Origin of the sequence: Bradyrhizobium genosp. SA-4 str. CB756 (assembly GCF_000473125.1) — a bacterium.
Taxonomy (GTDB): Bacteria; Pseudomonadota; Alphaproteobacteria; order Rhizobiales; family Xanthobacteraceae; genus Bradyrhizobium; species Bradyrhizobium arachidis.
This window is the reverse complement of the sequence record NZ_KI421499.1, coordinates 5882020-5939690: the sequence shown is the minus strand read 5'-3', so window position 1 is coordinate 5939690 and position 57671 is coordinate 5882020. Positions and strand designations below refer to the sequence as shown.

41 protein-coding genes, 5 pseudogenes and 1 riboswitch (1 of these 47 running past the window's edge) are annotated in these 57671 nt (G+C 58.3%); of the genes and pseudogenes, 24 read left to right on the top strand and 22 right to left on the bottom strand.

Annotated elements, in window-relative coordinates; genetic code table 11:
• Together BRAGE_RS52160 and BRAGE_RS52155 are read left to right on the top strand one after the other, a co-directional pair.
• Window positions 1-375, top strand: partial view of a hypothetical protein gene (locus BRAGE_RS52160; protein ID WP_063617216.1) — the 3' portion only. It extends 117 nt beyond the left edge of the window; 375 of the gene's 492 nt are visible here — the last part of the coding sequence; its start codon lies off the left edge, out of view; the stop codon is at window positions 373-375.
• Window positions 333-698 (top strand): transposase, encoded by a 366-nt coding sequence (locus tag BRAGE_RS52155; RefSeq protein WP_141263257.1) that lies wholly within the window; start codon window positions 333-335, stop codon window positions 696-698. Before BRAGE_RS52160 ends, BRAGE_RS52155 begins: the two co-directional genes overlap by 43 nt.
• A gap of 372 nt (window positions 699-1070) precedes the next feature.
• On the opposite strand, the gene BRAGE_RS0128820 is transcribed toward BRAGE_RS52155, so the two are convergent.
• Complete coding sequence (locus BRAGE_RS0128820) at window positions 1071-2618, bottom strand: acyl-CoA dehydrogenase family protein (RefSeq protein ID WP_027562733.1); 1548 nt, start codon at window positions 2616-2618, stop codon at window positions 1071-1073.
• 321 nt (window positions 2619-2939) lie between these two features.
• Entirely contained in the window at window positions 2940-3164 is a 225-nt protein-coding gene (locus BRAGE_RS56980) for an alpha-L-arabinofuranosidase C-terminal domain-containing protein (RefSeq protein ID WP_027562732.1), read from the bottom strand.
• 324 nt (window positions 3165-3488) lie between these two features.
• On the opposite strand from BRAGE_RS56980, the gene BRAGE_RS54935 reads away from it, so the two are divergent.
• The gene (locus BRAGE_RS54935) at window positions 3489-4070 is read left to right on the top strand and encodes a hypothetical protein (protein WP_167336468.1); all 582 of its coding nucleotides are present in this window, start codon (window positions 3489-3491) and stop codon (window positions 4068-4070) included.
• A gap of 255 nt (window positions 4071-4325) precedes the next feature.
• Here BRAGE_RS54935 and groL read toward each other — a convergent pair whose 3' ends face one another.
• The 4 genes and pseudogenes from groL to BRAGE_RS56970 all read right to left on the bottom strand — a co-directional run.
• Window positions 4326-5966, bottom strand: a complete 1641-nt coding sequence (gene groL, locus BRAGE_RS0128810) for a chaperonin GroEL (RefSeq protein ID WP_027562731.1) — start codon at window positions 5964-5966, stop codon at window positions 4326-4328.
• Between the two features lie 85 nt (window positions 5967-6051).
• Window positions 6052-6366, bottom strand: a complete 315-nt coding sequence (locus BRAGE_RS0128805; RefSeq protein ID WP_027562730.1) for a co-chaperone GroES — start codon at window positions 6364-6366, stop codon at window positions 6052-6054.
• A 37-nt stretch (window positions 6367-6403) separates the two neighbouring features.
• Entirely contained in the window at window positions 6404-6574 is a 171-nt protein-coding gene (locus BRAGE_RS57960; RefSeq protein WP_084334765.1) for a hypothetical protein, read from the bottom strand.
• A gap of 277 nt (window positions 6575-6851) precedes the next feature.
• Window positions 6852-7049 (bottom strand): annotated as a pseudogene (locus BRAGE_RS56970) (hypothetical protein); the annotation flags it as partial.
• 17 nt (window positions 7050-7066) lie between these two features.
• On the opposite strand from BRAGE_RS56970, the pseudogene BRAGE_RS0128795 reads away from it, so the two are divergent.
• Both BRAGE_RS0128795 and BRAGE_RS0128790 read left to right on the top strand, forming a co-directional pair.
• A pseudogene (locus BRAGE_RS0128795) lies at window positions 7067-7363 on the top strand (ATP-binding cassette domain-containing protein); the annotation flags it as partial.
• A 1159-nt stretch (window positions 7364-8522) separates the two neighbouring features.
• Window positions 8523-9170: an FkbM family methyltransferase gene (locus BRAGE_RS0128790; RefSeq protein ID WP_027562728.1), complete on the top strand. Its 648-nt coding sequence runs from the start codon at window positions 8523-8525 to the stop codon at window positions 9168-9170.
• A 699-nt stretch (window positions 9171-9869) separates the two neighbouring features.
• Here BRAGE_RS0128790 and BRAGE_RS0128780 read toward each other — a convergent pair.
• From BRAGE_RS0128780 to BRAGE_RS0128750, 5 genes are all read right to left on the bottom strand, one after another.
• The gene (locus tag BRAGE_RS0128780) at window positions 9870-10232 is read right to left on the bottom strand and encodes a hypothetical protein (protein ID WP_035731614.1); all 363 of its coding nucleotides are present in this window, start codon (window positions 10230-10232) and stop codon (window positions 9870-9872) included.
• Between the two features lie 1751 nt (window positions 10233-11983).
• Window positions 11984-13150 carry an acyl-CoA dehydrogenase family protein gene (locus BRAGE_RS0128770; protein WP_027562726.1) on the bottom strand — a complete coding sequence of 389 codons (1167 nt, stop codon included), beginning with the start codon at window positions 13148-13150 and terminating at the stop codon, window positions 11984-11986.
• Window positions 13151-14483: 1333 nt separating this feature from the next.
• Window positions 14484-15221 (bottom strand): carbonic anhydrase, encoded by a 738-nt coding sequence (locus tag BRAGE_RS0128760; protein ID WP_051378099.1) that lies wholly within the window; start codon window positions 15219-15221, stop codon window positions 14484-14486.
• A 10-nt stretch (window positions 15222-15231) separates the two neighbouring features.
• Window positions 15232-15972 (bottom strand): thermonuclease family protein, encoded by a 741-nt coding sequence (locus tag BRAGE_RS0128755; RefSeq protein ID WP_051378097.1) that lies wholly within the window; start codon window positions 15970-15972, stop codon window positions 15232-15234.
• 1764 nt (window positions 15973-17736) lie between these two features.
• On the bottom strand, window positions 17737-18519 hold the full coding sequence (locus BRAGE_RS0128750) for a nodulate formation efficiency C protein (RefSeq protein ID WP_231164270.1): 783 nt from the start codon (window positions 18517-18519) through the stop codon (window positions 17737-17739).
• Window positions 18520-19458: 939 nt separating this feature from the next.
• A riboswitch (cobalamin riboswitch) is annotated at window positions 19459-19660 on the top strand.
• 101 nt (window positions 19661-19761) lie between these two features.
• On the opposite strand from BRAGE_RS0128750, the gene metE reads away from it, so the two are divergent.
• On the top strand, window positions 19762-22107 hold the full coding sequence (gene metE / locus BRAGE_RS0128745; RefSeq protein WP_027562722.1) for a 5-methyltetrahydropteroyltriglutamate--homocysteine S-methyltransferase: 2346 nt from the start codon (window positions 19762-19764) through the stop codon (window positions 22105-22107).
• Window positions 22108-23281: 1174 nt separating this feature from the next.
• Here the strand turns inward: metE and BRAGE_RS0128740 are convergent.
• From BRAGE_RS0128740 to BRAGE_RS57630, 6 genes are all read right to left on the bottom strand, one after another.
• A complete protein-coding gene (locus BRAGE_RS0128740) occupies window positions 23282-23881 on the bottom strand; it encodes a hemerythrin domain-containing protein (protein WP_027562721.1) in 600 nt (199 codons plus the stop codon).
• Window positions 23882-24805: 924 nt separating this feature from the next.
• Window positions 24806-25411, bottom strand: coding sequence for a response regulator FixJ (gene fixJ, locus BRAGE_RS0128735; RefSeq protein ID WP_027562720.1), 606 nt, complete (start codon window positions 25409-25411; stop codon window positions 24806-24808).
• Window positions 25408-25716 carry an ATP-binding protein gene (locus BRAGE_RS0128730; protein WP_027562719.1) on the bottom strand — a complete coding sequence of 103 codons (309 nt, stop codon included), beginning with the start codon at window positions 25714-25716 and terminating at the stop codon, window positions 25408-25410. Before BRAGE_RS0128730 ends, fixJ begins: the two co-directional genes overlap by 4 nt.
• A gap of 442 nt (window positions 25717-26158) precedes the next feature.
• Entirely contained in the window at window positions 26159-26479 is a 321-nt protein-coding gene (locus tag BRAGE_RS0128725; RefSeq protein WP_141263261.1) for a hypothetical protein, read from the bottom strand.
• Between the two features lie 154 nt (window positions 26480-26633).
• A complete protein-coding gene (locus tag BRAGE_RS49545; RefSeq protein ID WP_027562717.1) occupies window positions 26634-26972 on the bottom strand; it encodes a hypothetical protein in 339 nt (112 codons plus the stop codon).
• 126 nt (window positions 26973-27098) lie between these two features.
• Window positions 27099-27221 (bottom strand): hypothetical protein, encoded by a 123-nt coding sequence (locus tag BRAGE_RS57630; RefSeq protein WP_283808067.1) that lies wholly within the window; start codon window positions 27219-27221, stop codon window positions 27099-27101.
• A gap of 576 nt (window positions 27222-27797) precedes the next feature.
• Here BRAGE_RS57630 and BRAGE_RS53175 point away from each other — a divergent pair.
• From BRAGE_RS53175 to BRAGE_RS53170, 4 genes and pseudogenes are all read left to right on the top strand, one after another.
• Window positions 27798-28025, top strand: a complete 228-nt coding sequence (locus BRAGE_RS53175) for a hypothetical protein (protein WP_028146387.1) — start codon at window positions 27798-27800, stop codon at window positions 28023-28025.
• A 1871-nt stretch (window positions 28026-29896) separates the two neighbouring features.
• Window positions 29897-30208 carry a hypothetical protein gene (locus BRAGE_RS49535; RefSeq protein ID WP_231164271.1) on the top strand — a complete coding sequence of 104 codons (312 nt, stop codon included), beginning with the start codon at window positions 29897-29899 and terminating at the stop codon, window positions 30206-30208.
• Window positions 30209-30376: 168 nt separating this feature from the next.
• Window positions 30377-30491: pseudogene (locus BRAGE_RS56075) on the top strand (cold-shock protein); the annotation flags it as partial.
• Between the two features lie 437 nt (window positions 30492-30928).
• Window positions 30929-31150, top strand: coding sequence for a hypothetical protein (locus BRAGE_RS53170; protein ID WP_084334759.1), 222 nt, complete (start codon window positions 30929-30931; stop codon window positions 31148-31150).
• Window positions 31151-31881: 731 nt separating this feature from the next.
• Here the strand turns inward: BRAGE_RS53170 and BRAGE_RS53165 are convergent.
• A complete protein-coding gene (locus tag BRAGE_RS53165) occupies window positions 31882-32178 on the bottom strand; it encodes a chorismate mutase (protein ID WP_084334757.1) in 297 nt (98 codons plus the stop codon).
• Window positions 32179-32538: 360 nt separating this feature from the next.
• Between BRAGE_RS53165 and BRAGE_RS49530 the strand changes: the two genes are divergently transcribed.
• Window positions 32539-32979 carry a hypothetical protein gene (locus BRAGE_RS49530; protein ID WP_231164272.1) on the top strand — a complete coding sequence of 147 codons (441 nt, stop codon included), beginning with the start codon at window positions 32539-32541 and terminating at the stop codon, window positions 32977-32979.
• Window positions 32980-33181: 202 nt separating this feature from the next.
• Here the strand turns inward: BRAGE_RS49530 and BRAGE_RS49525 are convergent, their stop codons facing one another.
• Window positions 33182-35629 carry an NEL-type E3 ubiquitin ligase domain-containing protein gene (locus BRAGE_RS49525; RefSeq protein WP_027562713.1) on the bottom strand — a complete coding sequence of 816 codons (2448 nt, stop codon included), beginning with the start codon at window positions 35627-35629 and terminating at the stop codon, window positions 33182-33184.
• Window positions 35630-37447: 1818 nt separating this feature from the next.
• On the opposite strand from BRAGE_RS49525, the gene BRAGE_RS53160 reads away from it, so the two are divergent.
• The 11 genes and pseudogenes from BRAGE_RS53160 (at window position 37448) to BRAGE_RS0128590 (ending at window position 51612) form a co-directional block, all read left to right on the top strand.
• Window positions 37448-38548 carry a sulfotransferase family protein gene (locus BRAGE_RS53160; protein WP_084334755.1) on the top strand — a complete coding sequence of 367 codons (1101 nt, stop codon included), beginning with the start codon at window positions 37448-37450 and terminating at the stop codon, window positions 38546-38548.
• A 4-nt stretch (window positions 38549-38552) separates the two neighbouring features.
• Window positions 38553-38732, top strand: coding sequence for a hypothetical protein (locus tag BRAGE_RS56070; protein ID WP_035730147.1), 180 nt, complete (start codon window positions 38553-38555; stop codon window positions 38730-38732).
• A 91-nt stretch (window positions 38733-38823) separates the two neighbouring features.
• Window positions 38824-39729 (top strand): annotated as a pseudogene (cysD, locus tag BRAGE_RS0128645) (sulfate adenylyltransferase subunit CysD); the annotation flags it as partial.
• Window positions 39729-41612, top strand: a complete 1884-nt coding sequence (cysN, locus tag BRAGE_RS0128640) for a sulfate adenylyltransferase subunit CysN (protein ID WP_027562710.1) — start codon at window positions 39729-39731, stop codon at window positions 41610-41612. The pseudogene cysD and the gene cysN, both read left to right, overlap by 1 nt.
• 631 nt (window positions 41613-42243) lie before the next feature.
• Window positions 42244-42531 (top strand): hypothetical protein, encoded by a 288-nt coding sequence (locus BRAGE_RS54930; RefSeq protein ID WP_141263263.1) that lies wholly within the window; start codon window positions 42244-42246, stop codon window positions 42529-42531.
• Window positions 42532-43577: 1046 nt separating this feature from the next.
• The gene (locus tag BRAGE_RS57760; RefSeq protein ID WP_167336528.1) at window positions 43578-46055 is read left to right on the top strand and encodes a 2-aminoethylphosphonate--pyruvate transaminase; all 2478 of its coding nucleotides are present in this window, start codon (window positions 43578-43580) and stop codon (window positions 46053-46055) included.
• A gap of 31 nt (window positions 46056-46086) precedes the next feature.
• Window positions 46087-47145, top strand: coding sequence for a dhydrorhizobitoxine desaturase (gene rtxC / locus BRAGE_RS0128610; RefSeq protein ID WP_027562706.1), 1059 nt, complete (start codon window positions 46087-46089; stop codon window positions 47143-47145).
• Between the two features lie 29 nt (window positions 47146-47174).
• Entirely contained in the window at window positions 47175-47960 is a 786-nt protein-coding gene (locus BRAGE_RS0128605) for a gamma-glutamyl-gamma-aminobutyrate hydrolase family protein (protein ID WP_231164275.1), read from the top strand.
• Between the two features lie 129 nt (window positions 47961-48089).
• A complete protein-coding gene (locus BRAGE_RS0128600) occupies window positions 48090-48992 on the top strand; it encodes a DMT family transporter (RefSeq protein ID WP_027562704.1) in 903 nt (300 codons plus the stop codon).
• Entirely contained in the window at window positions 48989-50275 is a 1287-nt protein-coding gene (locus BRAGE_RS0128595) for a hypothetical protein (protein WP_027562703.1), read from the top strand. The genes BRAGE_RS0128600 and BRAGE_RS0128595 overlap by 4 nt, the downstream gene beginning before the upstream one ends.
• Window positions 50275-51612 (top strand): glutamine synthetase, encoded by a 1338-nt coding sequence (locus tag BRAGE_RS0128590; RefSeq protein WP_027562702.1) that lies wholly within the window; start codon window positions 50275-50277, stop codon window positions 51610-51612. Before BRAGE_RS0128595 ends, BRAGE_RS0128590 begins: the two co-directional genes overlap by 1 nt.
• 256 nt (window positions 51613-51868) lie before the next feature.
• Here BRAGE_RS0128590 and BRAGE_RS57755 read toward each other — a convergent pair whose 3' ends face one another.
• Together BRAGE_RS57755 and BRAGE_RS56950 are read right to left on the bottom strand one after the other, a co-directional pair.
• Window positions 51869-52363: a hypothetical protein gene (locus tag BRAGE_RS57755; protein ID WP_246669162.1), complete on the bottom strand. Its 495-nt coding sequence runs from the start codon at window positions 52361-52363 to the stop codon at window positions 51869-51871.
• Complete coding sequence (locus BRAGE_RS56950) at window positions 52360-52605, bottom strand: plasmid pRiA4b ORF-3 family protein (protein ID WP_231164276.1); 246 nt, start codon at window positions 52603-52605, stop codon at window positions 52360-52362. The genes BRAGE_RS57755 and BRAGE_RS56950 overlap by 4 nt, the downstream gene beginning before the upstream one ends.
• Window positions 52606-53581: 976 nt before the next feature.
• On the opposite strand from BRAGE_RS56950, the gene BRAGE_RS0128585 reads away from it, so the two are divergent.
• On the top strand, window positions 53582-55831 hold the full coding sequence (locus tag BRAGE_RS0128585) for a hypothetical protein (RefSeq protein WP_027562701.1): 2250 nt from the start codon (window positions 53582-53584) through the stop codon (window positions 55829-55831).
• Between the two features lie 138 nt (window positions 55832-55969).
• Here the strand turns inward: BRAGE_RS0128585 and BRAGE_RS49500 are convergent.
• Window positions 55970-57038 (bottom strand): annotated as a pseudogene (locus BRAGE_RS49500) (IS5 family transposase); the annotation flags it as partial.
• Window positions 57039-57144: 106 nt separating this feature from the next.
• Here BRAGE_RS49500 and BRAGE_RS53145 point away from each other — a divergent pair.
• Entirely contained in the window at window positions 57145-57438 is a 294-nt protein-coding gene (locus BRAGE_RS53145) for a transposase (RefSeq protein WP_084334753.1), read from the top strand.
• The last annotated feature ends 233 nt before the right edge of the window (window positions 57439-57671 follow it).

Sequence of the window (57671 nt, the reverse complement as noted above, 5' to 3'; positions counted from 1 at the left end):
AAAACGGACAAGGTCGATGCTGGGACCCTGGCAAAGTTGCATGCTGCCGGCTTCTTGCCGGAGGTCTGGGTTGCTGACGAGGACACCTACAGCCGCCGGCGCCAGATGGCCGAGCGCGCCGGCGTTTTGGCGCAGATCATCCGGATTAAAGGACGCATGAAGGCTATCCTGCATGCCAACCTCATCCCGCCCTACAAAGGCTATCTCTTCGGCAAGCGCGGACAGCATTGGCTGGACAGTCTGCCTCTCCCATCGGAGGAGCGTGCAATGCTCTGGCGTCTGATCGTGGAACTCGAACGCGTGACGAAGCAACTGTCGGAGATCGACAAGTCGTGGCCCAGCAGGCTCTGGACGATCCACGGGCTCTCAAGCTGATGACGATCCCCCGCGTGAGTTCGGTTGTCGCATCGAGTGTACTGGCCTCCATCGGCGACTTCGCACGCTTCCCGTCGCCGGATAAGCTCAGCAGCTATTTCGGGTTGCCTCCGCGGGTTCGGCAGTCAGGCGAGCACCCGGCGTGGCATGGCCGGATCTCGAAGCAGCGCAACGGTGACGCCCGCAAGAAGCTGGTTGAGGCGGCGTGGTCAGCCAAGACGGCGCCGGGTCCGTTGCGAGCATTCTTCAACCGAACGCAGAAAAAGCACGGGGCCGGGGTCGCAGCCGTCGCGACGGCGCGCAAGCTCGCAGTCATGATCTAGCACGTCCTGACGACCGGGAAGGACTACGCTTACGCGCGGCCAGCGTTCACGGCGATGAAACTCCGGAAGGTGGCTCTGAAGGCTGGGGCTGCGAGAGGGTTTCGTGCCGCGCAACAACAAGGCGTGCATGTACTCAAGAAGCGGCTTGCTCTTTTCGTTGTGCACAGCGGGACGCTCGTCGGCGTCCCGGCCGTTGATAGTGCGCTCGATCTCGACATCGAGGTGTCTGACCGGAGCGAGATTAGGTTAGGCCTTCATAGCAGCCTGTCGGAATTCGACGTGGCAGTGCATCAGGGATGCTTCGCCTTTCCGCGGTTGCATCGTCCGCGCGCGGAACCAGCAGGTGGAAAGACGTCCGGCATCGGCCAGCTGTCAGACATACCGCACCAATCTAAGGTAATCGTCCGTGAGGACAGGTGAGCGAATCGAACAAGCCGCGTCTTCAAGGAAGGTGGTCAGAGTCCGACTAGCGAGATGGCGCACTTCGACAGATTGCCGGGCCGGCGCGCGAGTACGGAGAGTTGCAAGTTCGGAACTGACCAGGTGAGCCGCCGCTGCGGCGCAATCTGAGGCAGAGAAGCAGCCAACAGACATGACAGCTTTTGCCAGCCCCAATGTGGTGAGCCAACCCGCATAGATCAGCACGGACCCATCTGTCTCATTGAGCCCAGAGAGCTCCTCAATTGCAGCAGCATGGACTGATGCCGCTCCAACTGACCGAAAGAGATCGGCTATTTCGTCACGCGTGGCTTTAGAGAGGAGGCAGCGGCCGAGATGTGATAGGAGCGCCTCAGTCGGACCTTCGAAGATGCGAAGGATGCGAGCGTCTCGATAGATTTTGGCTAAAGGCGCTGCTTCGTCGTAACCACGGCCACCTAACAGCTGGACGCATTGATCAGCGACAAGGCCGCACCATTCCGAGGACAAAACCTTCGTTGCCGACGCAAGGTGGACGTTTGGCGTGCCTTGCGCTGAAACAAGTTGGCATGATGCGGCCAGCATCGCCTTCACGACTTCCCGCCGCAGCACCATCTGTCCAAATAACTGCTCGATGTAGCTGTTCTCGATCATGCGCAGTTTACCGAGCCGGCGATGGCTCGCATAAGAGGCTGCGACCTGGATAGCGCGCTCAAGGGCTCCAAGACCCATAGCAGCCACACCGATACGGCCGCGGTTCATGCTAGATGAAGCCGCGCCCCAGCCGTCTTGATCGCGAGAGAGCACGTAAGAACGCGGCACCTCAACATCGTGGAACTCCAGGGTATTCTGAATGATGCCACGTAGACCCAGTGTGCGATGCTCGTGCGTGACCTTGAGGCCTGGAGCCTGCCTGTCAACGAGTACACCAACGAGCCGACCTTTCGCATCGGGTCCAGACGCGCGCGCAAAGCAAACGATCCAGCGAGCCCAGTCAGCGAGGCCGATCCAGATCTTGCGGCCAGAAATACGAACTTTATCTTCGCGCATGAGGGCCGAAGTCTCTATGTGCCTCGGGGCCGAGCCAGCTCCGGGCTCCGTCAAAGCGAAAGCGCAGAGATCGCCGCGTGTTGCACCCCAAATGATATGCTTTTGTTCCGGGATGTGCGGTGCCGCTTGGATGCAGGGCAAGGCCAGGAAGTTATGGATGACGAGGGTAGAGGCAGCGGAGACATCGAAGGATGCAGTGGCAGAGATGAGGTTGATGGCCTCCTCTAAGGGAAGAGCTAATCCGCCGTGCTCTCCTGGTGTGGTGAGCCCGAACAGTCCATGCCTTGCCAATATGCTGTGTAGGGTTGGAGGGAATGCTCGGCGGTCATCCGCGTCGGCGAAATTTAGCTGACTGAGGTCAGCGATCAAATCGGAGTATAGTCCAGCTGCACGGCGTTCGGCCGTGCGTTCCTGCGCCGGGAATTGGGCATAAACCTGAGTATACATGGCCATAAGGTTCACAATGAGCCCGGTCGCGCTTCATGCCAATTCATCCCCACGGCTATCTCGGTTACACATTGGTATAGTGTGGATGTAAGTGCAGTATAAGCACGTTCCGCGGGACTTCGACCTATTGCAACCGCTGCGTGGGCTCTCATCAAGATAAGTCTTGTCGGACCTATCGGAGGCACACGCTCGTTTCAGTAACCTCCCATTCTTCTCAAGACTCGCTCTGTATTGTCGATTGGTGTCTTGTCCCAAAGCGAGCCGACCGAGGAGAGGTCTGTCATGCAACATTGGGCAGCATAGCGAGGCGAACGTGAAATACGGCATTCAAAACATGTCCTCTGTGGCTCTTGCGCGTGCAAAAGTCTTTCGCGACCAAAGCGGCTCATATGCGCAAGAGGAAAGAAGATGGTCTTGCGCCACGCACCTCCCTGTCTTGGTCATGATCGGCGCGATGCCGTTCACGAGTTGCGCCAGGCAGGCAACTCCTACCCGATCGGCGTGATTCAGAAGGGAAATGCAGGCGCCGCCGAAGGCGAGCGCGTCCTCCATTGTATAGATTTCCTCAAGGATGGGGGGCCACTAGCCAGCGGTCTACCGCCGGGGTAGCCTCGTTGCGCGTTCGATACCAGACGTTCCATCCGTCGAAGCTGAGCATAAGACGCTTTTTTTGGAGCGCCGCGTGGCCGCAGCCGCATCAGCTAGGACGACGACCTCATCAGTAAAGCAGTCCTCACGTCGGTGCTCGCGAGAAACGAGGCGATGTCCTGACTGTAATTCCCGAACTAAGTATGGATTGAAATTTAGTCGACGTAATCAAGCTGTGTTCGAGGACGGTTTCTTCCCATTGGCCAAAACTAGTTATGTTGCGCAACGATGAACCGCACCGTCTGCGCTCCGATGGCCGGGCTCGTAGATGCCACCATAGCTGCATCGGCCCCGATGTTCGACGAAAGCACCAAACAGACGAGAGTTCGTGTAACCAATGGTGAAGTCGCGATCGATCAGAACTGTGGCTTTCCTGATGTTCTTCTCGGCTGGCCTGCGGCTGATGACAGTTACGACGTGGCCTGCTGCTCTGCGAAAGGAACGAATGAAAATGCGTGCCGACACGGGAGGGAACTCCATGAAGCCGATCTGCATCTATTGTGGCATTTGCGCAGTACGAGCCTTCGGCAGCGGCGTCGTGGAGATACCGGAAAGGGCCTACAAAGAAGTGGGATATCGACGATCCGCATCGAGCAGGGCAGCGAGTTGTCTCGCGCAATCTTGACTGAGGGCGACAGCGCGGCGTTATGCTTGGTTTGCCTGCCCGGCAAGCCAAACGATGATGCGTTCATCCAGGCTTTCAACGGCCGCTTCCGGGCGGAATCTCAGCGACGATCGGTGCCTCCGCCTTGCAGGCGCACAGAAAAGGAGGGAGATTTGGCGCAAACACCACAACAAAAAAGCCCCTAGAGAGCAATCGGCAACAAATCGCCAATTTTACGGCAAAACCACGTGGCCCAGCCAGCCCGCTAGCACGTTCAGAGTCGTTAGTATCCTCAAGAAAGTCATTCCCCGTGATCTGCCGGACCGTATGCGCAACAGCATCGATTACGCAACCTTCTGACACACAGCGGCTTGCTAGGGCTATGTTGCAAGCCCGCCGACGCAAAACCCTGGCATTCCCGCCAGGGTTTTGTATGGTCATTGATAATTTGGCAGAGTAGATCAGAAGTCCATACCGCCCATACCGGCGCCTGGAGGCATTGCTGGACCAGCCGCGGCCTTCTTCGGCAGCTCGGCAACCATCGCTTCCGTCGTGATCAGGAGAGCGGCAACCGAGGCGGCGTTCTGGACCGCGATGCGCACGACCTTGGTCGGGTCAATGATGCCCTTGGAGACAAGGTTGCTATACTCGCCTGTCTGCGCATCGAAGCCATAAGAGTACTGCTCGTTGTCCAGGACTTTGCCGACCACGATCGAACCGTCTTCACCGGCGTTGATTGCAATCTGGCGGGCCGGCCAGGACAGTGCCTTGCGCACGATCTCGACGCCGGTCTTCTGATCGTCGTTCTTGGTGCGCAGGCCCTTGAGCTGCTCGGAAGCGCGGAGCAGGGCGACGCCGCCGCCCGGCAGGATGCCTTCCTCGACAGCCGCACGGGTCGCATGCATTGCGTCATCAACGCGATCCTTGCGCTCCTTCACCTCGACCTCGGTCGCGCCTCCGACGCGGATCACCGCGACGCCGCCCGCGAGCTTGGCGAGACGCTCCTGGAGCTTCTCACGGTCGTAGTCCGAGGTTGTCTCCGCGATCTGCGCCTTGATCTGGGCCACGCGCGCCTCGATGTCGGCCTTCTTGCCGGCGCCATTGACGATCGTGGTGTTCTCCTTGTCGATCATCACCTTCTTGGCGTGACCGAGCATGTTGAGCGTGACGTTCTCGAGCTTGATGCCGAGGTCTTCCGAGATCGCCTGGCCGCCGGTCAGGATCGCGATGTCCTGCAGCATGGCCTTGCGGCGATCGCCGAAGCCCGGAGCCTTGACGGCCGCGACCTTCAGGCCACCACGCAGGCGATTCACGACGAGGGTCGCGAGCGCTTCGCCCTCGACGTCCTCGGCGACGATGACCAGCGGCTTACCACTCTGCACCACGGCCTCGAGCAGCGGCAGCAGTTCGTTCAGCGAGGAGAGCTTCTTCTCGTTGATGAGGATGTAGGCGTCATCCATCTCGACGCGCATCTTGTCGGCGTTGGTCACGAAGTAGGGCGAGATGTAGCCGCGGTCGAACTGCATGCCCTCGACGACGTCGAGTTCGGTCTCGAGCGACTTGGCCTCTTCGACCGTGATCACGCCTTCGTTGCCGACCTTCTTCACGGCGTCGGCGAGGAACTTGCCGATCTCCTGGTCGCCGTTGGCCGAAATGGTGCCGACCTGGGCGATCTCCTCGTTCGAGGTGACCCTCTTGGAGTTCTTCTGGAGGTCCGCAACGACGGCTTCGACCGCGAGGTCGATACCGCGTTTCAGGTCCATCGGGTTCATACCGGCGGCAACTGACTTGGCGCCTTCGCGGACTATCGCGGCGGCCAGGACGGTCGCAGTGGTGGTGCCGTCGCCGGCAGCATCCGCCGCTTTCGAAGCGACCTCACGCACCATCTGGGCGCCCATGTTCTCGAACTTGTCGTCGAGTTCGATGTCCTTGGCGACGGCAACGCCGTCCTTGGTGATGCGAGGCGCGCCGAACGACTTGTCGAGCACGACGTTGCGGCCCTTCGGACCAAGCGTGACCTGCACGGCATTGGCGAGGATGTCGACGCCGCGCAGCATGCGGTCCCGCGCGTCTACTCCGAATTTGACTTCTTTGGCTGACATTAAGAATTCCCTCAGTTCTTATTTTCTCACCCTTCGGCGCGCCTAAGTGGGCGCTCTTCAGGGAGTGAGCTGTGCGAGCGCTGGGTTAGGCGGCTTTCTTGTTGGAAAACACATCTGTGAGAACGCCCATGATGTCGCTCTCCTTCATGATCAACAGCTCCTCGCTGTTTATCTTGACTTCGGTACCCGACCATTTGCCGAACAGCACGCGGTCTCCGACCTCGATGTCGATCGGAATCAGCTTGCCGGTCTCATCGCGGCCGCCCGGGCCAATTGCAATGACTTCGCCCTGCGAGGGCTTCTCCTTGGCTGTGTCGGGAATGATAATGCCACCAGCGGTCTTCTCATCAGCGTCGATGCGCTTGACTACGACGCGGTCGTGAAGCGGACGGAATTTCATACAAGACTCCTGAGCGTTTCGAACAAGTTGCAGATAGTCACATTGTGACAAGTCCAATTATAGCAAGGGTCAGGCCAATAATGAGCTGAACGACCCATGCCTGCAGCTTTTCCTTGGCTGTGTCGGGAATGATAACGGCGCAAGCGGTATTCTTATCGGCGTCGGTGCGCTTGACCACGACGCGGTCGCGAAGCGGACGAAAATTCATACAGGTCTCCTGAGCTCAAGTCGGTGATAGTCACATTGTGACAAACCAAATTACAGCAAGAGTCAGGCCAAAAATGAGCTGAACGATCCGTGCCTGCAGGTCTGCTGATCCGTTGGCGGGCCTGCGCGTGTCTTTGTCCGGAAGCAGACGCGCCGAGATGCACGGCCGACAAGCTGTTGCGGAAATGACATTACTTTCGCCGAAACACCGGTTGAGCCCAGGGTTTCTCACGGCCCTTACACCGATCGAAGCGTCGCGTATTTCGACAGCGCCGGCCGGCCTGCAGCACAATTTTGTTAGTTTGGAGCAGGTCGGCGACCGGTCGGTTGATATAGCCGAGCAGTGCATAGCAGGAGAGCAACTCACCTCGAGTGACGGTCCGGTCCAGAACAAGCGTCGTGCCACACCACATTAGCAGGATTGTGAACAGAGTTGAGAGGACGCTACAGGCATTTTCTCCGGCGATTGAGACGAGACTGACTGTAGGCCAACTTGTCTGATGGCGAGAAGCAGCGCCTTTCGTTAGCACGAGTTCTATACCGGGATCCGGAAATCCTAATCTTGGACGAGCCGACCTCCTCCCTCGACTCGCTTGCCGAAGCCAGTGTGCACCGGCTCCTTGAGAATTTGCGTCGGGACGGCAAGACTGTCGTGGTCATCGCTCACCGAGTCAGCACCATCTGTGGTGCCGACAAGATCGTCGTCTTAGACAGGGGCCGGATCGTCGCCGAGGGCAGACATCTTGATCTGCTGGCTGAAAGCGCTTATGCGCGCTTGTGGCAGACGTAAACCGGCGAGCCCTAAAGTTGCATATGATGGCCTATCGCAAAATTCGGCGCAATCATGCAGAGCTAGTCCTCTTAAACTGACCCTGCTGATCGACGTTCGAAATTGCATACCACGGTCGGTGATGCAGCGAGATCGGCAGCTCAACAGCGATCCACGCCTGAGGACCGACGTGGCAAGCATCAGGAGAGCGTGCGCGAACTCAACCATAAGGCATGTGAAATCTCGATTTGAACTACGCCAGCGGCAAGCTGAGGTCGTCAGAGGGCGTGGTCCTATGGCATAAGCGCTTCGATTTCGTTTCAAGGTAAGCCGTTGGCAATACGTCATCTCAAATTACGCGAAGGGATCGACATTGTCATTTACGTCGTTTGCGGCAGGTTGCGAATGGCTGCCAAGGTTTGTCCCGCCGCCGCTGAACGCGAAAAGCTTTTCGAATTGTTGGAGCTTATGGCGCGTTCGACGGTGGTGGAGTCGAGCTCAATGCGGCCGCCGGTGGGAAGCGTTCGAAGAGGGCGCTCCGAGAATCGGCATAGCGGATCGCCACGGCCAGTTTTGATTTGCCGGAGATCCGCAGCAAGGTCTCCTGCCAGAAATCGAAGAGATCCGCGACGACCGCCGTGCGGTGTTTTGCTTGCGCGCAGCAACCTATGCGTCGGTCCCTTGACCTCGTACGGTATTCCGGGGATCAGGTGATTCCACTGGGTGGTTCACACGTTGCGTCAGCGAATCTGGGATGGCAGCGGTCGGTCGACTAGGCACATCTTGCCTGCAGCAACCGGGATCGAGCTAATTGGCTATTCCTGCGCACGAGAGATCAGTGGCGGCACGCTTTGAGGAGAATAGCCGACGACTTACATTAGTACGAAGCCGATCCTTCTGCCGCTCCGAAAGGCGGACCGGAGACGACGATCTAGCTCGCAGTTGGCTCGTCTACCGAGATAGAGGGGCAATTTGCATTGCAGGGCAGTCGCTGCAGGCCCCGGTTCGACAGGATTCCCTTTTGATGTTGATGGCCTCCAAATGGCTGTCATAATTCAAGGGAATCGACAGGTATATGAATCATATACATTGATATGCGTTGTGCCGGCGCGTCTGGCGTGTGATTGCGGCGTCAAAGACGAAATTTAACCGATCACCGCGCCCAATGGAAAAAGCACCCGTGTCGTCTATCGAAGTACACCAGCACATTGTTTCACTTCTTCAGAAGCCGAATCCCGTCATCCTGGATATCGGCTGTAATGATGGGACCGATACGCAACAGTTTCTCAACCTCTGCCCGCAAGCTCAGCTCTACTGCTTTGAGCCGGACCCCAGAGCGATCGCGCGCTTCAAGAAGAAGCTGGGGCCATCCCTCAATAGGGTGAAGCTGCTTGAAATCGCGATCAGTGATCGAAACGGGATGATCGACTTCCATCCAAGCAATGCAGATGGTGATGCGAAGGAATGGGACCTCTCCGGCTCAATACGCCGCCCGAAGAATCATCTTACTGAGTATGATTGGGTTCGGTTCGATCGCCCTGTCTCGGTTGAAACGCGGCGGCTGGACGATTGGTGCAGCGAAGCCAAGCTGAATATGATCGATTTCATCTGGATGGATGTCCAGGGAGCCGAAGCCGATGTTATCGCCGGCGGCATGCAGACCTTGAGCGACACGCGCTTCGTGTACACGGAATATAGCGACCGCGAGCTCTACGAAGGGCAGTTGTCGCTGCAAGCTATTCTTGACCTATTGCCGTCATTCGAGGTGGCGTCCCACTATCCCCGCGCGGTGGAGGGTGATGTATTGCTCAAAAATACGCGCTTTTAGTGACGACTCTTGGAGCGCCTCATTCATCGCTGAAGGACCTGACAATCGCGCTTAGGCGCCCAGAGCCGCACAACGGGTGATCATTTGAGCGGATATCGATGGCCGGACGGGCACTCCAGTTTCCGGGTTGCCATTACAGGCCCGGCGCACGACGTCAACCTCGGGCGGGTGGTAAATTTCTAACACTGCCAACCGGCGCTCGAAGCGTTGAATGGTCTGAGCGGCTGCCGCATGGCCTTGTCCTCGAGGAGCTGGTGCACTGCTTCGAACAAATGCCAAACAATTGCATCGGTTCTCATAATTCCTTGAGCTGAGCGGATTTCAGCACGCGCCTGGCGTCCCTGTTGTTGTGTCAATGGGAATGCGAGCTGAAGGATTTTGTTCATTCCAGAATAACTTGCCGCGAGAGTTCAGCATCACTGCAGCGGCGGTCTGTCTCCGGCAAAGGGTCCTGGGCCGCAGCGCAGAAAGGCGGCGATCAACAGCGGCCGATTTCGCGCCGGATCGGATCAGGATCGTCATCGCAATCGCGATTACTTGCCTGCTCATTTGCCGCAGGCGGACCTGATCATCGAATCTGCGAGCACGCTCTGCCTCTGGGGCTGCAGCGCGATGGCGAAGATCGGGGCAGGACGTCAGTAAATGCCGCGACGTAATTCCGGCGCAATGGCGTGAAGTTTCTCCTAGCGGCGCGCGCGATCATCCACAATTCCAGATCGGCCCGATCGGCGTCCGCGTCCAGCACGGTCCGAAACTGCCTCCATTGTAGCGGCCGCCGCGGAAGCCGGGTTGGCCGAAATAGTGCCACTCGCCGTCCCAACCGTAATACTGAGGAACCGGGTCAATATACCAGTGGCGTCGGTCGGCGCGCGAGAACCGGCGTATCAAGTCCTTCTGCTTGTAGAGCGGAATGCTGTTGCTCGGCGGTTGGCGATAGCCGGGCAGGAAGCCGTAGCCTTGCCAGACCGGCTTGGGCCCCTTTTCATTAATTGGCGCAGCGTTCGCGACGACCGGCAGCATCGGCAGGATGATAGTAGCAGTTAGACACAAAAGGCGAGACATGGATCGACAATAGTCGCTCGGTTGCTCGAAGGCCATTTAAATTTGGGTGCAGAGTTTCACGTGATCACGAAGAGAAGTGCTCTCTGATCACGCCCTTCCTGATCAGAAAGCACGCGTATCCCTGCCGTCACCCACCTCACGACGTCGTCGTAGCGCGAAAAATCCGCACGCGAGAGCTTACCGGGACAGATGGGACGGCCGACCGAGCGGTCGATTCCGGGCAGCACCGCGCGCTGCGTCCGGGCGGACGGTGTCGTCCATCATCACGCGCAGGTACCGACGAGATCGACGCGTGGATGGAGCGTTAAGCTGACGCGGACGGTCCTCTCCATAACTCATGCGCGGCAGCTAAATCAGTCGCTCCGCGCAGAGCCACAGCGGCGATGCGGGTGGCCGGGTGGTTGGCGTTGACGGCCACGAGGTCGTGGCCATGGACCATGGATGCGAGAGGCCAGAGCAACGCGGGCGCTGGGATCGGATCAATCGATTTCATTATGTGACGAACTATCCTCCCAATCGATCGCTTAGGTTTGTCTCTCTCCCTAAACCCTTCGCAATCATCAAGCACAACGGACCAGAACCCTCCAAACGGTCATTCCTCGACGCAAAAAAAGCGCCCGGCCTCATGTCGATGGCCGGGCGGAAGTTAGTCGTCGACAGAGGGAGCGCTGCCGACGATGATTTGCGGCAAAACGTTCGCCGCAAATTCTAATTACGGAGTGGTCAATGGTCGCAGAAACCTGGCTTCACTCCTTTTTTCAAAAACGGCCGACTATTGGCGGAATGCAGCTCAACACTGGCTCGCAGAGCTGGAAGGAGGTATTGTCCGTTGTCCTGAGGATCATCAAAGTCATGCTGATTAAGTGAGTGCGCTGAACAGAGTTGATCCGCGGCTGTTCGTATGCCATCAACGTGCCGGCCGAAGAGCGTAGCGACCCACCATCCCCGGTGTCTGGGCAGAAGTACCTTGTTATTCGCATGTGAGCACTCGGAGCGCGTTAGAGCAATTCGCAGGCAGTGATTGGCGCACCAGAGTCCCCCTCTGCCGTATACACATCGAACGCACTAGTATCATCGTCTCACCGACGTCGGCGGCAAACAGCGGCCCGGTCGGCTTGCCGGCCATCCCCGTGAGCTACTTCAAAATGGTACAACGTGACGCTACGTGCGATTCAAGGTCTTTTGAGCTGACCCGCATAAAACTCAAGCCGCTGACCTCTCGCCGATAGCAAGTGATCCGCGACCGCATATGGGCATGTCGTGTGTTCGTCTTGTCCGAAAGACCGCGTGCGTCGGCGATCATGAATCGTCAAGTCATCATTTCGAGCTTGTCGGCTTCCGACTGGCATCACCGGTGTTGAAAGGTCGCGCGCCATGGCAGTCGTCCGTTCGCCTGGCGCAGCCGAGTGATCTCCGGTCGCCGACGTTCGTCCTGCGAATTCTCTCCTACTCAAAAGACCAGACATTCGCCAGATCACCTGTTATCGCGAATACGACAGTGCGATCGCACAAGCGCAGAGGAATGCGCATTGCGGCCGCTAGCATAACTCCTGCACCCCGCCGTGACTCGACGCCAGCTAGCCGGATCATTCGCCGCTGCAAGATGGCGCGCGACGTGAGGTGATGTGCGATTCAAACGTCCTTGTTGTGTGACCGGAACAACCGCAATCGTTGAAAGCGCCGCCGCTCATTCGGCCGATTGTGGAGCCACAGTAAAGGTGTGGGAGGGTGCGGAAGGTGGATGAACCACTTCATGGAAATCCAGGCTGTGCTGCACTTCCGAGCAGGAGTCGGCCGGCGCTCTGGAGGGTTCCCTCGTTTAAAGCTCCATGCTGGGCAACCACGAAGCTGTCGCACATCGCTCGCGCCAGATTGCTGGTTGTGTAGAGCGACGCGCTTCCAGCGAGAACGCTCGCAATGTTGCAGACCTCCGCGCTTTGCCGCGCGGCATTTGTGGCGGCGAGTCGCATCAGGGTCGTGGTGCTCTGGTTTACCGCATCCTCTAGCGCTTCCTTCCACAGCTCCTCGGTGGCCTCATAGAAGAAGGCACGGGCGGAACGCAGCATGGATTCGGCTCTGGCCATCTCCAGTTGGACATAGCCGCGCTCTGCCATCACGGGCGCTCCCGTGATTGAGGCGCGGCTTCCGGCCATCGCGACCACCTCGTCCAGCGCGGAGCGCGCAATACCGATACCGACGATCGCATGCGCCTGGGCAGCAAAAGTCACGGACGGATAACGATAGATCGGCGCGTCGAGTGTCGGCGGACCGCCGCGGATCAAGGTCCATTCCTCCGGCACAATGACATCGTTGACAACGACGTCGTGGCTGCCGGTGCCTTGCAGACCGATGACGTCCCAATTGGGCCGGATTGTCACCTTCTCGGCCGGCATCACGGCTACACGCGCAAGGCCACCGGTCGGATCGTCTTCCAGAGTGATGCCGACCCCTATCAGATCCGCGCCCGGTGAGCCGCTGGCGAATGGCCACACGCCGTTCACGACAAACCCGTCGGTGCTTCGCCTGGCGGGCTGGAGTGGGAAAAGCGCGCCTGCCAACACCACGTCAGGCCCATTCGCGTATACCGTTTGAAGCGTGTCCTCCGGAAGAGCAGCGAGGTAGCGAGCCCCATCGCCGAAGCTGGCGACCCAACCGGCGGAGCCGTCGGCTTCGGAAATGCGCTCGATCAGGCGACAAAAATCGGCCGGCGTTCGCTCCTCGCCGCCGAATCGCTTGGCGACCAAAGCTCGATAGACGCCAACGCGCTTGAAGCCGTCGATGATCTCGTCTGGAATCTTCTGCGTTCGAGCGAATTCGTTTCGACGCGCGCGGATATCAGCCAGTAGCGGCGACAGATTATCCCGGGTCGCAGCCGTAGCGTCGGTTACTGGAGTGATCGTCTCTGGTGGAGCGTTCATAAAGCTGTCCTCGGTGTTTTGAGCCGATCGCTGCCGCACTTCATTGATTTTGGTTGCGCGCGCACGGCGAAGCCGGTCGGATTGATACCCAGTCGGCAGGGATGGTCGAAACTGTCGTAGTTGATATTGACCGTGATGCGATTACTGACGGTTGCCAGTCCAAACTACCCCCCGAACGCATTGACTCAAAGAAAAGGTGTTGAAGGCCGGCAAGACTGACATAGATATGGCTGTCGCTGGTGTCGTTGAGGCTGAACCGGCAAAGCAACTGATATGCGGCGTCGAGATCGCTCCACCTCTGCTGCATTATGTCTCCGACGGCTGAAGACAGCGCTGGTTTTGCCATGTGTCCTCCAACGGAGATTTGTCACACTTGCGCCCGGCCGGGTCGAACCACGTTGTGAATTCCTGACCTGGCAACCGCGAGGTCGGCGATGCCCTGCGGCTCTTTTGCATGTCCCCAGCAATCGACGTGCCATCAACATGGTCTGCCGGCCGTGTCTGAATCGAGCGAGATCACTTGGCTCGTGCAGCCGCGCCGGGAGGATGTTCGCGCCTCCGTGTCTGATTCCAGGCACAACGCGTCATCAACCGGACACGGCGGAAGGAGAGCGACTGAAGTGGACCTCGAGCGCGAACCAGTCGGGCTCGGCTTGCCTGCTGGAGTTTCAGGCCCGCTCTGATTTCCAGACATTACCAACAGCGCAATTTACCGTGCGCGCGACTGTGGGTGAGCTGTTGGTTGGATGTGGACATCACACGGCAGTATTCAACAAACGTGACGGCGGCGTCCGGGAGTTTCGGATGAGCGCCTGCAGGAGAGACTGTCCGATGCCGACGCGAATAGCAGTTTTCTTTACATCGGTCGGCTGGGCAGTCGTCTGGTCGCAATTCCGCTCTTCTTGATCTTCGGACCTGGCTGAACCTGGTGATCATAGCAGGACCATAAGTGGCTGCCTGCCGGGTCGCGGGTGAGAGCCGCCGGAATTGTCACGTGTTCCGTTAGGCCGAGAGCCCAGACCCGCATGCCTCGCACCGCGATCTGCCGCTTGCACCGCCTCTGTTGGTCTAGCGCACTAACGTGCAGGCATGAATCCTGTCGCCCGCGGTATGAGTGCTTCCTGGTGCTGGCCTCGCGTTGCCAATATGAGCACGTAGAATGCAAGGAGAATTACGAGGCCGCGCATACCAAGGATCTTCCCGAAGCTGTGACAATTGTGGAGCGGTTGTATTCGGTGCATTTGGTGAAGCCGATGCAGGAGTGAATTACCGGAATTCGACGGAAGCTCTACAACAGGCGGCAAACGATAGCGGGCCGCCGAGGGTGCCAGCGTCAGTTCAGCAACTCGACCCTGCCGGTGTCGAGCCGATACAGGCCCCCGACGACCTTTAGTCTGTTCTGCTCAACTGCCGCGTTCAGAATCGGCCCCGTCGATTTTAGTTTGTCGACGTTATCGATTACATTTTGTCGGGTTGCTTCGGCGAACGTGTCACGGGTTTGCTGGCGCGATCCTTTTACCGCAGGCGCAAGCGCAGCAACGAGGGATGAAATGTGCCCCGGCGGCGGCTTATCGTCGTGGAGCGACTTGATCGTGGCGTCTATCGCACCGCAATGATCGTGGCCAAGTACCAGGATCAGCGGCGTGTTCAGCACGGCCACCGCATATTCCATACTGGCGAGCGTGTCATCGTTGACGAAGTTACCGGCGAGGCGGCAGACAAACAGATCACCAAGTCCGCTGCCGAAGACAAGTTCAGGCGCTACGCGAGAATCGGCGCAGCTCAGAACCGCGGCATATGGATTTTGCCCAGCCACCAAAACCTCACGCTCGCGCTTGAAATCGTCGCGTCGTGATACGCCCTGGACATAGCGATCGTTCCCTTCCATTAGCCGCTTCAGGGCAGCCTCCGGCGAGATCAGGTTATTCGGCTTGGGCGGCGCTTTTGCTTCCTTTGCATCGACAATGTTGTTGCCAACCCGTAGGCAAACCGCCGAAAAAGCGGACAGCAACAGCGAGCGGCGCGACGGCGCGATCTTGGTCAGATAGGTCAGAGAACAGCCTGCCTTCATGTATCTCACCTCATCGCGCGGCTTTACGCCACCCGGTGGCTTCGGCTTCCGCTTCGCTGCAGAGCCAGCGTTCACCGGGCTTGGTCATCTCGATTTGTTCGTAACTGAGTTGCCCGGGCAGGTGATAAATGCGCTCGCCATTGCGGCCCATAGTGCCTTTTATCACACACTCGGAGGAGGGCGGGTCCGATAGCAGCGCGGATCCGAGCAGGAGCGCCTGAGCGTCGACGGGAACCGAGCTCGCGCCGATGATGATCGTCCCCTTATTGCGGCGACGCCAGTCCCAGGGGGCGATGAACGCCCCCGACCACAGCCCCGCGCAGGTTTTGCTCGCCACAACTTCATAGATGACGTACGGCCCCGACGAGAGTGCCCAACCAGAGCGTACCATCCAGGCGTTCACGTCCTCGCCTTCTATAAAGCAACTGCCGCGTGACCTGCCGTATTCATCACGTCCTGTGGTATGACAATCCCACGTTCGTCCGTTCGAATGCTTGATCAGCTCGTCGCGAGCAGCTAGGCCGCAAGCCCATTTCCGACCGTGGGCGTCGAGGCAAATCTGGTCAGTTTCGGGAGCTTCGATGCCTGAGAGCCGAAGCTTGGATCGCTCGATCTCGATCGTATTGCCGTCGAGGATGCGCGGAGGACCGCGGAGCTTCGCCGCGCAGACCGGAGATGCGATGATAGCGAACAATGCGACCATCATTACGCGGTGTTTCATCCCGACAAAAACCTCTCGCTCTTGGTTCATGTTCACGCACGATCCGGCGCCGCCGCATTCGGCTGCTTAAATGCTTGTCCATTATTCGGCCGCATCTTTCGACGCTTGATCTATGAAAGCGTGAGCTTCATTTCCAAGCTACGACCTGACGCTGCGTGAGGTTCAAGCGATTTCTTCCGGTGTGCGTGTCGCGGTATCCTTAGCCTCGTCGGTCTTTCTCACGGGGCGGGTACTGCACCCTCTCGACCTGAGGAGGAGATCTCCATCGCTCGGCGGCGGACTTGGTATGCGAGAGAAAGCCAAGCCTCGAACGCTGTTTTCTCACGCACTTCAAGATGAAGTCGCGTATGAATCTTGACGTCGAGTGGAAGTCAGGCGGGGAGGAGCAACCTGGCTATGCTTGTGGCAACCCGCATCGGCAGACAGAAGGCTGCCGACGGTTTCAGCGAGGGCGATGACATTTCGCTGTAAGTTCTTGTCAGGACGAGATTGATTTTCGAAAGAAATCTGGTCTCGCTTCCTCTGAGATCTGGACAAAGGCGCCGCGGAGTTCAGCTCAAGACTCGCTGCGTAAATGAATCGGTATCGTTTGCTCAAACCGCCAATCCGCGAGCCATCTTTTGGAGAGCCACGCGTGAATGCCAATCGCATTGTGGCCTTTCGCACCTCTGCGGTGCGCCATAATCTTCGTGGTGCCGCCGCCCCGTTCGTAGAAGAGCCCGATTGTTGTGGGCGGCGCGACTGGCGGCCGCTCTGTCGTAGTGCGCTTCACCGCGATCACAGGTGAAGATTGACCCGGCAAGCCCGGCACGAGGGCGTGCGTTTGCGCCAGAAGATGTGGAACGGCAACCTGCGTGGCTTCGTCGTATACGCACCGCACGAGGGGTATGCCGCCCGCGTGTTCGGACGATCGCGAGCACCATCCTGATGCCATTCGGTACGAGGCGTCAATCCGCATCATGGCTGCCCCATCGCGGCACTCGGGCAGGCCGCTCTGGTGCGGTTTAGCCGACTCAAGCTACAATCGTTCTCAACGACCTCACTACACAATGGGAATCAAATGGCTGCAGCTCCACGGGAATTGCCGGTCTCTTCTTACGCACTTGAAGTGGATGGCCGACTCAGAGCTGAATTCGCAACCAAAGACGGCGCCAGGGCAGGCGGAGCAGAACTAAAGAAGCGTTTTCCCATGCTTCAAGTCCGGATCTATGACGCGCAAACGAATGCGCGCGAGGAAATTTAGCGCCGAATCAGTCGTTCCTCGATGCCTCGCGCACGGCTCCGGGGCTCGTCGCCGGGGCCAGTCGGAAACGGCCGATGTTCGAGGGTATGCCGACACTGCCCCATTACCCTCTTAATGGGTTTGTCGCAGCGCTTGATCGTGCCGGCTCGGCGTCGGCATGCTCACCAGTCAATCGCGCGATGCGCGGCCTGCACGCCGGATCAGGGCCCGAGGCATCTCCAAGCCCGGTCCCTTGAAGAGTGGCATGGAGAGCTGGTTCCCTCGCAGATCGGTGTTCTCTCACTGCGTCGGGTGCGCTGGGAGCAAAATCTCGCCAACTGGTATGCGCCTCTGAGCTCGACTGTCGCGGAAAGCCTCGAGTAATCGTGCTGCCCGATTTTTGCCTGACGGGCTAAAGGCTGCGGGAAAGGCTCGCGACGGTTGCGAAGGCGTAAGCACCGACACTTTAGCGCTGATATGTCTTGCAGTTACTCTGAGGCGGTCGGCGGTAAAGGAGCTGCGGCGCGATCTTTGCTCCGCGCGACCATTAAACGGAGGGCTTTCGCCCCTTCTTACTCTTCCCGTTCCTTGGGCTCCATCCGAGCGAACCAGGAGCCAGGAGGAAAGGCGGCGATACGCTTGGCAAAGGAGGATTGCGGCTCCCAATCTTGCCCTTCGCTCTTCTCGAAAGTGATGACCCCGTTATGGGTGTAAAAACGGGGCCCTGGGATATTACAGTTCACTAAAAGCAAAACGCGCCACAGATCACCTTTTTCGGTCGGCTTGTCCTTCTGCTTCGGCAAGTAGTCCACTCCAACAGGCTCAACGATAGTGCAGCGGCCCTGCCGCAGGAGATCGCCGAGCGGGCCCTGCGTGGTCGTCACGAAGTTGAAGTTGCTCGGATCATGCAGAAAGCGAAGATTTGCGTCCCTTTCGCCATCCTTGACTTCACTGGCGATCAACCCGAGCGCCAGGGCGTGCCAGCCCAATTCGATCGGCTTTGCATAGGTCGACGCAAGTTGAAACGTGCCGTCGAGTGCGATCCTCCAGGTGATAACGTGCTGTTCGTCTAATACATCATCCGCGTGCCTGGTCCACGAAACGAAAACATAGTCGTTTCCGTCAAGTTCAGCGACGCCCCACATTCGAGGGACGAACCGTGCAACTTTCGAGACGTTGGAGATAATTTGTTCTATTGTCTCACCGTCTTGCGCTCGCCACGTTGACTTGAATCTTTCGATATGGGGGCTCTCGATAGCGCGAGCACGGTCGCCAGTCGCAGCCAGCCCGGCTAGACAGATCAGGGATCGACCGAGACAAAACAATAACGCGCGTCTTCCAGACACTTTTCTCATGACTGTTGGCCTATCTGGTTTCATCCACACGTCATTGCAGAGCGGGCAACTTCAGCCTGTTATGCGCGAGCGCAAGAAGTTAGCGACGACGCGACGGGGGACCGATGGTGTCCCGTGCGAGCAGGCGCTCTATCACGCGCCGCTAACTTCGTTGCCGGCGACAGCCTCAAGTTGCTGTGCTAGACATGCCCAGCAGGAGGAGACTGGGCATGCCGAAGACTTGCATTCCTCGTGCCAGGTTAATAGACGGCAATTCGCACCGCTTCTATGCCCTCTTTGTCGGCTTTCCGACGTGCGGGCGTCTCGATGTTTCCGTTCAGCGCGGCTTATGCACCCTCGTCACGCGCCGAATGTTCGGTGGGCGCAGCTGAACGCCTCGACCAAGTTCCTGATGAGAATTGGGAGCACGTTTGCCGCCACAGAACTGTTTGGCTCACTATCGTTACCGGAGTGTCAGCTTTCGTCCTCTGGCATGCCTCTGGGTACTCGCGGCCGAGAGGCCAGAGCGCGTTTGGCGCTTCTTTCGCGACATCCGGCACTCGCGCCGAGCATTTGGAGTCTGGCTGGCACTGCAAATCAACGTGCCGGTCAGGTATGTTGCTGACTTTGCCACGTGTCTTAGGCCTGTGCAGCACGGATCCAGCTGGTCGAGAGGGCGGCTGGATGGCGGACGCGCTCGAAAAACCTGCTGGGAAGCCTGGGACACGCATCAAATGCGTTCTGCTCCAGGCAGAAGTCCCGACCGCGGAAGCCGCTTTTATCCCTTCCACCGAACTGGCGTGCGGCCAGAGGGCAGCTGCGATGGTCATCACAATATCGCTGACTGCAGAGCGCATCTACATCGACTCAGCGATAAGGATGCGCGGTCATTCGCGTAGCGGATGCTGCAGCACCAGCTTGCGACATAATCTGAGAGGTTGACGGAAGACTTGTCTTGCCGATAATCCAAATCGTCGAGGTTCTCCGGTCCCACTTGATCCGGAGCTAAGAGGGAAGCCGGTGACAATGCCGGCGCTGCCCCCGCAACTGTGAGCGGCAAGCCGCTGTCCAACGATGTCACTGAAGCCTGCGCGGCTTCGGGAAGGCCGGACAGAAGCGATGACCCGCGAGCCAGGAGACCTGCCCCGACAATTATTCGTCCACGGGCGGGGTGTCCCGGTGGTGCGCCAAGCAGCCGTCGCACCGCGCGACTTCCCCTGCCTGCGTCCGCCACGGCCTTTGCCCCCAACATGGGGTTAACTTATGTCTCTTCTCTCCCTTCCGGTTGCCACGCTTGGAACGCCACGCATCGGTCCAAGGCGCGAGCTCAAACTCGCTCTTGAAAGCTACTGGGCGGGAAAACGCAGCGAACTGCAGTTGCTCGAGGACGCAGCTGGCCTGCGTGCCGCAAACTGGGCTCGTCAGAAATCTATCGGCGTCACCGTCATTCCATCGAACGATTTCTCGCTGTATGATCAGGTGCTCGACACAAGTGTCATGGTTGGCGCCATCCCAGAGATTTACGCTTCGAACGCCGAATCCGTTTCGCTGAAGACGTACTTCGCCATGGCCCGGGGGTCACAATGCGACGATCAGGATGCGAGTTGCGGTCGCGGACCGCGCGGATTTGGCGCACCCGCTCAGGAGATGACCAAGTGGTTCGATACCAACTACCACTACATGGTGCCCGAGTTTCACAGAGGGCAGACTTTCAGGCTATGCTCTCGCAAGCCGATCGAGGAGTATGAGGAAGCCAAGGCCCTTGGCTTTCAGACCCGCCCTGTCCTGATCGGGCCGGTCACATTCCTAAAGCTCGGCAAGAGTCCCGATCCTGCGTTCCAGCCACTCTCACTACTGGATGAACTGTTACCGGCCTATATCGAGGTTCTGCAGGAATTGGCCAAACGTGGGGCAAATTGGGTTCAGTTCGACGAGCCCTGCCTGGTTCTTGATCTGGATGAGAGGGCGCGGCAGTCTTTGCGACATGCCTATGATCGGCTCGCCAAGGAGGTGCCGGCCATCAAGATCTTAGTTGCCAGCTATTTCGGCGACCTCGGGGACAATCTGAATACCGCGTTGAGCCTGCCAGTTGCCGGACTACACCTCGACCTAGTTCGAGCGCCACAGTTGTTGGACCAGATCATCGCTGGCGGCCGAAGTGATCTCGTCATGTCGCTCGGTGTCGTCGACGGCCGGAATGTATGGCGGTCGAATTTGTCGTCGCTGCGCCAGCGGCTCGAACCCGCGATTGCGAAGCTCGGCAAGGACCGTGTACAGATTGCCCCATCCTGCTCGCTGCTTCATGTGCCGGTCGATGTTGAACTTGAAACCGGGCTCGTTTCCGACGTCAAGAGCTGGCTCGCTTTTGCGGTCCAGAAGATGCGGGAGCTTGCGATCCTGGCGCGGGCACTCGCAGGCGACCAGAATGTTGCGCCAGCTCTTGCCGAGTCGGAATGTGCCGCGACTGTTCGCCGGACTTCGCCGAAAATCCGTGATGCCAATGTCGCTGTCCGGATGAAAGCGATCGATCAGACCATGCGTCGACGCGGGAGCCCATTTGCCCGTCGTGCCGAGATCCAAAGCAATCGTTTCGGACTACCGGCTTTTCCTACCACGACCATCGGATCGTTTCCGCAGACCACAGAGGTCCGGAATGCCCGTGCGGCGCATGCGCGAGGCGCGATAAGTGACGAGCAATACGACAGGTTCCTCAAGGAGGAGACTGCGCGCGCCGTACGTTGGCAGGAGGACATCGGTCTCGACGTCCTCGTGCACGGCGAGTTCGAGCGCAATGACATGGTGCAGTACTTCGGCGAGCACCTCGCCGGCTTCGCATTTACCAGGAACGGATGGGTGCAGTCGTACGGCTCGCGTTGCGTCAGGCCACCGATCCTGTTTGGCGATGTGGTGCGGCCGAAGCCTATCACCGTGGACTGGTGGCGCTACGCGCAATCACTAACGAGGAAGCCGATGAAGGCCATGTTGACCGGACCGGTGACGATTTTGAACTGGTCCTTTGTTCGCGATGATATTCCCAGAAGCGAGGTCTGTCGCCAGATTGCGCTCGCGATCCGAGACGAAGTCCGCGATCTCGAGAATGCTGGTGCGACAATGATCCAGATCGACGAAGCCGCACTGCGCGAAGGAATGCCGTTGCGTCGATCTGAGTGGACGGCCTATCTCGACTGGGCCGTGGATTGCTTCAGCATCTGCTCATCGGGCGTCGCCGATGAAACGCAAATTCATACACATATGTGCTACTCGGAGTTCAACGACATCATCGGTGCGATCGCTGCAATGGACGCAGATGTCATCTCGATCGAGACGTCGCGCTCGAAAATGGAACTACTCGACGCGTTCAGGAACTACGAATATCCAAATCAGATCGGACCGGGCGTGTACGACATCCACTCCCCACGCGTTCCCGAGGCGGGCGAAATGAAGGAACTGATGGTATTGGCTCGGACCCGGCTGCAGGATTCGCAGCTCTGGGTCAATCCGGACTGCGGCCTGAAGACGCGCAAATGGGAGGAAGTGCGGCCGGCACTAGCGAACATGGTCGCTGCCGCCCGCCAACTGCGCGCTGCATCCGATCCGCGAGGCCATTGATCCGGGCTTGGGTCTCTTCCCGACAAAGCGGATCTGTTGCGGTCATTTGCGCTGTAGATGATCGATGGAGCCTTGGGAATAAAAAAAAGCCCGGCCCCGCTGAGCGGGCCGGGCGAAAGTCCGGGAGGAGCGACGCTGACGCATCGCGCGGACTTCCATCGGCGGAGAGAGGACAACCGCCGGTTCGATCACGGCAAGGACATTCGCCGAAAATCTGAGCTCAGTTGAAGCACAAGCTCAGCGTAGCTCAATTATGCCGTGGTATGCGACCGTTAGCCTGAGGTTTATAAACTTACACCAAGGTTTGTCGGTCAAGAGCACGTCGGCAACGATTACGACGCGACGAGGACGGTGATGCCGGGCGTCACCGCAGGGCACGAGCCGCAAACTCGGTGCGCTTTCCAGCCTGGAAACCTTATGCTCGGCGCGACGATACGAAAAACCCGGCTCCAAGGATCTTGCAAGCGTAGACAATGCATGAGCGGTTGATTTGATTTGACCCCTGCTTAAGGCAGTCCTTGGTCGACCGATTCCACCCATTGGTCGGGTTTCGTCTTGGGCCTCTGTTTGAGAGTTTATGAGCGGACCACGCGGAGGATGTCACGAGCTTGAAGATGGCACTGGTGCCGATAGGGTGCTCCTCAGCCGTGAGCGTAGTCCTGCCCTCAGCACAGGCCAGTTGAATCATGGCGATCTCCGATCCGACACGGCTCGGCGCAGAGTGAGGACGTCGTCCAGCGCCTTGCAGTTCGTGCTAAACGTGCCCGCGCGAGCAGTGCCCGGCAATTGGGGTGCTGTGGGTCGAATCGGCCGCGGTCGGATCATTCAGAGCGTGCCAGGCTGGGAAAGAGGTGGGAGTGCTTCGCCCCACCCGCGCGGCGGCAATCGTCCGTCGTTGTACGGCGGCGGACATCAGAGGCATCCGTTTCGCGTCACTGCGCAACAGCCGGACCTGCGACATCACATTGTGGAACGTGCCGGAACCAGAGCTCAGGAAGGCTCGGCCATGCCGTTGGCACCGGAAGCGATCATCGTGCGCAGAAAGCCATTTTGGCGGTGCGGCAGCCTACATGCCCGCGAACACCCCCATTTTCATTCGACAGGATGAGCATGAGGTCTAATTCCTGCTGTAAGACGGCGCTGATCAATACGGCCCCTACGTCTCGGAGCCGTGTCACGGGTTGCCAGCCTTGGCGGACGAAATTGCGACCGAGCTCCGTTCGGCCTCAGCTTCTTGCTCCAATTGCAGAATATGCGCTCTTAGCGCATCCGAAGTGGCTGCCGCTGTCTCGCTGAACAGGGGATCTCCATCATCGGTGACGGCGGAAGCGATTTCGGTCCATTCCTGTGCCGAGAGAGCCTTCAGTGCGGCCGGAAAGAAATCTTGTTCTTCCCACATCATGTGGCGCCGCTCGCATACTATAAAGTCGCGTATGATATCGCCGACGTCTTGCCGAAAGAGTTCACGATCCGCGAGGATGGCGTCAATAGCTCGCGCGAAGTGGTGCAAACGGTCGGCCACTTCCTGGTGTTCAAGCGCGAGATCGCCGACGATTGCAGCTGCATCGGGATCGCGAGCCTTGAGCTTCGAAAAAATCAAGTCCTCCTGTGGATGATGGTACAGCTCGGGGTAAACCTCGAAATAGCTGATAATCGCGCGAATGACCTCATAATCGGGACCGATCCCTCCCTCAAAAATCTCCAATTCGCGTTGAAGAGCGGCCAGAAGCAGATCAATGTTGCGATGCTCTCGAAGCAAAAGGTCGATGGTCATTCCGGTGCTCCTGGAGGCACAATGTAGGCCGGAAGCGTTTCTGCCACTTACAAGATCGCCCAAGCCGAATTCGGTGTCCTTCTACGCCGCTATTTTCTGCGCCGTTCGAGGCAAAAACGTAGCGCGCTTTGAATTTGAGCTGGCGTAAATCAACTTAGCCGCCGAAGTGTTGAGGTTGCCCCGCAAGACGCCGGTCGGATAACGGCTGGTTTCGGTAAATTTGGCGGCCTGGGCGTGCATGGCGGACCCTTTCTTGCGGACATCGATGGGACGCAGATTGGCTGCTCCTGACGAACTCGAAAATTTGGATGTTTTCCCTAGGTAGAAGTCCCTAAGTATTTACCCGTAAGTGCCATGAGCAGGGCGTTTTGAATGGGGGCGGCGCGGTCCCTTGTTTGCTCAAACATGGCCAAACCGGATTAGAAAGCTGCATGCTGGCTTCCTCGGCCGCGTCCATGGAAACCGTCGGAAAGCACGGCCGCACCCGTGAAGAGCTCCAGCCAGCCGAAAAGTTGTCGTCCACCACCACTTTCGGCTTGCCGCAGGAAGTCTTGTTCGGGCGTCTTGGCTCTGATCCCCGTCAGCATCGGTCGGCCGCGGAGGTGACCAGGCAGATATTGACGGCATCCCGATCGATGTACGCTGACCGACGTGGTCGACGCGCTCGATGATCATACGATACGCTGCCGTAGCCCCCGTTCTCCGGGACGACAGACCCGCTGTCCATCGGAGCACAAATGTGGGCCGACGTAATTGATCTGCTTCGTGTGCCGTCGTGATGCAAGAAACCAGCAGCCTGTGTTGCATCGGTAGCCGTCATCGACAACATGACCCACTCGGTGCGGTGCGCCTGAAAACCGTCCGTTCGACAGGAGTGCGCAGCTTGAATGCATGAATAAGCCATTCGCGCCATTTGCGCTGGTGCTAGAGTCCCGCGGCAATGGCGATCCGCATCAACTCGGACATGCTGCGGACATTGGTCTTGGCCATGAGGTTTGCACGGTAAACCTCGACTGTCCTGGGACTGATGCCGAGATCATGGGCGATCACCTTGTTAATCTTGCCGGCTAATAGTCCCTGCAGGACGTCACGCTCGCGCGACGAGAGGCACGCGAGGCGGGCTTCCGCCTGGAGTTTTGCTGCGTCATCGGCTGGTTTTGTCGGCCGCGCTTCCAGAGCACTATTGATCGCACGCAATAGCAGCTCCTCCACGAACGGCTTCTCGAGGAAGTCGGCCGCACCCGCTTTCATCGCTTCGACTGCGAGCGATACGTCGCTATGACCAGTTATTAAAACGACGGGGCAGTTGACGCGATTGGCCTTCACTTTACCGACTAGCTCGAAACCGCTCATACCCGGCATGCGGATGTCCGACACAATACAATCAACTGGACCGCTCGCGACGTCATTAAGAAACGCGGTCGCCGTCTCATAGGTTGCTACGTAGAAACCGTTAACATCAAGAAGAAACGCGAGCGAGTCCCGCATTGCGGCGTCATCGTCGATCACAAGAATGCGCCGCCCAATCATGCTGTCTCTTCACTAAGCTCGACAAATGGCGCGGTGAACTGAAGGATCGCGCCGCCACCCGGATTTGCTTGCGCGACGATATGGCCGCCATGTGACTCGATGATCGTCCGGCAGATTGATAGCTCCACACTCATGCCATGCCTTTTAGTCGTGACAAAGGGCTGGAACAGTCGGTCAGTGATATCAGCGCTGATGCCGGGGTCCTTATGAGCAACTGTAAACCTGTCGACAGCAACTTCGCCTCGCGGGCAGGAAACCACGGCCTCGATTGCATTGCGTATCAGGTCCAGCGCGACCTTCTGCATCCGGATCTTGTCGACGACAGCACGAGAGGCAGCGCGGCGGCTGCCGCGGCAGTGCCATAGCCTTACCAGATGTGGTCCGACATGCTTCCTGGTAGACCCTCCCATTCGATCGACTCTACATTGTTTCCCACGAGGGCCACCGGAGCAGAACGCGCCTCAGCTCACACCAATCTATTGTGCAGGACGGCCGCCGCCATCTGGCCATATGCGCCAGTGCGTTGGCTGCACGGCTACGTGTTCTCCGGTCTTGGCCTTGATCCAGCCGCCGAAGGCCCGGCGGCAAGGAAAGACCACCCGGTGAATGGCATTCCCCTCGATCACGGCAATCTCCAGATCCTGATCAAAGGGCGGCGCCGTTTCGACCCGCTCCCAGGTCAGGTCCCCAGTAGATCTTGGACGGTGTTCATCGCTGCCGGCTGACAAATTCAGGCAACCTTCTGAACTACGCACGAGATGGCTTGGCCGCCGCGCGAGCAGGCTCAGCCCAATATTGCCCAGGCGGCGTGGTCCCGATTGCGCCAGCCGCGGCCGGGGTTTTATCGGCCGCGGAGCCGTTGAACCTATCGTGCCGGGACTTGATCGGCTCGCCACCCGAAATATTAGGATTGGCGCCGCGAAACAACTCCCGGGCCTTGGTCGAATCGATATGGATCAGCTCAGGTCCTCGGCGCTTGGTATTAACCGCTGTTCTGCAGAAGTAGAACTGGACTGCCGCTCCCGCGATCTCGCCGGCGGCGGGACGAATGTCCCCGTGGTCTGTCATGTCGGACATCCTTCGTTGGTGGGAAATCTCTTTGTCCCACGGCGTCAACGTGGGGCATTGGGTTGTTGTGACGTCGGCCGCGCCCTTGTGAGCGAGGCGGCATCCCCGAGAACCGGAAGACGCCGGAGCTCGCTTGACACCCATTCGGATGAGCCTAGCTGCGCTCGGCGCCGATCATCGCGCCCGTCCGCGGGTCGATGAAGTGGACGCCGTCGCACGCGGCGCAGGTTATTGTGTGGAGGTCATCGGCACGCGGCTCGGGCACGTCCGGCAGAAGTCCTTGAACTCGGTCGCCGGTATCTGGACATGAAAAGATGATGGGGCGCCAAGTCTTTCTTGCTGCCATGTGTGTGACCTTGGACGGGAAGCTCACTTCTATCAGTAGGCAGTCGCCGCAGTATTTGATACAGGTCAAAAAGAGCTGATGCGCATCCAGAATGGCGGAGCTCCAGCGGCTGCTGCGGGCCCACAGGCCCGCGTTGGCTGGCGACATGTCCCAAGTCGGGCGATCCGCGAGGGGACACGCCACCGTGTAGCGGGGTTGATTTGAGGCGCACCGCTCGCGAATGGGCCACGACGGCATTTGTCCTCAACGTTGCGATAGCCGGCAAGCGGATGTTCAATTGATCGCTCGCCTGCCAATATCGGTGGCCTTGCCGGGCAGATCCCGGTCAAAGGCTTTGGCGCTGAAGTCTTGAGCCCTGGGCTCATCGAAACGTTGGCTTGCGACAAGCGTGATCATCGGCTATGCGGTCGCGGCCGCAGGGGCAATCTGCCTCATCTTGGCCCACGATCACGTGCGCATAGGTCTCGCCATCGATTGCCTCGGCCGCCGGCGCGCCTCAGAAATGGCTCTGCTCGGCGATTGGCGCGACGACCTGGTGTTTGCGGGAATGTCTCGTGGGACCACCAAGTATCGCGTGTAAAGTTAGCGGCCTCTCGATATTGCCAGCGGTCGAGTATGGATCGATAGAGATCAATAGCCGACAGCTCGGGCGTGACGGCGCATGCGGCCCTCAATCGTCTCTTCAGACATTCCTCGAGTTATCGGTCGTTCAATTTTGTCAGTCGAGGGCATGCGCAGACCAGAAGGCGTTATCCCTCGGCGCAAGACAGAGTGCGATCTCGCCAAGCTGGAAAAGCAGAGGCCGCGTGGTCTGCGCGACAACAGGAGCGCGCGAGACGCGCTACCAAGTTTCAAACTTATCTCGATGGAGGGGCGGACAACCGGTTGCGGATGACGCTTGAGGCAGATCAAATACACTTGTGGAGCGAATGGCAGAATGGTGGATAAGCAAACCCACAAGAAGAGGATGCCATGACTTCATTTAATGTTCGGTTCATCAAGATCGTTTGTGACGATACCGGGCACGAACATCGTGCCTGTCAGGCGACGTTCAAGGTTGATGCCGCCTCGCTGTGCGCTGCTGCACAGCAGGCGGAGAGCGATTTCTGCAAGCAAAAGAGTGTTCGCGATTGGACCGTCTTCGCCGATGTGATTGAGCTCCGAACCCCGACCGCATTGCCGCCAGCATGGGCTGGTTAGCTTGACTTCGGCAGAGGGAGTCTGCGAATTGGATTGTGGGTCAATCTGTAATCTAAGCGTGATCCCGGACAGGGGCGCGGCGACCACTCGATTCGAGAACAACTGGTGATGCTGGCGTCAAATCGGCGCGCGCGCTATTGTCTCACGACACCTGGCGGACCTCGCTGGAGGGTTTTCCGCCTACCGGCAGGGCCATCCGGATCGAAGGATTCGCTCCCACATATCGGTCTTGTTTGATTAGTAAAAAGAACAAGTCTGCCTCTGGCAGCCATGGCCGTCTCAAAGGGTCTGCGTGGTTAGCCAATCTGCACACGTCAATGCCCTTGACGGTTGAGGCATTTACTCAGCCGGTTGCGCGCGAGCCTGGCCCGGACATCCGAACCGGCCTTACTTGAGCCCGCAGCACGTCGATGTGATCGCCCTTGACCTGTCCGCATCTGCCTTTCAAACCATGGCGCAAAAAGCCTACTCTCCTGAACAGCTCAGCAAGCGCGTCGTGCTTGCCGGGGTTCCGAGAACGCGCCTGCTGCGGCTATGGAGACGTATTGCGCGATCTCCAGCGGGTGGGCGGCCTATGTCAGACCAAAGTCCTCTGCGCCGCCAACCTCGAGAAGCAGAACCATGCAAGTCCGCTCAAAGACTGCCCGAACGAACAGACCTGCGCGCTTGATCGTGAGATATCCTCCCGCTGCGCTTTCGTGATTGATTACGCTCAACAGGTCGTCGCCGAAGAGCTTTGGCTCCCGAGCATGCCCACATTCAAAGAAGGTCGACACAGGACAAGCGGACAAGCCTCATTGCCGCTTCGAAATCCACGACAGCCCTTGTGTCTGTACTCGCTGTTTCTGGCGGCGACGGGAATACGATCCGGCGTTTACCTTCTGCCTATTGCTCACTTTCGCCGCCAGCCTGCCAGTGCCGCCGTCATCCTCAATCGCACTATGAACGGGCGGTAAGTTGGGACGTGAACACGTCGAGTCCGTCGGCACCATCGCACCCGCCACGGTTCTCACGTACGTTGTAACGTCAGCATCCGAGTACGATTCGACCGCGCGATCAGGGATAAACTCAGAACAAAAAAGAGAATTGCCACGGCAGACAAATGCTCAATCGAATTCGTCGGAGCGGCAAAAGTCCCTCGCATCACAGATCAGGCCTCTGTCCAAAGGACAATTCAGTTCACCGGCTCGTTATCGATCCGACGGTAGCCTACAACGCTTATTGCCTTGAACGACGCCCGGATAAGGGGAATCTGTTAGCGACAATAAGGCGCGCGCGAAGGCTCCTGCATTCTAGGCAATCGGGAGCACGTGAAGGAGAAGCGAGATTGCGCCGTGCACTCTCAGGTGCGGGCGAAATCAGGAGACAACTCGCGTAGTTCTTTACGCGCAACTGTTGCTTCGATGTCACCAAACGTATGAACCGGCGATCTACGCTGGTGTCAACCGAGGGACGACATGTTCGATATTTATGTGAACGGAAGACGCGATCTTTTGGTCGTTCCGCGAGGGTTTGCGATCCCTGCGGGGTTGGCCGGCAGTTGGAAGCGAAAGAAGCGGGCGGTGCGTTCAGTGAGCGATGTTATTCGCCAAGATGTGCAACAGCGCGGTTACCACCGACGTAGTCTGATCCCGAATCGGTCGAAGACGGCAGTTGAGACCTCGTCAGACGCGTAGCCAACGCGGCTATCTCCGCTGACCCAGGATGTCGCCGATCCCGTCGAGAACCTTGCTTACGGCGTCGACGGTAGGCGGGTATTTTGCTCATTAGGCTTATGGCGCAAGGTTTCTTTTGAAAAGCCGCGCACGGCGCTGCGGCTTCCCTCCGGATAAGTATTATGCAGCTTTTCCCCGACTCGATGGCGTGCGCGCGTGAGTTTTCAGCTGTCCATACTGAAGATACTTGCCGGCCAGCCGCACGGACGGGCGAGCATCGAAGTCGTTAAACAGCATTTGGCCATTTATTACAGCAGCGGCCCAGAGTGGCCGGCGCGTATGAAGCGTATCGCGAGCCGAGCGCCCCAACTCGATATTTTTGGCCAAAGGCTGATCGACCGAGAGGCCGGGTGCTGGATTATCACCGACGAGGGAAGGAAGACTCTTGAAAGGCTCGAATTGGTAGATGTGGGTGCTATGCAGCGTCAGGTTAAACGGGAGATCGCGCAAGAGCGCGAAGATGGGTAGCCGCCCCCGGTGTCTTTGCAGCTACGAACCAGCGCGCGCAGAAAGCGCTGCCCGGCAAGCGATTGAGCACGGGCAAGGGCTATCGGCGTGACGGCTTGCCGCTCAATCCCTTGCTGATGGCCACGTGCGCCGACTAGATTGCGCAAGTTCAGTTTGGATATAAATGCAATGGCTTTTCGTACTGTGAAGTGGTTCAACGCGACCAAGGGACGATATGGCTTCATCCAACCTACGGAATGGAGGAGCTGATGTCTTCGTGCACTCCAACGCGTTGAGCCGAGCCCGAACGACCGACACGAAGACCTGACCGATCTCGTATTCGCGCATGCCCCAAGGGAGCCCTGGCGTTTAGAGAACGAGCGCGATAATCGTCATAAGGTGACCATAGCAGGAGACCGCCCCGATGTCTCTCAGGGCTCGATGTTTGATCACTCTAGGCTTAATACAAATCACCAACCTCCCGAGATGCAGCTGTTCAAGTTCATCGCGATTGGCTTGCTCATTCCAGAACATGTTAGTCTACGTGCTTAGTTTCGAATAGAAAGGCGTGGATTGAGCATTCAATTGTAGCGAAGCCTCTCTACACAGCGTCTGTACGAAGTTTACAATTCCACAGCTGCACTAGTCCAGACGCCTTGTCTTCCGAAGGCATGACCGAGCTAATACCTGGCGCGAGTTCCGATGACTGTTCTTTTTTACGGTCGTCGCTGAGAAAAAACTATGTTAGAAGCGCTCTTCTCAGAAGGAGCATTCATCGTGAAAAAAGCAACAAAGAAACGCGTCAAGCGGCGCGAGTGGACGAAGGCAGATATCAAAGAGCTCAAAGTTCATTCGAAGGCTCGGACCCCGGTCATAAAGTTAGCAAAAATGACCAGACGCAGCGCCGGCGCGCTGCGCCAGAAGGCCTTAAATCTCGGAATTGGACTCGGACATCAGCGGTAATTTTGAGTAACGCTGGCTAATGGCGGTAGGGCGGCTTGCGGGCCGCCCTCTTTGGTCGTAGAAACTTCGTCGCAAATTAGCTTTGCCGATCCGCGCTGAGAGAGTTTTTCACGCTCGTGCTGGATGGCCTTCAACGTCGCGGAACGGGCCCCCAACGCGTCCTCATCTTTGATTAAGTTTTTTGGAACGCGCTTTCGAAGCGCGTAAATATCATCTGCGCAGACGAGGACACCGCGAAAAAATGAACCTATGAACTCGCGGAGGATTGTGGCTGTTGAGCTCTGGCAGGGCGCACGCAAGATCACGGAATACCCGGCGCGCCACTTGAGCGGCCTTGGGGCGCCTTCATCAATTGACTGGGCCGACGTTCGACCTTTTTGCAGGCCGCTGCCGATGAGGTTGGCGCCTCCCGCGAGACTGGCCGGCTTGGAAGCACCGATCTGGCGCTCCCTTGCCGAGACTCCTGCCCGAAGGCATTGCGCAATGCTTCTGCGGCGAGCTAGTGAGACTAACCCGCGCAACGCTTTGATCCCCACATGAACCTTACCGCAGAACGTCCAAGCGTCGATCCGACGCCGGTTCAACTCCGGCCGAGTATGCGGAGAGGAAAACCGAGCCGCTCGCAACGCAAGGATAGTCGTCCACATCCGCGTAGTAGCAGCGCATCCTTCGAAGCCGGATTTGCTTGTCAAGCTTTACGGGCCGCGCGTCGCATGCTGAACGAGGCAATTCTACACTTTACCGATCTCTTCACGAGCAAGATCATGATGCCGGATCACTTCTGTTATGATGAAGGCCAGGAACTTCTCAGCAAAGTCTGGGTCAAAGTTGGCGGCCTGTGCGAGCGCACGCAGTCTTGTTGTCTGTCTCTCCTCCCGACCTGGATCGGCAGCAGGCATTTGCAGCCGAGCCTTTAGTTTTCCCACCTCTCGAGTGCACCTAAAACGTTCCGCGAGAATGTGAATCAGGGCGGCGTCCAGATTGTCGATGCTGCTCCGAAGAGCATTCAATTCGGGTGGAGCTTCCAACGTCTCAGGTCCCTTCGATGCGCACGATGTTTTTCGGGCTTCATAACGAGTCTCTGTACTACTGTTCTTGAGTCAGACCTCGAACGAGCTAACGTTGACGCCTTATGGGCCCGCTCAAGAGTTTTATGCAAGCACCTTAGCCAGTGGACGTGATTTCTGGATCCGAGCCGATTAACAGGGTTCTGACATCGGAAGGTCAATGACGCGAGAAGGCCACGTCATCGGATCGGGTGCATCGCTTTGCAGGCGTCGCAGAACATCCATTCCCGACGGCTTCTATTTGCGGTTATACTCACGCTCGCGCCGTGGTGGTGGTGAAAGGCACAACCGTCAGGCCTATGACTCACGGAGCCCACCGCCATGATCACCTTCGCACCACTGCTCGTTTTCCTCGTCATAAGCGTTTTCGCGTGGCTGCTCTTCACGCTTGCAGTCTTCGCGTTGCCCGTCTTCGCCGGCGTAACGGTTAATCTTTGGGCCTTCCACACGAGAGCCGGCGCTCTGGGCGGCATCGCTGTCGCCCTCGTCGCTGCCGCCGCAACGTTCAGCATCGGCCAGCTCGCGCTCGCCCTCGTGACATGGACTTGGCTCCGACTCTTGGTCATCACCTTTTACGTCGCACCGGCGACTGTCGCCGGTTACAGCGCTAAACCGGCGCAGCAGGATGATTGTCTCCTAGTCCGTGAAGCTCGTCATGCAATTGTTTTTCCAGACACTGAAGCTCCTCTGAAGCGACGGAGGCCGCCGACGGCACGGCTGATCCAGCACTCGCCGAAGCTCTCCTTGAGAGAACTGCTCTGAATGCAATTCGGCTTGCGCGAAAGCCGACGAGGTGAAGTGATCATCTCGCCATTCCTGAAGCTCCTCTGCGGGCTCCTCGTCAAGCGGTCTTCGAAGCTCCTCTGCGCGGCCTCGTGCCTGCCAGGTGCCTAATCCTGCCGGCATAACGTTCAACGAACAGCCCGTTCGGCGCGCCGGCATCCTCGCCGAGTGGACGGCCGCTTCATAGCTCAAGCGCATGATCCGCGAGCACCTGCCGCATCAGTGCGCCCTTGATCTCGCGGGCGATCTCGTCGCGGATCTGGGCTCCGAACTGCAACTCGGCGTCGCTGTTTCCGGTCAGGTGATGTTCGGCGAGTCGCTGCTCGAGCCGGCTCGGAAACTCCCCGTCCATCGCCTCGGCGAGCCGGTTCTGCATCTCTGCATGGGCGTCGGGGGCAATCCGGCTCACCACCGTTTCCCAGGGCTGCCAGCGAGTTGCCATAAAATCGGCGAACCCCGCCGCTTCCTCATTCCGCACCTGCGTCTCGGCTGCGGTGAGGTCGTGCTCAGTGACGTACGAGATGTCATAGAACCGCATGTCCGGGGCGATGAGCTGCAGGTCCAGCCGGTCACGTAGCTTGACCTGATAGGCGAGATAGACCTCGATCTCATCGACGAACTGGAGTGAGTTGACCTTTTGACGGGCAATCGGCTCGAGTTCGCCCAGGCGGAACAAGACCCGAGCCTTCTGGATGAGCTCGCCGAGCCGATCGTCATAGGCCCCGTCCTCGACATCAGCGTTCAGGCGTGCGGTCTGCATGCTGTTCCAGGTCAGAGTGATGCGATCCTGGCAGCTCTCGCTTGCCCCGAAAGCCAACTGAAAATACTGCTCGCGCAAGTGCGGTCTGATCGCGGCCTGCTGCAGATCCTCGGCGACGGCCTCCCGGAAATGAGGATTATCATAATTTACGGTGTTCCGTAGCCTATCGAGGAAGAGCGCGTATTCCGGCGCCCCCGCTTCGCTGGCGAAGTTTTGCCAGGCGTCGATCACCTCCGGCTCCCCGTCCATCCAGTCCGCTACCACCTCGGCCAGCGACCGTTCCTGATTCACCGCCGTTCCCTCGCCCATCGAGAAGAAGACCCGCGGGCCGTCATAGCCCCGGGAATTGAGGGCTTCCGCCAAACTCGTACGCACCTGCTCGGGGAGCGGATTATTCTCCAAATAAACCATGCACCCAAAACCTAGCCGGGTTAGCAGCGCCTGCGGCAAGCTGCTCAGCCGATTATTGCGTGCCTCGAGCACCTGCAGTTCGACGGGGAGATTGTCGGGTAAGCTGGTCAGCCGGTTGCCGCTGACGTGAAGTCTCTGGAGCTCGGGGGGGAGGGTCTCGGGCAAACTGTCCAGCTGGTTGTCGCGCGCAAAGAGCACTTGCAGTTCGACGGGGAGAGTGTCGGGAAGGCTGGTCAGCCGGTTGCCATCGGCTTCGAGCTCTTGGATTTCAGGCGGGAGTGTGTTGGGAAGGGCGGTCAAGCGATTGCCGCCGACGGCAAGTGACTGAAGTCCGATGGGAAGGGCGTCGGGCAGTCTGGTCAACCGGTTGCCGCGGACGTCGAGGTCCTGCAGCCCATCCGGCAGAGTATCTGGCAGGCCGGTCAAGCGGCTACTGCCGACCGCGAGTGTCAAAAGCCCCTCTGGAAGCTTTTCAGGCAGACTGGTCAGCCGGTTGCCCCCGATGGCAAGTGACTGAAGCCCGCTAGGGAGTGTGTCGGGCAGGCGGGTCAACCGGTTGCCGCTGGCGCCGAGCGCCCGCAGTCTAGACGGGAGGGCGTCAGGCAGGTGCACCAGCTCGTTGTCGCTCACGTTGAGCGACTGAAGCCCAGGCGGAAGGGCGGCCGGCAGTGTCGTCAGGGATAGATTTAAGAGCTCCAGCCCTGCGTAGACGTCGCCTGCCTCACTCCAGGCTTTTATTCGCCTTACAGCCTCTTCGCGGTTCTCGTCTTGCGACTGCCCTTCCTCCTCGGCCCAACCATCCAGGATCTGGTTAAGCCGCGACTCGCTGAAGACAGGATCCTCATGCGTCTGACCGCTTGCGCGCCCCGGAGCCCCCGTTTGCAAGGCTATGGTCCACTGCGCTGCGGCCGGGGTCAGTCCAGAGGTATTGCCATCGCCCGGCCGGGGCTGTCGGCCCAGAATCGATGCCCCCAAATTTTGCGCGGAACGATTTGCGCCGGATGTTGACGACTCCGGCGCTACATCACCGGCCTCGGCCCACGAATGCTCCTCCTGATCGACACTATAAGGCGGCCAATCGGCAGCTGAATCCATGGCGTGCCAATCATCTGTCAGACTGAAATTGCCATCCGGCAACTGCCCGTCGCGATCCGCGACCGGAAAAAGCACATGCTGATCGTCTCGTTCAGAGCAGGCGAACGAATCCGACGGGGACCGCGAGGTGCCTTGTCGGACTACATCCTCGTGCGGCATTCCCGAACGATCCGCACCTCTGTTCGAAGCAACACAGGGCGGCTCGCCGAGGTTAATTGAATTGGGAGGCAGGCGACCGTGAAGACGCAAATCATTCACGTGCTGCTGAAATCCGGCTTGGTCGGCCTGCTGCTGTTGCGGCCGATCGTAGTACATCTGATCGACATGGGTCTCGAATGGGTTGAGCTTATTGAACGCCTCCATCCCACTCTCCTAGTCAGATCTGAGCAGCTAGCGCCGGTCTGGATAAGTACGTTCACGCTAAGAGGCTTAGCTTTCTAGAAGCTGACGAGGAATCAGAATGATCGTAACTGTCCCGTAAGCCTTCGTTTATTGCTGGATGGATCACTGCAGTGACAGCTTGCGTATGTCTGCTACGCAGACTTGAGCCTTGCGTCCACTGACATTCCTGAGCGTCCGCCGAGGCGGAGTGATACCGAACTCGCTGCGGCCTTGAAGATGATATACGAAATTGATCCCGGAGACGCCGCTCTCATCAATGACGCGCTCGACGAAGCCTTGAAAGTCCCTAAAGTTCTGACTACAGAGCTAAGGAAATCTGCCCTGGAGCGGGCTGCACGACTTGGTGCTCTAAGTGCGTGGCTTAAAGAATCGCAGCTGCTGGAAATGTGGGTAATCGAAAGCTCCGTCGTAGGAGTACGGCTAAAGTTTGGGCGTAAGCCGACCCCGCCGAGCCTGTCGGATAGCTCGAGCTCCGAGGCGATATGGCGCGCTCAGCAGCAATTGAAAAAGCGCTCTGTTAGCTTGGTAGATGGCGGCGGAGCGGTTACGTCCTGAACCCGTCATCACCTGCGCGCCGTCGGCGTTGTGAACGGACCACAACCACCTTCGACCGCGCTGCTTCAAGACATATTCGAAGAATGGGAGACTCATGGTTAGCGAGCTCCATTTCTGACCGTCGTGCGTTTGGTCTTCTGAATGCCAGAGCGGGCCCATTCCACGCGATGTCTCACTGTGGCAGCCTTGGCAATGAACTCGCTTGATCGGTCAATGCCGCTTTCGTCATCAAAAGTGAGCTCATCCTGCGCTGTCTGTCGTGGCGCCAATGTCGAGATGCTTGCGCGTTTTGGCCGTCAGCGACATCTGCAGGATCCGGTCATCGTTTGCGGAGGACTTATACCGCAGCAACCGTTTTTCTCTAGCAACTTTGAGGGGGTCGTCACGAAGGAAGGGTCGACGTGCATAAATCGTGACACCAGATTGGCCGTTACACCCCTTTTTCTCTGCCCAAATAGGTCACCGCCATCAGGATCGTCCACTGTGGCCCAGTTATGCCCAGCACAATGGTCCTCCCATGTGATCGGCCGGACAATCTCGTTTCCGTCAGTATGCAGCCAAGCGCGCTTGCTGGATCAGCCATCTTAAGCCAGGTTCCGTCCTTTACAACGTCCTTAGCGCCGATTAGGGGGCGGCAGTGCTGCAAGTGCAGGTAAATCAAACAGTTGGTCTAGTTCGGACGGATGGGCTTGCGAACAACAGGCTGGCCGGAGCTATGGCTCAGTGTTTTGGACCAACGGCAGTATGCACGGCAAAGTTGCATTAGGATCGATGCGCGCTGACAAGATAGCTGCGCGTCGCCAAGTGAGATGTCCGCGATGTGGGCTGCTTCTTTGCCGCGCTCGCCGGTATGCCGAGCTTCAATGCCCCAGCAACGGCAACTTATGACTACACGTAATAGCCTTCCTATACCGCGGGCGGCCTTCGGCAAACGTCCGTATAGCTCTTTCCAACCTTCCCATATCCGCAATCGATCTTCGTGTAATTGAGCTGCCGCTTGACGTCGCTTTAACTGTCGAGCAATCGAGGGGGCGGACTGCAGTTATCTTCGGTGATCCCGCCGATCGATCGAACCGAACGGACTAAACTCATGAGTGCTACACAAAAGTCTTGTTTTGATACTTTGCACGGGAGCGGCCGTCCATGTGATCCCCCGGCTGGCTTGTTTCGCTCAATCGAGCGAGCGCCGGCAGAGTTTGCATTTCAGGCACGAGGGTCTGAACGATGAGCGGACGTTTCGGCCGTTCGCCTGCGGTGTGCTTTCTTCTTGGTCTTCCACGATCCGGGACGACACTCCTGGCGCATTTGCTCCAGCACCATCCAGACATTGTGGCTCCGCCTGAACCCTGGTTGATGCTGGCGCTTGAAGCATTTGGCAAGGTGGACCAGCGCCATCCGGCCGGCAGCTCACTGATCAAGGCCGCGACCTCGGAGTTCCTGGGGCGGATAGATCGCACGATCGCCAGCCGCGCTTACGCCGATGCAGCATACGATCAGTATCTGGCGGACGCGGGCAAGCGCATCATCATAGACAAGACACCGCGGTATTGGACCGTGCTTGAGTTTCTTGAATCTGTCTATCCAGAAGCGCCACACATCCTTCTGATGCGCAATCCCTATGCCATCGCCGCTTCACTGAAATCGACGTGGGGCATCCCGCTGCGGACAGAAAGCCCGCATTCGGTTAGCGTATCCAGTCTCGCCGATCTCATGCTCCGTCTGCCCGACGTCATCATAACTTCACTCGCCGATTTGGTTCTGGGCCTTCCCAAGCTCGCCGCGCACCGCTCTCGCCCGCAGACACAGTCCGTGCAATACGAATTGCTCGTGGCGCATCCGGACGAGGAAATCCGGCGTCTGTTGAAGGGGCTCGGCTGTGACCCAGCGGCCGTCGCATCGGCTGGGATGAGACAAGCAGATTATCTTCGATCCAGCAGCTTTGGGGATCGAAATATCCTGGAACGAAAGGCCGTCGACGAAAACTCTGTCAAATCATGGCAATCTCAATTGAGCGTCGAAGAGATGCAAACCGTGACTGATTTGGTCGGCGCTGAGCTTTTGCTAGAACTCGGATATGAGCAGGAACTGGTGCGTGCACAGAAAGCCGGAGTGCTGGATAGGGGAAGTGAGGTAACCGAACTCTATCGTCGAATATTCCGAACTTGGTGGGATTTGCGAAGTACCAAGGCCGGAGCATTATCCGGTCCCTCTCACGCTGGAGAGCCGGTCCATACTGCTTGGAACGTTTCGGAGAACCGCGACGCGGCTATCGAGATGTTGCGAGGCGAAGTCGAGCGGCTTGAGCGGATCCTCAATAACTCCTAGGGCGATGGGCGATCTGAATGCTTGCGATCAAAACACGTTGGTTGATTTAGCCAAGATCCGTAACCCGCACGAGCTGATCTCCCGATCAGGTGTGAAGCCGGCGCCGGCCGCACCAGCGGAAGAATACGAAATGCTGCCGCGTCTGCAAGTCTGCTGTCCAATGGAGCTCGACCTCATGGACTAGCCGGCCGCTTGGCCGGCCGTTTCCTCCGCGCATATTCTCCACTCTGGGCTGGAGCTGAACGGCGAAGAACAGAGATCCTGCATCGAAAAGAAGATATATGCTGCCGAAACATCTGCGCCGTCTCGAAGCTGAATCGATTGAAATCATGCGTGATGTGGTCGCCGGGTTCAAACGGCCGGTCATGCTTTACTCGATCGGAAAAGATTCAAGCGTGATGCTGCACATTGCGATCAAGGCGTTCTATCCGGCAAAATTGCCTTTCCCCCTGCTTCACGTCGACACGACCTGGAAATTCCGTGAGATGATCAGCTTTCGAGACGCGACAGCCAAGCGACTCGGTCTCGACTTGATTGTCCATATCAACAAGGAGGGCATCGCGCGCGGGATCAATCCGATCGATTCCGGCTCCGCGCTTCATACCCAGGTGATGAAGACAGACGCGCTGAAGCAGGCCCTCGACCTCCACGGATTTGATGCCGCCTTTGGCGGCGCCCGGCGTGACGAGGAAAAGAGTCGCGCAAAAGAACGGATACTCTCCTTCCGTTCGGCCGGACACGTATGGGACCCCCGTAACCAGCGGCCGGAGCTTTGGAGCCTGTTCAACACACGGATACGCCAGGGTGAAACCATGCGCGTGTTTGCGATGTCAAACTGGACCGAGCTCGATGTCTGGGAATACATCATGCTCGAGAAGATTCCGGTCGTTCCGCTCTACTTCGCAAAACTAAGACCCACAGTACGTCGAAATGGTGCGACGATCATGATCGACGACAAGCGATTGCCGCTTAACCGCGGCGAGACGCCGGAAATGCGGATGATCCGCTTTCGCACGCTTGGATGTTATCCTTTGAGCGGGGCTATTGAATCCAACGCGATGGCGATTGAAGACATCGTCGCAGAAATGCGGACTGCGACTGTGTCGGAGCGCCAGGGACGCCTAATTGATGTCGATGAAGCCGCTTCAATGGAGAAGAAGAAAAGGGAAGGTTACTTTTGATGTTTGTAAAGCCGGCAACGGAAGCGGTCCCGGCCAGGACAAAGGATCAGCTGCGATTCATCACGTGTGGCTCGGTGGACGACGGCAAATCGACGCTGATCGGCCGGTTACTGCACGACAGCAAGATGATCTACCACGATCAGCTCACGGTGCTGGAACGCGACAGCATCAAGCACGGTAGCGCCGGAAATGACATCGATTTCGCGTTACTCGTGGACGGGCTGGAGGCCGAACGGGAGCAGGGCATCACGATCGATGTCGCCTACCGCTTCTTCACGACGCCGCGGCGCTCCTTCATGGTGGCCGACGCTCCCGGCCACGAGCAGTATACCCGCAATATGGCTACCGGCGCCTCCCATGCCCAGCTCGCCATCATCCTGATCGATGCCCGCAAAGGCGTGATGGTTCAGACCCGCCGCCACTCCTTTATCTGTTCGCTGCTCGGTATTCGTCATGTCGTGCTGGCAGTGAATAAGATCGATCTTGTCGCATACAACAAAGAGTGCTTCGATCGGATCGCCCGTGACTATCTGGCCTTTGCCGCCGGTCTCGGCTTCACCTCGATCGTTCCGGTCCCGATCTCGGCCCGCTACGGCGACAACGTTGTGGATCGCTCCGCTCATGCCAACTGGTACGATGGTCCCTGCCTGCTCGAGCATTTGGAGAGCATTGATATCCCGTCCGGCACCGCAGGCCAGGCTTTCCGCTTTCCGGTCCAATGGGTGAACCGCCCAAACCCGGATTTTCGGGGCTATGCCGGGACGGTGGCTTCCGGGAGGATCTCGGCAGGAGACGAGATCGTTGTCGCCGCGTCGGGACGGACCACGCGCATCAAGCGGATCGTGACCCACGATGGCGACCTTGTCGGCGCCGAAGCCGGCGATGCGGTTACCATTACACTGGAAGATGAAATCGATATCGGCCGTGGCGACATTCTGTCGCGGCCGGACGACCGACCGAAGGTCGCCGACCAGTTCGCCGCTTATGTGATCTGGATGGACAACGAGCCGCTCGCTCCCGGACGCAATTACCTCCTGCGGATTGGATCGCAGACGATTATCGGCAGCATTACCGCAATTAGACATCGGATCGACGTCAACACTTGTGAGCATCTGGCCGCCGGGATGCTTTCCCTAAACGAGATCGGCTTCTGCGATGTTGCGACCGCAATGCCCGCAGTATTCGATCCATACGAGCTCAATCGAAAGACCGGATCATTTATCTTCATCGATCGTTACACGAATCGTACGGTCGGGGCCGGCATGATCGCCTTTCCGCTCCGGCGGGACACCAATATTGTTAGGCAAGCGCTATCCGTGGACAGGAGGGAGCGCGCCGCGCTCAAGAATCAGAAGCCTTGCGTCATCTGGTTCACTGGCCTGTCTGGCGCTGGAAAGACGACGATTGCCAACCTGGTTGATCAAAAGCTGTGTGGCATGTCGCGGCATACTATGCTGCTGGATGGCGACAACCTGCGGCACGGTTTAAACGCGGACCTCGGCTTCTCGGAGACGGACCGCGTGGAGAACATTCGGCGCGTCGGTGAAGTTGCCAAGTTGATGGCGGACAGCGGCTTGATCGTGATCTGCTCCTTCATCTCGCCCTCTAGGGCCGAACGGGACAGGGTGCGCGGCCTGGTTGGCAAGGATGAGTTCATAGAAGTCTTCGTCGATACGCCGATCGAGGAATGCGCTCGGCGAGATCCAAAAGGCCTGTATTCAAAAGTGAAATCCGGCCAAATCAAGGACTTCACCGGGATCGATTCGTGCTACGAAGCACCAACAACACCGGAGATTCATCTGAGGACCATGGAGCAGACCCTAGAGCATTCAGCGGAAGCGGTAGTGGATGTCTTGATGGCGCGCTCAATTCTTAATGGTTAGATGTCCCTCGCATCGCTCCATCGAATATCCTGCGGGCCCGGCCAAAGACGATGCGGCTCGGGCTGGCCCGCGATCGGACTTTTCGCTCTAAACGAACAAAAGTGTCGCACCCACTCCTCGAGCGCCCGCTTCCGGTTGCGTGCTCGAAGTGACGGGCAATTCGAGACCGCGTACGCGAGCAGAGATTGAGCCTGGGCGGGAGCGGAGGAGATCAAGAAGTGCCTTCCATGCTCCAGATGAGAATCTACGACGATGACAAAGGCCAGAGAGGAATTCCGAGCCCCAGTCGGTTGAGTTTCGCTTAGCGCTTCTTGCTACGCGTGCGGCAGCGACGCCGAGCTCCCATTTAGCCAAGCCAGGCAGCGTCTCGGCCGGCTTCGATCTTTCGCGCAGCAGTATGAGGGTGGGGCCCGTTTTTCGAGCCTGGCCGCATCCAGCGAGCGGGCGCTTGCTTCAGTATATTGACCAATCCGAACTTAGCAGTCGACCCCGACTCCCTCCTGTCGCGACCTGCCAGCTTTCGGAAAGCTTGCTTCCTTTTGGCCCGCCGCTCGTCGACCGATGCGGCCCGCGTACGCGCCGCGCCTTCGCATCGCAAGACAAAGCAGCCGCGATCCTTAGCCATCCTGCCATGAAGCCGGCGATGGGCGCGGCCCAAAAGGCAAGGGAGTTCATCCATGACAAGCGACAAGGACGATGTCTTGATGACCCGCTCTGGTCCGCCGTCAACCTGTTCGACCGCGCGGTACGCCGCGTCGAACGCAAGCTCGCCATCAACGAGCAGGCGCTGCAGAGGAGCCAACGCGAGCAGGACGGCTCGGAGGTGCGATCCGTCCAACCAGATCGCCTCGATACTGCCAGCCTAGCGATTGCTCGCAGAGAGGGACACGTGCCATCGCCTGGAGTTGGCTCGACGTAGTCCTAAGCAGGACGACATGTTCTGCTTCACGGCGACTCGCCGAAAGGTTTCGAACTGATCTGCTAAACGGCCAGAGATCCAAGGCCCCCAATTGTCTTCAAGTCGGACTCGACGAAGGCCGCTCCATTGAAGCGCAACGACGTGATACCGGCAGTCATGTGCGACGAGCGCGTACATTTTCCAGGTACCAGCATCCAGGAGGATCTCGCCTGCACGGCGGAGAAGCTCGCTACCTCCATCTGGGGGTATGGCGAGGATCGTACGTGAACGGAAGATTGGGCCATCACTTACCTGCAGGTATCGCGCTTGCAGGCGGATGCCGACGTCCTGATGTCCGACTCTCACTGTAGCTCGCTGTGAATCTCCGCACTCTGCTGCCTACGTCGGCTTGTCGCCGCCAGATGGGAGTACGTCAGAAAAAATTCACGCGAGAAAATCCCGCGAGAGGGTTGAAACGCCCCTAACGTCAAGTTGTACGATCTCGAAATGGACGACGACGGTCATCGGCGTCACAAACCCTCCAACGAGCGACGGAGTGCGAATGCACCAGGTCTTGAGCCCACGCATCAGACTCCAGCTGCGAACGACGATGATCAAGTGTGCCATACCTTGATCTGCATCCGGGCGCGATGATCCGACTGCATCGTTTTCCAACGTCAAGTGTGCCTGAATGCGCAGGTTCACACGTAAGTCGGTCGGCCAACCCGCCGCTTCGTGACGCAAGAAGGCAGCCGCGCTCAAATCTGCGCATGCGTGACGGCTGGATAAGAGCGCGCGTCGGCGCCAATTGCGTTTCGAGGGCGTGGTCGCGGAGCCAATTTCTTGGAGGTTTGAATTTTATCGGTGAGGAGAGCTTTGCAAAGATCGCCGTGCATCTGCGATGAGATATGGAGGTTTGTCATGCGGCAGGCTTTTCGGAGGCCGACCCGAAACGCGGCTGCGATCTATGGCGTTTGACCGAAGAAGTCGACGCTCGCCACAGGGTCTCCCTGGTGGCGCGGGCATACTCCAGATCCATTGACCAATACAACTTGAGGAGGAATGGTTTGACAAGACAGCGCTCTTTGCTGACGCCTGGTCCATTGTCGTTATCGCTGGCAGTCAAAAGCCGGATGCTGCTTGATCTCGCGTCGCGCGATTGCGAGTTCAAGGAAGTGACCGCCTGCATGAGGCGGCTGATGCTCAGCTTGCTGGGAAACGCTGAAGACTATTCGGTGGTGCCTATTCAGGGAGGCGGCTCTTTTGCAATGGAAGCCGCTCTCTCTTCATTTGTGTCCCGAGCGGACAGGCCGCTCGTTTGCATAAACGGCATCTATGGCGAGCGCATTCTGCAGATTTTGCGGCTGTGGGGCGTCGAAGCACTGAGGCTTGTCAAGCGAGCGACCGATCCTTTGGATCCGCAAGAAATTGGCGAGCATCTGAGCCGAAATCCTGGCGTTACGCACCTGTGTTTCGTGCATTGTGAGACGACAACCGGAATCGTCAATCCGCTGGACGCGATCGTGGAGGAGGCGAGGCGACGTGGCGTAAAGACCATTATCGATGGGATGAGTTCTTTCGGCGCCCTTAATATTGATCTGCGCCAGAGTGGACCTGACGTCCTGGTCACCTCGAGCAACAAGTGCATAGAGGGGCCGCCGGGAGTAGCGTTTGTCATCGCGTCTCGCGAGCTGCTGGAGAATGCAGTTCAAGAACCGAGGTCGTTTGTGCTCGACGTGAGAGATCAATGGCTCTCGCTCGAGCGCACGGGTGAATGGCGATCGACCCCTCCCACACACATCGTTCAGGCAACGACCAAGGCCCTGGAGATTCTACACGAGGAGGGCATTGATGCCAGGCGCTGCAGGTATGAGAAGGTCAGGGACGATCTCGTCAAAGAACTCGAAGGTGTGGTGTCTCCGCTGCTGTCCACGGAGTTGCAGTCGCCGGTCTGCGTCGCGTTCAGTGCGCCATCCGGAATCGTGGACCAAGCAGGATTCGATGGGCTGTATCGCCACTTGGCGGCCCACAACCTTTACATCTACTCGAAGCTGCATGTTGCGACGCGCAGCTTCCGCGTCGGTTGTATTGGGGAAATCCAATCCAGCTGGATCGAGCAGTTAGGCTGCGCTTTTCGTACATATTTCCGGTCCGGTCAGGCTCGGTCAGCGGCGCCGATGTCGGCCCAAGAGTCATGCGGGGCTCGCGTAACGATGCCGGCGCGAGCGGCTGGGGAGCGGCAGCTGCCGTTTTCGGCCGAGACTGCTGTTCTGCATGCGGGCTATCGGCGTGACGTAGCAACGAAAGCCGTCGCAGTGCCGATTTACCAGAATACGGCTTATGAACTCGATGGCGATCTAAACCACATTGCCGACGTCTACAATGTCAAGGCCGATGGGTTCACCTACACAAGGATTATCAATCCAACGACGCGCGCGCTGGAAAGGCGCTACGCCGCCGTCGATATGGGAAAGGACGCGCTCGCCGTTGCGTCAGGTCAAGCAGCGACGTTCCTTGCTGTCGTCAACCTGTCAAGTGGCGAAGTGGGGGACAATGTCGTCGCCTCTCCGTATCTATATGGCAATACCTGGAACCTGCTCCACAACACCTTAAAGCGTCTTGGGATCAGCGTGAGGACGGCCGATCCTCGAAGGCCAGAGACGTTTGAACGTGCCATTGATGATCGCACGATATGCCTGTTCGGAGAGGTGATTTCGAATCCTTGTCTGATCCCGCTCCCCGTCAAACAGCTGGCTGAGATCGGCCGAAAGTACGGCGTGCCTTTGGTCGTAGACAATACGACGACGCCACTGGTATGCCGGCCGTCGGATCTCGGCGCTGCCATTACGACGTACTCCGCAACGAAATATATATGCGGCCATGGCACGACGCTCGGTGGACTGATCGTTGACAACGGCGAGTTTAGCTACCGGGGAGCCTCTCGCTTTCCCTTGTTCAACCGTCCCGACGATGCGCATGGCGGAATTGTTTGGCATAACGCGGTGCGCGATGTCGACGATCTAGGAAAGAGCGAGTTTCTTCTCAAGGCTCGCATGACCTGGTTGCGCGATACCGGCGCGGCCATCGCTCCGTTTGCGAGCTTTCAACTGATACAAGGGCTTGAAACGCTGCCACTTCGCATGAAGCAGCACTGCGCGAATGCCAGGATCGTGGCCGACGTTCTCAAGGAGCATCCAAAAGTACGCCGTGTCTTCTACCCGGGGCTCTTTGAAGGCGCCGATCGGGAAATCGTCGAACAGACACTGAGTGCTGCATACGGCCACGGGGCGATGGTCATGTTCGAAGTGGAGGACGAGCAAGCCGGGCGCAAGTTCATCCAGAACGTCGACTTGATGTATCACGTTTCGAATGTAGGCGATGCGCGCACGCTGGTGACCCATCCTGTCTCGACGACCCACACCACCGTCCCGCGGGAAAAGCGCGAAGCCGCCGGCATATTTGGCGGTTCGATCCGGCTTTGCGTCGGCATCGAAGATGTCAACGACATCCTGCGCGATCTGGACAAGGCGCTTTCCGCAATCTGACAACCTGCAAGGCGATCAGGAGGAGGTTCTCATGAATCAGGCAGACGCTTGGAAGTTGAGGTCATCACGTTATGAGGCCGTTCAATTCAGCCGAGAGATCAATAGGCAGCTCTCTGAGCTGAGGCCCGACAACATAACGGGAGCCGCATATATTGCCAAAGATTACGCTATCATCACTGCGTGCACGCTCGCGACTGTGTGGGTCTCATGGTGGCTCTACCCGCTGGCCGTCCTTCTAATTGGTGCCTATCAGCGCGGATTGACGACCATCGCTCATGATGCGGCTCACCGCACGCTCGCGAAGAACACGACCTGGAATTACGTCCTGGGCATTCTGTTCGCTTCGTACCCCTTGTTCCAGCGCCACTGGGCCTACCGGATCTCGCACGTCTATTTGCATCACCCCTATCTTGGAGACCCGGACAAGGACCCCGACCTGAAGTTCTTCCTGGCCAGCGGCGTTTACGACGTGCAGCCTCCGGAGCGGTACGCTTTCAACATGATCTGGAAGCCGATCTTCGGCGGCGCGACAGTGGCATATCTGAAGTACCTTTGGACGAATCGATTTTCGGTCACAGATGTCGAGGATCAGAGCCGCTCAGGCATACTTGTCGACAAGTATGGCTTCTATCTCTTCTGGATCAGCATCCTGGCCGGGTCATATGCTGTTGGGCTGCTCTATATCGTCGTCCTGTTCTGGATCGTGCCCTATCTCACCACGTTTCAGGTCCTCGGATGGTTTATCGAGCTCGCTGAGCACTCACCTATGTGCGAAACCGAGACGCAGAACGTCTATCTCACCCGGAATCGGAAAGGAAATTTCCTCGAGCGGGCCGTCCTCGGGCAGAATTTGGATGAGTACCACCTTGAGCATCACCTTTCGCCGGGCATTCCGTTTTGGCTGTTGCGCAAAGCTCAGAAAATCCGAATGCAGGATCCGAACTATGCGAAGGTTGCCGCGACCTGGGGCGGGCTCTTTGTCAAGGGACCTCAAGGTCAACCTAGCGTCATAGATCAGTTAAAAGAGCGAAATCGACGGTTGTATGAGCAGTCCATTGCCGAGGTTCGCACACGAGGGCAGGTGGCGTGACGTTGCTACGGCCAGAGAGCACCCGAGCCGTGGTAGGCGTCACTTCGAACCGTCTTCTGGTCGATGCTGTGCACCGCGACTGGTTGCGGCGCAAGTACTTGCAGGCACTCCATCGTCAGGCGGGAGTGGCTTGCGTCATATTGCCGACGGTCGACGCCGAAGATGCGAGGGAGGAGGGCGTCCCGGCGATCATGCGCCGGCTCGACGGCTTGGTGTTGACAGGTGATGAATCGAACATCGACCCCGCCGTCCTGAGAGCGCCCGCGTCCTTGACGGAGGATGACCGGCAGGACGTTGAGGTTGGGATCCTCGACCGTCCGCGGGACAGGCTCTCTGCCGTAACTATAGAGAGCGCCATCGCGCTCGGAATGCCGATTCTGGGCATCTGCCGTGGGCTTCAGGAACTCAACGTCTATTTCGGCGGCACGCTCCGCTCATCGCTTGCGGAGTGGAGGCCGGAAAGTGGTGCGATGCATGCCGAGAAGCCAGATCGTTCAAGAGACCGCCAGTACGACGCCGCCCACAGCGTCAAGATATGTTCCGATGGCGCGCTCTTTCCAATCGCGCGGACGATCGAAGCGCAAGTCAACTCGCTGCACAATCAAGGCATCGAGGCGCTTGCGCCGGCGCTGAGACGGGAGGCGTGGGCGCCTGACGGTTTGGTCGAGGCGGCTTCGGTCATTGGCGCCCCGACGCTGCAAATCGGTGTGCAATGGCACCCCGAATGGCACGTCTCAAGCGATCTCCTCAGCAAGCAATTGTTCAAGGCGTTTGGAGAGGCGTGTGTTGGGTACTACCGGACTAAGAAGAGCTAGAGGCGGATTGTGACATTTCGAACCAAACGTGGTCCGTGCACGTCGAAAGGACATTTCCTCGGAGCCAACGCACGCGTCGGGTCCTGCGAGGGCCGTGCGTCGCCTCGCGGGCACAGGAAGACTGGAAGATTGGCGAATCGCTTCGCTCTAGGAGTTTTCTTTGTGGCGCTTTACGTCGTCCTGAGCGCGGCAGGCGAGGTTTATGCAGCGTCGTACTTTCAGCAAGCGGATGTGTTCGTCGCGCTCCTGCTGTCATTCGCTGTGGTTTGTCTGATGTTCAATCTCCTGGCTCGCCACGGGGGAGGCGGGGCAACGGTGACGAAATGGTCGCTCCTGGTCTTTGTCGCGCTCAATGTCGTGACAGCAATCAGCTGGATCGGCTTATTTATCGGATTGAAATACGCAGAACCCGCGATCGTCGTCGCCTTCATGGTGGCGCTGGGGCCCACCGCAACAGCGTGGTTGAATGCACTGATCAGGCGCCAGGGTGCCCCTCCAGCAGCCGATATTGTCGTGAGCGTCACGATCGCAACGATCGGAACTTACATGATTTGGATCTCGGCCAGCGGCAACGCAGGCGTGGAGTGGGGGGCTCGATCGTCCTTTGGCATCGTCTTGGCCATCGTGGCCGGCCTATCGCTGGCCCTTACAAATATACTTGTCAAACTGCTCTTCGATCGTGGGTTTTCCGGCCGACAAGTCCTGGCGCATCGCTTTTATGGAACGATTCTCTTGCTGCTGGGACTAGTCGATCATTCATCTATCTTGCCTGAGATCTCGCAGCATTGGTTTACGATCGCAGCAATTGGGCTGTCGACGATCCTTATTCCTTTGCTCTTGATCCAGCAGGGCATTCGGCACGTAGAGCCCTTCACTGTCAACATGGTCCTGTCCACCGCCCCTATCATCACCTTCCTGTTCCAGTACTTCGATTCTCGCATCGTGCCTTCGTCACACACGTTCGTTGGAAATGTTCTCATTACGGCTGTTGCTGTCGGCAACATCTACTTGCAGTATCGGAGATCCGCATGAAAGAACGGAATTGTGTAATCGTAGACGCCTACTCTACCGGCCGATACCTACCGGAAGAGTTCAAGCGCTATGGAATTGGAACGGTGCATGTGATGTCGGCTGCACAGATTCCGCCCATATTCCAATCGCATTTCAATGCGGATCTGTATGGTGAAGTCATTCGCCCCAGGGAGCGCATGGGGTACGACGACATCGTTGAATATCATCTTCAGGCTCTCCATGGCCGGGAATTGGAGTTCGTTATCGCGGGCTGCGAGACCGGAGTTGAACTCGCCGATTCTTTGTCGGAGCGGCTGGGCTTACCATCAAATGGGACCGCGCTATCCGCTGCTCGGCGTGACAAAGCGCGATTGTCTTGCGCGCTCACCTCCGCAGGCGTGCGATCGATCAGACAAATCGTGTCCGACAGTCCTGTAGAGATCGCGAGCTGGAAGCGCGAAGCGAAGTTCGATCAGATCGTGATCAAGCCTCTGAACAGTACGGGTACCGAGGATGTATTCTTTTGCTCGACAGATGCTGATATTCAGCGGGCTCTTAGCGTAATTGTCGGGAAGACGAACCGTGTCGGAGCATTGAATCGTTTTGCCCTTGGGCAAGAAAAAATAAATGGCCAGCAATACACGGTCAATGCCGTATCGATGGACGGGGAAGCCTTCGTTACGGAGGCCTGGACATATGACACGGTTCCAATTGAGGGGGCATCATCGGTCTGCTCACTTGAGAGATTGTTGGAGGGCAGCGAACCAATCGTTCAGGAACTGTCAGACTACTTGGAGCGTGCGTTGCAGGCACTACAGATCGTCGACGGACCGGCTCATGCTGAGATCATCGTCGATCATCGGGGACCGGTCCTGGTGGACTTCGGAGCGAGGCTTCAAGGGACCATGTCGGCAAAAGCACGAACGATGGCGTTGGGGCACAACCATATGACCCTGACGGCCTGGCGCTACGCAGATCCCAACGGCTTTGGTGAATATATGAGGCTGCGCGGGCCTTACAAGCGGCAGGCTCACGCACTTTGCGTCTCGCTGATCTCAGATATGGGCGGTGTCGTTGCCGGTTACCCGGGACTCGAAGCAATCCGCAAGCTCCCAAGTTTCGCGGATGCCATTGCATTCGTTCCGATTGGTCAAGAGCTAGTTCCCACGATCGACTTGGCGTCAACACCAGGCATCGTTTATCTCGTGAATAGCGACTTGACTCAGCTTGAGAGCGACTATCGCAAGTTGCGAGCAATGCGGATGGACCAGGTGTTCGATTTAGTGATGCAGGACCGCGACTAATGCCAACTGATCCCAGGTTGACCGCAGCGAATCCATCCCGCGTGGCGATGGTCGGCGCAAGCGACTTCGATGGCGTTCTGCGGGGCAAACACGTCTTGGGTGAAGATCTCTCGGATGGAGATAAAGTTATCAAGTTCTCTGAAGCGGTGCTGGCGTGGGATTGTACGGACCGGGTCATTCCGGCCAGTTTCACGCAAAAGCCGCTATCAGCGTTCGGAGATGCTGACCTTCGTATTCTGTCAGGCACCGGCCGTTCGGTGTCTCATCTTGGCGATCAATATCTCTACCTCGCGGAGTTCACGGGCGCACATGAGGACATCTGCCCGCGCGGTATTCTGCGTAAGGTCCTGCGAAGGGCTGCTGAACACGGATACGACTGCACTGCCGGGTTCGAGTTTGAATTCATGCTGTTTAAGGAGAACGCAGACACGATTGAAGAAAAGCCGTTCGGCGAGTGGGCTCCTTTAACTCGCGGCCCGTTCGGCTACTCGATTGCGCGCTCTGTCGCGCAACATGAGCTGTTTGATGAGATCTTGGCGCTTTGTGAGAAGGCTAGAATACCTCTCAGCGGACTGCACTTTGAAACGGGACCTGGCGTGGTCGAAGCGTCACTTCGTCATTGTGATGCGCTGGAAGCTGCCGATCGAGCAACCATATTCAAGTCGATGATAAAGGCCTGGGCGCAAACGCGAGGCATGATGGCTACATTTATGGCCAAGGTTTCCGAGGAATGGCCCGGCCAGTCCGGGCATATTCACATCTCGATGTCCTCGGATGGTCAGAACGCGTTTTACGACAGTGATGCGTTCGGCAACGTCTCGAAGCTTATGAGGCAATTCATCGCCGGACAACTAGAATACATGAATGAGTTCTGTGTGCTCGCTGCGCCGAACTTCAACAGCTACAAGAGATTGGTACCTGGCTGCTGGGCACCAATCTGTCCAAGCTGGGGAGTTGACAACCGCTCCTGCGCAATTCGCGCCATTCCGGGAGAGCCATCTGCCCATCGCCTGGAGTATAGGCTGCCTGGCGCAGACCTGAACCCATATCTCGCGCTCGCAAGTGCGATTGGTTCGGGAATATTGGGCGTCGAGACAGGTCCGGCACTGCCGGCTTCGATCGTCGGTGATGCAAGCGCGGAAATGTGTCGGCCGTCCGCGAGACTGCCTCAAAGCCTATCGGAGGCAACTTCTCGGTTTGCAGAGTCTGCGGCGGCAAGTGATGTCTTCGGAGAAAGGTTTGTTGAAGCGTTTTCTTGCTCGCGCCGTTGGGAGTGGGAAGCCGTTCAACATCGGGTCACCGACTTTGAACGTCGGAGATACTTCGAGATCATTTAGCTTGAGCGCTTCGACAGTTCTGAACTTCATTCCTCTGGCTTGCCGGCCACACTATTGCGGCTGCCTGCTCCGCTGATGTTGGACTTCATACAGAGCAAATGTGCGTTACTCGTTAAGTGAGGACCTCGGGAACGTTGCGGAGGTCTGCTGTTATCTGCTCTGTGGCAGCAACCGCGATTGCTCCGTTGGGATGCTAGATTATATCTAATGTCCGGTCCTTCTCGTAAGCTTTACATCGGCAAGCAGATGGTGGAGCTCAAGCATGCGCCCGGTTGGCAGCTATCCCTCGCAAGCCGTCGAGCGTGCGCGCGCTTGCCGGGGTTGGTCCCAAAGCGGCAAGACAAACGTTGCGGTCCGTCAGCCAGAAACTCACTCCGGCTGAAGTGAACGAGCTGAAGTTCCTCGCCTCTTCATTGCCGACTTGGCGCGCCAGACCGGTAATCGGACTGTAGGCGTAGCTCTGCGGCCCTTTTGATGATTGACGCTTGACATCTATTTGAGCCGCGTGCCGCGACGCCGCGGCTTCCAAATTATGGACAATGCGCTGGCGCCGGCCTCGAGCATCCTCGGGGTGACGAGGTTGGGATCGAACTGTGCGGGCCCCAGAAGCGCATATTTTCATATTCCAGATGAGTAGGGTCGCCGCTGGCATCGAGGTATTCGGCATAGCCGGGCGCACCGCCGACGTCCTTGAGCAGAAGGGAAGTCCCTCTATCGTCGTGGTGTCGAACCATTTTTCGAGTTTGATCACTTGGTCTCAGCTGTCACCGAAATCATAGAGATAAATGGATCGTCTTCGCGCCGGTCTCCTGAACATATTGAAGAGCCGCGTCTTGCGATGCATCGATGGGCTGAAGGCCAAAAATCTCCTCTGGGATCAGGGATACCCCGACGTCCTTCGTCGGCCAGGAACTCCAAGAGATGGCTGTTCGTCCAGCCAAACGCCGCCTGAAGTGTCAGATGCGGCCGATCAAGGCGCAGCGTGAGCGGCACGACAAGGCATCGCGTCACCTCCGGTTTCACATCCTTGAGAGGTGACCTTGATCCGGACCGAGGTCATGTTCAGGCCCATGCCGCCAGCCTCGGATCATGTGCTCAGCATTGAAGAGTGAATGGTGGACGCCATTTCTTAGTAGCGCTTTCGATAATCGCAGGGTTGATTGCCTCAAAGCAGTTTGGAAAGGCCGGCGGGGACCTAACAACGCTCTTGCCGATGTTTCTGCTAATACCCTTCGGCGGTATCCTTCTCGTCTTCGGACATGCACTGGGATACATGCATCTCGAAATATCTGCATAATCCTCGCGATATCGGTCGGAGCAATCTTGGTGGTGGAACCGATTCTCACGCTTTCTGCTGCTTCGAGACCGGCTAACGGTAGTTCGCCGATATCAGATTGGCGCTCGGTGTGCTTGGCACGCTCACTGCGCTATTTTTAATTTAAGTGCGTTTAACTGGGCAGCATCCTCGGCGAGGTCCTATTCTGAAAAGGATTTGCGCAGCGTAGGTTCTGCTCACTCGAACGCGAGAAGAAGAGGTCGAGTTGACGGAACGTTCCACATCGAGCCAGATCTACGCATAGTTGGATCCGAAACTCTTTGGTCAACCAATAGCATCTCGTCCCGGTTAATAAGAGCTTTGCTGCTGCCGAAAGCCTGACAATCGACCCTGCGATTCGCCATGCTCGACGGCTTTCGGTATTCGGGAATAACTTTGGCAGGGCTATTTCTGGCAGCGCACATTTCCATACTGGTCACGGCGAGGCGGCGGAATGCGGACCGGCGCTACAATCGATTATCCCGCACCTTATGGGTCATGCCCGATTGCTGCCTCAGCACCACAACAGCTTCCATGAAATTGGAACTCCGACGGCGGGGTTGTGCATTCGGAGAGCATCCTTCGTCAGCCAGCCGTCAGCCAGGCGGCCTATCCAGGGACGCTGCGCATTGTTGACCGTATTGGAGATGGAACATGACGGGCATTGGCCGACCTGGCGAACCGCACGTTGGGGCTGCGGGAGCCGACACCACGTCGGTATCGAGCAGTGCGCATTTGGAGCCAAATTTTGTCCCTGCGGAAGGCCACCGAGTTTTCAACTCCGTCGTGGAACGGATGCGCTCAGAAGATAGAATGGCGACGCTCGCGAGCCTGCCCTCAGCTTCGGGTGTGGCAGTCCCCATTTCCTCAAGCGAGGAGGGGATCAACGCAGCGAAACAAAATATGGACGGCCTGCTTGAGGAACTTGATGCTTGCCACAGCGCTGCCATGGGCGCTCAGAGCTCGTCTGAGGCGCAAGAGCTGATCGATCAGGTTGTCAAAGCAGGCGCAGCAGTTCTGGACTACTACGCGAGCCTGTCTCCAGATGTGGCGCGCAGCATTCTGTCCGAAGAGCAGGCTTGCCGAATTCGTGACCGGACTCTGAATGCGGGGAACGAATGCAACGCGCTGGCCGAACCGACTATCTACGCCTTGGAGAAGAGTAGGGAGAATGCGGGAAAGATACTCGAGCGGATGCGCCAATCCAATGCTCCGCCCGACCAGCTGATCCGAGCGGCTTCCGGTGTGGCGAAACACTATTTGGCCTGCACGGAGTGGTGGGAAAAGAAGGCATTGCGCTCTGAACGGATGCAGTCCGTCTGCGCGGCCACTGCCAGCTTGCCAAGTGCAACGGCCGAAAGGCGACAGGCCGAACAGGCGACACTACGGCTGCATACCGGCTGGGCACTGAATACGAGGTGCGTGCATCTGCAATCGCAAGTCCTTCTCGCGCGGGTCATGATTGAGTCGCACGCGAGCACGCTCGACCCGGCCGTCAGGCAAATCCTCTTGGGTGAGAACGGTCGGGCGCGTCTACTCGGAACCTTCATGGGCGATGTTGTTCCGGCATTCCTCTCAACGGGCGACGCTGTTCTGAACAGCAAAGGACAAGCCCTCGACGCAGAGCACTGCGCCGTTCTGGAAGGGGTCATGGAGCGGCTATCGGAATTTGCGTCGGCGTTGCCCAACATGGTTGCCGAGCTAAGGAATAAGGGAGCAAGTCCCGAGCTTCCGTTGGATTTGTTGGATCAGATCGTGGAAGGATCGTGGGTCACGGCCCATGAGGTCATGCGCCTGCTAGCAGTGCAGCCGAAGACACCAGCCATCATTGCACCGCCAACGGGGGCTGGCCTTGCGTCACCGGCCGACACTGCCGGCAACGACCCGGCGGCCGAAGGCAGTCCAGCGCGAAGGAAAGGGAAGGGCAAGCGGAGGCAGGCCGGAGGTGCGGGGAGCTCGGCAGCCGGGCAGCCCGAGCCGCAGCTCGCTAGGCCCGAAGCCGACACGGCGCGAACCACCAAGGTTATTGTGCTCTCGGATCTGGGCACGAAGAAACTCGCGAGCGCGGAAGAGGCGCATACGAGGATGTCATCGTCCGCGAGGGAACACTTGGCAATATGGCAGGCCCCGCCATCGAAGGAGACACTGACCCGCCTGCTCGCGCGATTGGACGAACTCTTGCAATTCGATCTGCCCAGTGAGCAAAGAGCCGTTTCGCAAGCGCGCCACATGAAGCCCGAAGATGCCGAGCACGTCGTGGACACCGTGGTTGAGCGGCTGCAGAGCCAATCCGCGGAGATTGAGGCCTGTGTAAAGGCGCTGGACGAACCTCGCCGGCGCGGCCTACTCACGCCTATCCAAGTGCCCGAAGTGCAAAAAAAAATAGTCCGCCTCAAGGCGATGTTGTCGGAGGTTAAGGGGCAGGCACGTACTGCGACGGCGCAAAAGGCTTCGATCGAGATCGATTGCATGAAGACCTATGCGTTTCCCTCGCAGAAGTACCTCGAACGGTTGCAGGCGGCCGAGGAGTTGGCTCCCTTGGAGTCACCGCGCGCGCTGAAGGGTGAGCCGGGAACGCTGTTCGAGCTCAAGCTGCAGCCTACGCCACTGCGCAATGGTACGGTGAATCCGATGTGGGTGCACATCCATACGAAGCGGCCGGTCTATGCGTGGCAGTTAACGACATTGGATGACGCCGAATTCGCCGCTTGCCACGTGAAATCCAACGAACAGCGCGGCTACAATCGCCTCTGGCAGAACGCTCGAGCTGCAATGGGTCACGAAGACGTCGTGATCCACCGCGGCAAGCTCACGCCTGCGTTCTGCAAGTCCTTGTTAGGTTCCGCTTTTAGCGGCTATCCAGGGTATCCTTTTGCCGGAACGGAGCGCGGGGCACGCAGGTGACGCGAGACGAGACTAGTTAAGCGACTCGATAGAGCGCCGCTTGTGGTACGGCATCCGTCTTCTTAGCATCCGGATCCAGTGGCCGAATGAAGCGCACTTTGGCCTCCAGGCTCCAACTCCTGAGTTAAGAAGCCAGATTGAGAGGACGACATTGGCGGCGTCGCCGGCGCGGCCTTTGAGGTAGCAGCGGCCGAGGGTGGCCTTCGGCCTTCATGTGCCCGATGATGGGCTCGATGACAGAGCGACGGCGCAGCTCGCGCTTGATGACACCGAAGATGCTGCGCTTCTGGCCGGAGATGAAGACGCGACGGGGATTCTGCGCATCGTGGCCGCGGTACCCCTTGTCGACATAGGATCGCTCGATCGGACAGCCGGTGAGCGTCTCGGTACGCTCGATGACGTCCCGCAGGGGTGCCCATCATACGGATTGTCGGGCATTGCGCTCGCGTGCAGCACGAACACTCCGCCGGGAGCGCGGCGATTGTTGGTGACGACGGAGGCCTTCACGCTGAACTCGTAAGGCGCGGCGGCCTTGGCTTTGCCGATGCACTCCACCTCCGGACCATGGAAGGAATAAAGCTTCCAGCCGCGCTGGCGCTGCTGCTGCGAACGAAACTGCGCGGCCCAGCCGAGCGACAGGGCGAAGGCCTCCTCCAGTGCCGGCTGGCCCTCGACGTTGCGGCGGATGTCGCGAATGATTGGGCCGAGCCTGCTACGCAGGATGCGCAACTGTCCCTGATGCCGCCTGAACTGTTTGGCGCGAGCGTAGCGGGAAGCCATCATCGCTGCGGCCTTGGCCACGCGAGCATAGGATTGCCGGACCTGACCCCGTGCCTTCTCGCCAATGATTGAGGCCCTTGATGCCCGCATGCAGCAGCTCGGCATCGGTCGGAATGGTGATGGCCTTCGGCTGCACTGTGGTATCGACCGTGACGTGCTTGAGCTCCTGGCTGCGTAACGTGCCGGCCTCGTGCGCCACCCGCAGGGGCTCGGTCCGCAGCAGCTCCAGCTTGTCGCCGCGCCGCTTGCGCCAATGGCTCAGGTCCGAGCGCTCGTGCGTGAAAGCGTGCTGGAGGAACTCTAGGTCGTGACCCCGGCGCTCGCACACCCCCTTATCGGGCTGCCCGTAAATGTGCTTGAACAGCAAGAGCCCGATCATGAAGCAGGTCGCGATCCCGGCCCGGCCGTTCTCGCTGTAAAGCGGACACCCAGATGATCGACTCCACCCACGTCAAAGCGCATCGCTCGGCAGCGGGCGGAAAAGGGGGGCAGAAGCAGGCTGTTGGTCGCTCGCCGGAGGGCGCAACACGAAGATACACGCACTCGCAGATGCTAAGGGGCGCCTGATCGCCATTCTGTTGACTGGAGGCGAAGCGCAGGACTGTCTGATCGCAGAACGCCTGATCCGCAGGGTCAAGCGGCCGAAACGGATGCTCGGTGACAAAGCCTATGATAGCGCCGAATTGCGTGAAGAACTCGACGAGCGCGGAACCAAGCCGGTTATTCCAAACCGCAGCAATCGCAATCAACCGTACGGCTTCTCAAAGCGTTTTAGCCTGCTCCGGGCTCCTCTGTGTTTGGCCGACGCAAATATTTGGGCGATGTAGCCACGCGATTTCAAAGGATTCTCTGTCGCCGCACGGACTGAGGCGTCGTCGTCAACGACGGAAATCAAAGGCGTGGACAAGACGAGCCCTCCTGAAGCGGGAATAGCGGCTGCAAAGATTAGCCACCTTGCGCGAAAAGTGGGCTCGACTGATGAACTTGTAAAATCATACTTGCGTTTGTTCAGGACGATTAGTGCGAACTCCCAGCGTCTCAGTCATTCTGATCAAGTCGG

Bases quoted from the DNA above. Each gene is read 5' to 3' on its own strand.
- BRAGE_RS57960 (WP_084334765.1), bottom strand. From the start codon at position 6,574: ATGAATTTTCGTCCGCTTCGCGACCGCGTCGTGGTCAAGCGCACCGAC.
- BRAGE_RS53170 (WP_084334759.1), top strand. From the start codon at position 30,929: ATGTTAGAAGCGCTCTTCTCAGAAGGAGCATTCATCGTGAAAAAAGCA.
- cysN (WP_027562710.1), top strand. From the start codon at position 39,729: ATGTTTGTAAAGCCGGCAACGGAAGCGGTCCCGGCCAGGACAAAGGAT.
- BRAGE_RS0128755 (WP_051378097.1), bottom strand. From the start codon at position 15,972: ATGAACCAAGAGCGAGAGGTTTTTGTCGGGATGAAACACCGCGTAATG.
- BRAGE_RS49545 (WP_027562717.1), bottom strand. From the start codon at position 26,972: ATGTCGCCAGCCAACGCGGGCCTGTGGGCCCGCAGCAGCCGCTGGAGC.
- BRAGE_RS57630 (WP_283808067.1), bottom strand. From the start codon at position 27,221: ATGATCACGCTTGTCGCAAGCCAACGTTTCGATGAGCCCAGGGCTCAA.
- groL (WP_027562731.1), bottom strand. From the start codon at position 5,966: ATGTCAGCCAAAGAAGTCAAATTCGGAGTAGACGCGCGGGACCGCATG.
- BRAGE_RS0128585 (WP_027562701.1), top strand. From the start codon at position 53,582: ATGACGGGCATTGGCCGACCTGGCGAACCGCACGTTGGGGCTGCGGGA.
- BRAGE_RS0128780 (WP_035731614.1), bottom strand. From the start codon at position 10,232: ATGTCTCGCCTTTTGTGTCTAACTGCTACTATCATCCTGCCGATGCTG.
- BRAGE_RS0128595 (WP_027562703.1), top strand. From the start codon at position 48,989: ATGAAAGAACGGAATTGTGTAATCGTAGACGCCTACTCTACCGGCCGA.
- BRAGE_RS54935 (WP_167336468.1), top strand. From the start codon at position 3,489: ATGAACCGCACCGTCTGCGCTCCGATGGCCGGGCTCGTAGATGCCACC.
- BRAGE_RS53175 (WP_028146387.1), top strand. From the start codon at position 27,798: ATGACTTCATTTAATGTTCGGTTCATCAAGATCGTTTGTGACGATACC.
- BRAGE_RS0128820 (WP_027562733.1), bottom strand. From the start codon at position 2,618: ATGGCCATGTATACTCAGGTTTATGCCCAATTCCCGGCGCAGGAACGC.
- BRAGE_RS0128770 (WP_027562726.1), bottom strand. From the start codon at position 13,150: ATGAACGCTCCACCAGAGACGATCACTCCAGTAACCGACGCTACGGCT.
- BRAGE_RS0128760 (WP_051378099.1), bottom strand. From the start codon at position 15,221: ATGAAGGCAGGCTGTTCTCTGACCTATCTGACCAAGATCGCGCCGTCG.
- BRAGE_RS56070 (WP_035730147.1), top strand. From the start codon at position 38,553: ATGGGCGATCTGAATGCTTGCGATCAAAACACGTTGGTTGATTTAGCC.
- rtxC (WP_027562706.1), top strand. From the start codon at position 46,087: ATGAATCAGGCAGACGCTTGGAAGTTGAGGTCATCACGTTATGAGGCC.
- BRAGE_RS49525 (WP_027562713.1), bottom strand. From the start codon at position 35,629: ATGGAGGCGTTCAATAAGCTCAACCCATTCGAGACCCATGTCGATCAG.
- BRAGE_RS0128725 (WP_141263261.1), bottom strand. From the start codon at position 26,479: ATGACAGACCACGGGGACATTCGTCCCGCCGCCGGCGAGATCGCGGGA.
- BRAGE_RS0128740 (WP_027562721.1), bottom strand. From the start codon at position 23,881: ATGACCATCGACCTTTTGCTTCGAGAGCATCGCAACATTGATCTGCTT.
- fixJ (WP_027562720.1), bottom strand. From the start codon at position 25,411: ATGATTGGGCGGCGCATTCTTGTGATCGACGATGACGCCGCAATGCGG.
- metE (WP_027562722.1), top strand. From the start codon at position 19,762: ATGTCTCTTCTCTCCCTTCCGGTTGCCACGCTTGGAACGCCACGCATC.
- BRAGE_RS0128590 (WP_027562702.1), top strand. From the start codon at position 50,275: ATGCCAACTGATCCCAGGTTGACCGCAGCGAATCCATCCCGCGTGGCG.
- BRAGE_RS54930 (WP_141263263.1), top strand. From the start codon at position 42,244: ATGAAGCCGGCGATGGGCGCGGCCCAAAAGGCAAGGGAGTTCATCCAT.
- BRAGE_RS53160 (WP_084334755.1), top strand. From the start codon at position 37,448: ATGAGCGGACGTTTCGGCCGTTCGCCTGCGGTGTGCTTTCTTCTTGGT.
- BRAGE_RS0128730 (WP_027562719.1), bottom strand. From the start codon at position 25,716: ATGCAGAAGGTCGCGCTGGACCTGATACGCAATGCAATCGAGGCCGTG.
- BRAGE_RS49530 (WP_231164272.1), top strand. From the start codon at position 32,539: ATGATCACCTTCGCACCACTGCTCGTTTTCCTCGTCATAAGCGTTTTC.
- BRAGE_RS0128750 (WP_231164270.1), bottom strand. From the start codon at position 18,519: ATGAGAAAAGTGTCTGGAAGACGCGCGTTATTGTTTTGTCTCGGTCGA.
- BRAGE_RS56980 (WP_027562732.1), bottom strand. From the start codon at position 3,164: ATGGAGGACGCGCTCGCCTTCGGCGGCGCCTGCATTTCCCTTCTGAAT.
- BRAGE_RS0128805 (WP_027562730.1), bottom strand. From the start codon at position 6,366: ATGAAATTCCGTCCGCTTCACGACCGCGTCGTAGTCAAGCGCATCGAC.